This is a genomic window from Arthrobacter sp. TS-15 (assembly GCF_006964045.1).
In the GTDB taxonomy this organism is placed as follows: domain Bacteria; phylum Actinomycetota; class Actinomycetes; order Actinomycetales; family Micrococcaceae; genus Arthrobacter.
The window spans coordinates 56,402-97,556 of sequence record NZ_SDXQ01000012.1 but is presented as its reverse complement, the minus strand read 5'-3'; the positions used below and the strand labels follow the sequence as shown (position 1 = coordinate 97,556).

43 protein-coding genes and 1 riboswitch (1 of these 44 only partly in view) are annotated in these 41,155 nt (G+C 63.3%); of the genes, 15 read left to right on the top strand and 28 right to left on the bottom strand.

Annotation, left to right across the window (positions count from 1 at the left end; genetic code table 11):
- From EU811_RS05395 to EU811_RS05370, 7 genes are all read right to left on the bottom strand, one after another.
- On the bottom strand, positions 1-345 hold a 345-nt coding region (locus tag EU811_RS05395; protein ID WP_274595829.1), incomplete at its 3' end, for a serine dehydratase beta chain.
- 337 nt (positions 346-682) lie between these two features.
- The gene (gene glyA / locus EU811_RS05390) at positions 683-2,005 is read right to left on the bottom strand and encodes a serine hydroxymethyltransferase (RefSeq protein ID WP_142937463.1); all 1,323 of its coding nucleotides are present in this window, start codon (positions 2,003-2,005) and stop codon (positions 683-685) included.
- Positions 2,002-2,385, bottom strand: coding sequence for a glycine cleavage system protein GcvH (gcvH, locus tag EU811_RS05385; RefSeq protein WP_017197389.1), 384 nt, complete (start codon positions 2,383-2,385; stop codon positions 2,002-2,004). Before gcvH ends, glyA begins: the two co-directional genes overlap by 4 nt.
- Before the next feature lie 84 nt (positions 2,386-2,469).
- Positions 2,470-3,603 carry a glycine cleavage system aminomethyltransferase GcvT gene (gene gcvT / locus EU811_RS05380; RefSeq protein ID WP_142937462.1) on the bottom strand — a complete coding sequence of 378 codons (1,134 nt, stop codon included), beginning with the start codon at positions 3,601-3,603 and terminating at the stop codon, positions 2,470-2,472.
- 11 nt (positions 3,604-3,614) lie between these two features.
- Positions 3,615-6,467, bottom strand: coding sequence for an aminomethyl-transferring glycine dehydrogenase (gene gcvP, locus EU811_RS05375; RefSeq protein ID WP_142937461.1), 2,853 nt, complete (start codon positions 6,465-6,467; stop codon positions 3,615-3,617).
- A gap of 149 nt (positions 6,468-6,616) precedes the next feature.
- Positions 6,617-6,715, bottom strand: a riboswitch (glycine riboswitch).
- A gap of 75 nt (positions 6,716-6,790) precedes the next feature.
- Positions 6,791-6,976 carry a helix-turn-helix domain-containing protein gene (locus EU811_RS24085; protein ID WP_238703303.1) on the bottom strand — a complete coding sequence of 62 codons (186 nt, stop codon included), beginning with the start codon at positions 6,974-6,976 and terminating at the stop codon, positions 6,791-6,793.
- Positions 6,961-8,319 (bottom strand): PucR family transcriptional regulator ligand-binding domain-containing protein, encoded by a 1,359-nt coding sequence (locus EU811_RS05370; protein ID WP_238703302.1) that lies wholly within the window; start codon positions 8,317-8,319, stop codon positions 6,961-6,963. The genes EU811_RS24085 and EU811_RS05370 overlap by 16 nt, the downstream gene beginning before the upstream one ends.
- 163 nt (positions 8,320-8,482) lie before the next feature.
- Between EU811_RS05370 and EU811_RS05365 the strand changes: the two genes are divergently transcribed.
- The 9 genes from EU811_RS05365 (at position 8,483) to EU811_RS05325 (ending at position 17,910) form a co-directional block, all read left to right on the top strand.
- The gene (locus EU811_RS05365; protein ID WP_142937460.1) at positions 8,483-9,865 is read left to right on the top strand and encodes an MFS transporter; all 1,383 of its coding nucleotides are present in this window, start codon (positions 8,483-8,485) and stop codon (positions 9,863-9,865) included.
- On the top strand, positions 9,862-10,857 hold the full coding sequence (speB, locus tag EU811_RS05360) for an agmatinase (protein WP_142937459.1): 996 nt from the start codon (positions 9,862-9,864) through the stop codon (positions 10,855-10,857). The genes EU811_RS05365 and speB overlap by 4 nt, the downstream gene beginning before the upstream one ends.
- A gap of 132 nt (positions 10,858-10,989) precedes the next feature.
- Positions 10,990-11,454 carry a large conductance mechanosensitive channel protein MscL gene (gene mscL / locus EU811_RS05355; RefSeq protein ID WP_142937458.1) on the top strand — a complete coding sequence of 155 codons (465 nt, stop codon included), beginning with the start codon at positions 10,990-10,992 and terminating at the stop codon, positions 11,452-11,454.
- A gap of 169 nt (positions 11,455-11,623) precedes the next feature.
- Complete coding sequence (locus EU811_RS05350; protein ID WP_142937457.1) at positions 11,624-12,502, top strand: amino acid-binding protein; 879 nt, start codon at positions 11,624-11,626, stop codon at positions 12,500-12,502.
- 265 nt (positions 12,503-12,767) lie between these two features.
- A complete protein-coding gene (locus EU811_RS05345; RefSeq protein ID WP_223941225.1) occupies positions 12,768-14,117 on the top strand; it encodes an MFS transporter in 1,350 nt (449 codons plus the stop codon).
- Positions 14,118-14,221: 104 nt separating this feature from the next.
- Positions 14,222-14,905 (top strand): GntR family transcriptional regulator, encoded by a 684-nt coding sequence (locus EU811_RS05340; protein ID WP_142937456.1) that lies wholly within the window; start codon positions 14,222-14,224, stop codon positions 14,903-14,905.
- Positions 14,902-15,711 carry an aspartate/glutamate racemase family protein gene (locus tag EU811_RS05335; protein WP_142937455.1) on the top strand — a complete coding sequence of 270 codons (810 nt, stop codon included), beginning with the start codon at positions 14,902-14,904 and terminating at the stop codon, positions 15,709-15,711. The genes EU811_RS05340 and EU811_RS05335 overlap by 4 nt, the downstream gene beginning before the upstream one ends.
- 28 nt (positions 15,712-15,739) lie before the next feature.
- On the top strand, positions 15,740-17,167 hold the full coding sequence (locus EU811_RS05330; RefSeq protein WP_142937454.1) for an amidohydrolase family protein: 1,428 nt from the start codon (positions 15,740-15,742) through the stop codon (positions 17,165-17,167).
- Between the two features lie 8 nt (positions 17,168-17,175).
- On the top strand, positions 17,176-17,910 hold the full coding sequence (locus tag EU811_RS05325) for a maleate cis-trans isomerase family protein (RefSeq protein WP_142937453.1): 735 nt from the start codon (positions 17,176-17,178) through the stop codon (positions 17,908-17,910).
- A 25-nt stretch (positions 17,911-17,935) separates the two neighbouring features.
- Here EU811_RS05325 and EU811_RS05320 read toward each other — a convergent pair whose 3' ends face one another.
- The 4 genes from EU811_RS05320 to EU811_RS05305 form a co-directional block, all read right to left on the bottom strand.
- Positions 17,936-18,127 (bottom strand): hypothetical protein, encoded by a 192-nt coding sequence (locus tag EU811_RS05320; protein WP_223941228.1) that lies wholly within the window; start codon positions 18,125-18,127, stop codon positions 17,936-17,938.
- 167 nt (positions 18,128-18,294) lie between these two features.
- On the bottom strand, positions 18,295-19,668 hold the full coding sequence (locus tag EU811_RS05315; protein ID WP_142937451.1) for an NAD(P)(+) transhydrogenase (Re/Si-specific) subunit beta: 1,374 nt from the start codon (positions 19,666-19,668) through the stop codon (positions 18,295-18,297).
- Positions 19,665-20,033, bottom strand: a complete 369-nt coding sequence (locus EU811_RS05310; protein WP_142937450.1) for an NAD(P) transhydrogenase subunit alpha — start codon at positions 20,031-20,033, stop codon at positions 19,665-19,667. The genes EU811_RS05315 and EU811_RS05310 overlap by 4 nt, the downstream gene beginning before the upstream one ends.
- On the bottom strand, positions 20,033-21,241 hold the full coding sequence (locus EU811_RS05305) for a Re/Si-specific NAD(P)(+) transhydrogenase subunit alpha (RefSeq protein WP_142937449.1): 1,209 nt from the start codon (positions 21,239-21,241) through the stop codon (positions 20,033-20,035). The genes EU811_RS05310 and EU811_RS05305 overlap by 1 nt, the downstream gene beginning before the upstream one ends.
- Positions 21,242-21,425: 184 nt before the next feature.
- Here EU811_RS05305 and EU811_RS05300 point away from each other — a divergent pair, with 184 nt between their 5' ends.
- A complete protein-coding gene (locus EU811_RS05300) occupies positions 21,426-22,037 on the top strand; it encodes an NADPH-dependent FMN reductase (protein ID WP_142937448.1) in 612 nt (203 codons plus the stop codon).
- Positions 22,038-22,086: 49 nt separating this feature from the next.
- Here the strand turns inward: EU811_RS05300 and EU811_RS05295 are convergent, their stop codons facing one another.
- Both EU811_RS05295 and EU811_RS05290 read right to left on the bottom strand, forming a co-directional pair.
- Positions 22,087-22,791, bottom strand: coding sequence for an HAD family hydrolase (locus EU811_RS05295; protein ID WP_142937447.1), 705 nt, complete (start codon positions 22,789-22,791; stop codon positions 22,087-22,089).
- Complete coding sequence (locus EU811_RS05290; RefSeq protein WP_223941232.1) at positions 22,781-23,101, bottom strand: hypothetical protein; 321 nt, start codon at positions 23,099-23,101, stop codon at positions 22,781-22,783. Before EU811_RS05290 ends, EU811_RS05295 begins: the two co-directional genes overlap by 11 nt.
- An 82-nt stretch (positions 23,102-23,183) precedes the next feature.
- Between EU811_RS05290 and EU811_RS05285 the strand changes: the two genes are divergently transcribed.
- Together EU811_RS05285 and EU811_RS05280 are read left to right on the top strand one after the other, a co-directional pair.
- Positions 23,184-23,825 (top strand): NADPH-dependent F420 reductase, encoded by a 642-nt coding sequence (locus tag EU811_RS05285; RefSeq protein ID WP_142937446.1) that lies wholly within the window; start codon positions 23,184-23,186, stop codon positions 23,823-23,825.
- A 211-nt stretch (positions 23,826-24,036) separates the two neighbouring features.
- A complete protein-coding gene (locus EU811_RS05280) occupies positions 24,037-24,819 on the top strand; it encodes a VOC family protein (protein WP_165450155.1) in 783 nt (260 codons plus the stop codon).
- A gap of 15 nt (positions 24,820-24,834) precedes the next feature.
- Here EU811_RS05280 and EU811_RS05275 read toward each other — a convergent pair whose 3' ends face one another.
- Positions 24,835-25,719 carry a PaaX family transcriptional regulator gene (locus tag EU811_RS05275; protein ID WP_142937445.1) on the bottom strand — a complete coding sequence of 295 codons (885 nt, stop codon included), beginning with the start codon at positions 25,717-25,719 and terminating at the stop codon, positions 24,835-24,837.
- 262 nt (positions 25,720-25,981) lie between these two features.
- On the opposite strand from EU811_RS05275, the gene EU811_RS05270 reads away from it, so the two are divergent.
- Positions 25,982-26,515, top strand: a complete 534-nt coding sequence (locus EU811_RS05270; protein ID WP_142937444.1) for a hypothetical protein — start codon at positions 25,982-25,984, stop codon at positions 26,513-26,515.
- A 99-nt stretch (positions 26,516-26,614) separates the two neighbouring features.
- Here the strand turns inward: EU811_RS05270 and EU811_RS05265 are convergent, their stop codons facing one another.
- From EU811_RS05265 to EU811_RS05235, 7 genes are read right to left on the bottom strand one after another with little or no spacing between them, the layout of a single operon-like run.
- Positions 26,615-27,010: an acyl-CoA thioesterase gene (locus tag EU811_RS05265; RefSeq protein WP_142937443.1), complete on the bottom strand. Its 396-nt coding sequence runs from the start codon at positions 27,008-27,010 to the stop codon at positions 26,615-26,617.
- Between the two features lie 7 nt (positions 27,011-27,017).
- Positions 27,018-28,388 carry an MFS transporter gene (locus EU811_RS05260; protein WP_142937442.1) on the bottom strand — a complete coding sequence of 457 codons (1,371 nt, stop codon included), beginning with the start codon at positions 28,386-28,388 and terminating at the stop codon, positions 27,018-27,020.
- A 2-nt stretch (positions 28,389-28,390) separates the two neighbouring features.
- Positions 28,391-30,781 carry a bifunctional salicylyl-CoA 5-hydroxylase/oxidoreductase gene (locus tag EU811_RS05255; protein ID WP_142937441.1) on the bottom strand — a complete coding sequence of 797 codons (2,391 nt, stop codon included), beginning with the start codon at positions 30,779-30,781 and terminating at the stop codon, positions 28,391-28,393.
- Between the two features lie 14 nt (positions 30,782-30,795).
- Positions 30,796-32,484 (bottom strand): AMP-binding protein, encoded by a 1,689-nt coding sequence (locus EU811_RS05250; protein WP_142937440.1) that lies wholly within the window; start codon positions 32,482-32,484, stop codon positions 30,796-30,798.
- A gap of 59 nt (positions 32,485-32,543) precedes the next feature.
- Entirely contained in the window at positions 32,544-33,416 is an 873-nt protein-coding gene (locus tag EU811_RS05245) for an acyl-CoA thioesterase (protein WP_142937439.1), read from the bottom strand.
- 3 nt (positions 33,417-33,419) lie between these two features.
- Positions 33,420-33,902 carry a cupin domain-containing protein gene (locus EU811_RS05240; protein ID WP_142937438.1) on the bottom strand — a complete coding sequence of 161 codons (483 nt, stop codon included), beginning with the start codon at positions 33,900-33,902 and terminating at the stop codon, positions 33,420-33,422.
- Between the two features lie 40 nt (positions 33,903-33,942).
- Positions 33,943-34,797 carry a fumarylacetoacetate hydrolase family protein gene (locus tag EU811_RS05235; RefSeq protein WP_142937437.1) on the bottom strand — a complete coding sequence of 285 codons (855 nt, stop codon included), beginning with the start codon at positions 34,795-34,797 and terminating at the stop codon, positions 33,943-33,945.
- Positions 34,798-34,933: 136 nt separating this feature from the next.
- Between EU811_RS05235 and EU811_RS05230 the strand changes: the two genes are divergently transcribed.
- Positions 34,934-35,332: a RidA family protein gene (locus EU811_RS05230; RefSeq protein WP_142937436.1), complete on the top strand. Its 399-nt coding sequence runs from the start codon at positions 34,934-34,936 to the stop codon at positions 35,330-35,332.
- A gap of 94 nt (positions 35,333-35,426) precedes the next feature.
- Positions 35,427-35,771: an iron chaperone gene (locus EU811_RS05225; RefSeq protein ID WP_142937435.1), complete on the top strand. Its 345-nt coding sequence runs from the start codon at positions 35,427-35,429 to the stop codon at positions 35,769-35,771.
- Between the two features lie 16 nt (positions 35,772-35,787).
- Here EU811_RS05225 and EU811_RS05220 read toward each other — a convergent pair whose 3' ends face one another.
- The 7 genes from EU811_RS05220 to EU811_RS05190 form a co-directional block, all read right to left on the bottom strand.
- Positions 35,788-36,591 carry an IclR family transcriptional regulator domain-containing protein gene (locus tag EU811_RS05220; RefSeq protein WP_142937434.1) on the bottom strand — a complete coding sequence of 268 codons (804 nt, stop codon included), beginning with the start codon at positions 36,589-36,591 and terminating at the stop codon, positions 35,788-35,790.
- Between the two features lie 118 nt (positions 36,592-36,709).
- Positions 36,710-37,378, bottom strand: coding sequence for a 3-oxoacid CoA-transferase subunit B (locus EU811_RS05215; protein WP_142937433.1), 669 nt, complete (start codon positions 37,376-37,378; stop codon positions 36,710-36,712).
- A gap of 2 nt (positions 37,379-37,380) precedes the next feature.
- Positions 37,381-38,082 (bottom strand): 3-oxoacid CoA-transferase subunit A, encoded by a 702-nt coding sequence (locus EU811_RS05210; protein WP_142937432.1) that lies wholly within the window; start codon positions 38,080-38,082, stop codon positions 37,381-37,383.
- 4 nt (positions 38,083-38,086) lie between these two features.
- A complete protein-coding gene (locus EU811_RS05205) occupies positions 38,087-39,307 on the bottom strand; it encodes a thiolase family protein (RefSeq protein WP_142937431.1) in 1,221 nt (406 codons plus the stop codon).
- Between the two features lie 22 nt (positions 39,308-39,329).
- Entirely contained in the window at positions 39,330-39,776 is a 447-nt protein-coding gene (gene pcaC, locus EU811_RS05200) for a 4-carboxymuconolactone decarboxylase (RefSeq protein ID WP_142937430.1), read from the bottom strand.
- Positions 39,773-40,576, bottom strand: coding sequence for an alpha/beta fold hydrolase (locus tag EU811_RS05195; RefSeq protein ID WP_142937429.1), 804 nt, complete (start codon positions 40,574-40,576; stop codon positions 39,773-39,775). Before EU811_RS05195 ends, pcaC begins: the two co-directional genes overlap by 4 nt.
- On the bottom strand, positions 40,569-41,155 hold the 3' portion of the coding sequence (locus tag EU811_RS05190; RefSeq protein WP_142937428.1) for a lyase family protein. 832 nt of this gene lie beyond the right edge of the window; 587 of the gene's 1,419 nt are visible here — the last part of the coding sequence; its start codon lies off the right edge, out of view; its stop codon occupies positions 40,569-40,571. The genes EU811_RS05195 and EU811_RS05190 overlap by 8 nt, the downstream gene beginning before the upstream one ends.

Genomic DNA, 41,155 nt, shown 5'->3' with positions numbered 1-41,155 from the left:
ATGAAGAACCATATCCTCCAGGGTGTAGTCGAGGAGGATTCCGCCGGCCAGATTGAGCTTGCCCGTGTCAGCAATGGATGCCAGCCGCTCCTCTACCTCAGCGGGCAGGATCTTTTCGGGGTCGAAGCCCTCAAGTCCAAGCAAGACAGCTGTGAACGTCCCGTGTCCCTTGCCCGTGGCGGCCAAGGAGCCGTAGAGATCAACCCGCAAGCCTGCAACGGATTCGAGCACCCCGGACTCACGGAGCTCCCGGGCAAACACCGCCCCAGCCCGCATCGGCCCCACAGTATGAGAACTCGACGGGCCAATACCCACAGTAAACAGATCAAAGACCCCAACGGCCATGGTCATTTCCTAACGACGTACAACGAATAGAACCCGCCCCGCCCCCAACAAACGGAGCGGACCCTCAAACCCCAAACACCAACCACCAACCACGAGCCCGACTGCCCCCTCCGACGCCGCCCCTCGGCACCGCGCCTCGCCATTCCGGGGGTTCGCTGCCCAACATGCCGTTCGCACGGCATACTGCGCAGGGAACCCCCGAATCGGCCAGGAATAATCTCCCAAGCAAACGGACAAGTGCGCCCGGCCCCAACACTGGTGAGTGGAACGTCGGCTCCTGTGGACCTGGCAACCCGAGCGAACCCAACAGGCGAACCCGAGGGGCGAACACGCCGGGCTACTGCGAGAGGTTAGCTACACCCGGGTACAGCGGGTGCGCCTTCGCAAGAACCTCAACGCGGTGACGCAGCCCGGAAAGGTCGGCATCGGCGTCGGCGATCAGTACTTCGGCGATGATGTCCGCGACCTCCCGGAAGGCTGCTTCGCCGAATCCGCGAGTAGCCAACGCAGGGGTGCCGATGCGGAGGCCTGAGGTGACCATGGGCGGGCGCGGGTCGAACGGGACGGCGTTGCGGTTGACGGTGATGTCGATCGCGGCGAGCCTGTCTTCGGCTTGTTGGCCGTTGAGTTCGCAGTTGCGCAGGTCCACGAGAACCAGGTGCACATCTGTTCCGCCGGACACAACGGAGATGCCCTTGGCTGCCACATCTTCCTGGATTAGGCGCTCGGCCAGGATGCGGGAACCGGCCAGGACGCGTTCCTGGCGCTCACGGAACTCCTCCGAAGCGGCAATCTTGAACGCGACAGCCTTGCCCGCGATGACGTGCTCAAGTGGTCCGCCCTGCTGGCCCGGGAACACGGCCGAGTTGATCTTCTTGGCGATGTCGGCGTCGTTGGAGAGGATGATGCCGCCGCGCGGACCGGCGAGGGTCTTGTGCGTGGTGGACGTGGTGACGTGCGCGTGCGGGACCGGGGACGGGTGCAGCCCGGCGGCCACCAGCCCGGCGAAGTGGGCCATATCCACCATCAGGTAAGCGCCCACAGAATCAGCGATCCGGCGGAATTCAGCAAAGTCCAGCTGCCGCGCGTATGCGGACCAGCCGGCAACGATGAGCGCGGGCTTGTGCTCCTGGGCCAAAGCCTCAACCTCGGCCATGTCCACCGTGTGGGTGTCCTCGCGGACCCCGTACGGAACCACGTTGTAGAGCTTGCCGGAGAAGTTGATGCGCATACCGTGGGTCAGGTGGCCGCCGTGGGCGAGGTTCAGGCCCATGATGGTGTCGCCCGGCTTGATCAGCGCGTGCATCACCGAGGCGTTCGCCTGTGCACCGGAGTGCGGCTGCACGTTCGCGTACTCGGCTCCGAACAATGCCTTTAGACGGTCAATAGCCAGCTGCTCGATGACGTCGACGTGCTCGCAGCCACCGTAGTAGCGCTTGCCCGGGTAGCCTTCGGCGTACTTGTTGGTCAGCACCGAACCCTGCGCCTGCATGACAGCCACGGCCGTGTGGTTCTCGGATGCGATCATTTCCAGGCCGTCGCGCTGGCGACCCAGTTCGTCGTCGATCTTCGCAGCGATCTCGGGGTCCAGCTCGGCGAGCTGTGCGTCCAACGACGCCGACACCACCTGCTGGTAGTCAGTTACAGATACCGGGTTCACAGTTCTCCACCGTTCGTTGCAGCGTATTCTTCGGCCGACATGAGCGGCCCTTCTTCCGTTGCGGCCACCTTGAACAGCCAGCCTGCACCGTAGGGATCGTTGTTGATGAGCGCCGGATCGCTGACAACGGCGTCGTTGATCTCGGTCACCTCCCCCGTCACGGGCGAGTACAGATCGGACACGGACTTGGTGGATTCCACCTCGCCGCAGGTCTCCCCCGCGGTCACAGTGGAACCAACCTCGGGCAGGTCCACATACACAATGTCGCCCAAGGCATCAGCGGCAACCGCGGAAATCCCGATCCCCACCGGCCCGTCCCCATCGACGGCAACCCACTCGTGCTCAGCCGAGTACTTCAATTCAGCAACTACCTTGCTCATTCCAATTCCTTCTCTCTCTTCGAGTTTTTGTACAGTTGATGCCCTCAAAGGGGCCTCATAAGGGCGTTATGTGTACAAAAACTCCTATTTTTGGCGCTTGTAGAACGGCAGCTGCACAACCTCGAAGGCTTCTGCCTTGCCGCGGAGGTCGACGTCCACCATCGTGCCGGGTTTTGAATGTTCGACGTCGACATACGCCAACGCGATCGGGTAGCCGAGCGTGGGGCTTGGCTGGCCGGAGGTGACTTCGCCGATCAGGGAACCGTCCTTGAGGACGGAGTAGTGGGCGCGGGCAGCTCGACGACCGGTGCCCTTGAGGCCCACGAGCTTCTGGCCGAGGGTGGATCCGACGCCCGCGGCCTTGATAGCCGTGAGCGCGTCGCGGCCCACAAAGTCGCTTTCCTTGGCCAGGGAAACGACGGGGCCCAGGCCTGCGGCGTAGGCGTTGACGTGGCGGGAGAGCTCGTTGCCGTAGAGGGGCATTCCTGCTTCCAGGCGCAGGGAGTCACGGGCTGCGAGTCCGGCGGGGATAAGTCCGTGGCCTTCGCCTGCCTCGAGGAATGCTTCCCAGAGGCCAGGCGCATCGACGTTAGGGATGTAGATCTCGAAGCCGTCCTCGCCGGTGTAGCCGGTGCGGGCGAGCAAAAGGTCCTGCCCGTTGATGGAGACCTCCACGGCCGCGTAGTACTTCAGCTCGGTGACCAGAGCGTGCTGCTCTGTCGGGACCAGAGCAAGCAGGATCGCTTCGGCGTTCGGACCCTGCACGGCGATCAGCGATGTCTCGGCCGACGCGTCTTCCACCACGACGTCGAAGCCGGCTGCGCGCGCCAGCAGCTCCGAAGCAACCACCTCCGCGTTGCCCGCGTTAGGGACCACCAGGTACCTGTCCACGCCTTCTTCGGAGGGCCGGCGGTACGTAATGAGGTCGTCGATGATGCCACCGTCTGCGTTGCAGATCAGTGAGTACTTGGCTTTGCCCACCGCGACGGCGGACAGTTTGCCCACCAGCGCGTAGTCCAGGAACGCGGCTGCGTCCGGGCCGGACACCCAGACTTCTCCCATGTGGGAGAGGTCGAACAGGCCTGCCGACTTGCGGACTGCGTGGTGCTCGGCGAGCTCGGATTCGTATTTGAGGGGCATCTGCCAGCCACCGAAGTCGGTGAAGGACGCGCCGGCCTTTTTGTGTTGCTCGTAGAGAGCGGTGTACTTCTCAGACATGTGGGGAGTCCTTAGTTTTCAAAATCTTCGAGGGGCGGGCAGGAGCACACGAGGTTGCGGTCACCGGCGGCGCCGTCGATGCGGCCAACAGGAGGGAAGTACTTGTCCTGCTTGAGGTGGTGGACCGGGAAGGCGGCCTGCTCACGCGGGTAGTCACGGTCCCAGTCGGAACTCACGACGGCGGCAGCCGTGTGCGGCGCGTTGCGCAGCGGCGACTTCTCAACAGTGAAATCACCACCGGCCACCTGTTCGATCTCGGCACGGATAGTGATCATGGCTTCGATGAAGCGGTCGATCTCGGCAAGGTCTTCCGACTCCGTGGGCTCCACCATGAGCGTCCCCGCAACCGGGAACGCGAGCGTGGGAGCGTGGAAGCCAAAGTCGATGAGGCGCTTGGCAACGTCCTCGGCCGTGACACCCGTGCGTGCGGTCAGCTCGCGGAGGTCCAGGATGCACTCGTGGGCTACCAGTCCGCCCTCGCCCGTGTACAAAACCGGGAAGTGCTCATCCAGGCGGGAGGCAACGTAATTGGCTGCGAGCAGCGCGGACTTGGTGGCTTCGGTGAGACCCTGGCCGCCCATGAGCTTCACGTACGCCCAGGAAATCGGCAGCACACCGGCAGAGCCATAACGTGACGCCGAGATGGCCACCCCGTGTCCTTCCTCGTGCGCCGCTTTGTTCGCGTCGCCCGGCATGAAGGGAGCCAGGTGGGCCTTGGCAGCTACAGGTCCAACGCCCGGTCCGCCGCCACCGTGCGGGATGCAGAAGGTCTTGTGCAGGTTCAGGTGGGACACGTCGCCGCCGAACTTTCCCGGCTGGGCCAAGCCAACCAGGGCGTTGAGGTTGGCGCCGTCAACGTAGACCTGGCCGCCGGCTGCGTGGATCGCGTCGCAAACCTCGCGGACGTCGGCGTCGTACACACCGTGCGTGGACGGGTACGTGATCATGATGCAGGACAGCACGTCCTTGTTGGCCTCGATCTTGGCCGTCAGATCGGCATGATCAATAGTGCCGTCGGCAGCCGTAGCCACCACAACAACCTTCATGCCGGCCAGCACAGCCGAGGCAGCATTGGTCCCATGAGCCGAAGCAGGGATCAAGCAGACAGTGCGCTGCTCGTCGCCACGGGACAGGTGGTAGCCGCGGATCGCCAGCAAGCCGGCCAGCTCGCCCTGCGAACCGGCATTGGGCTGGATGGAGACCTGGTCGTAGCCGGTGATCTCCGTGAGGTCCGCCTCGAGGTCGATGATCAGTTCACGCCAACCGGCCGTCTGGTGGTCGGGAGCGAACGGGTGGATGGAAGCGAACTCCGGCCACGAGATCGCTTCCATCTCGGCGGTCGCGTTGAGCTTCATGGTGCACGAGCCCAGCGGGATCATGGTTCGGTCCAGCGCGAGGTCCCGATCGGACAGCTTGCGGATATAGCGCAACAGCTGCGTCTCGGAACGGTGCGTATTGAACACCGGATGCTGCAGGAAATCGGAGGTGCGGACCACTTCAGAGGGCAGTTCGAACCCTGCGGCGTCCCTTACTGGACCGGCACCAAAGGCGACGGCCACCGCGGAGAGGACCTCCGGCGTCGTGGTTTCATCAACGGAAACGCCAACGGTGTCCGCGTCGATGAGCCGCAGGTTGATGCCGCGGGCTTCGGCGGCGGCGATGACCTTGTCAGCTTTGCCGGGAACGCGGACGGTGAGGGTGTCGAAGAAGGCCTCGGAGACGAGTTCGCGGCCGGCCTTCTGCAGTGCTGTAGCCAAAACACGGGCGTGCCCGTGGACTGTTTCGGCGATCGCCTTCAGGCCTTCGGGACCGTGGTACACGGCGTACATCGAGGCGACGATCGCGAGCAGAGCCTGAGCGGTGCAGATGTTGGACGTGGCCTTCTCGCGGCGGATGTGCTGCTCGCGGGTCTGGAGTGCCAGGCGGTAGGCAGGAACGCCGGCGTTGTCCTTGGAGACGCCCACGATGCGGCCGGGAAGCGTGCGCTCCATGCCTTCGCGGACGGCCATGTAGGCAGCGTGCGGGCCACCGAAGAACAGCGGCACACCGAAACGCTGTGCGGTTCCGACGGCGACGTCCGCACCTTGCTCGCCCGGGGGCGTGATGAGGGTGAGCGCCAGCAAATCGGCGGCAACCGTTACCAGGGCACCGCGTTCCTTCGCATCAGAAATGACGCCGGAATGGTCGAAAACGCGGCCCGAAACGCCCGGCTGCTGCAGGACGATACCGTTGATGTCGCCGTCCGGAAGGCCGGCCGACAGGTCCGCAATCTCAACCTCGAAGCCCAGCGCCTCGGCGCGGCCCTTCACTATCGCGATGGTCTGCGGGAGGAGGTCAGCGTCCAGAACAGTCTTCCCGTCCTTGGCAGCCTTGTTCTTGTTGGCCCGGCGCATCAGCAACACGGCCTCGGCAACGGCGGTGGCTTCATCCAGCAACGAAGCGTTGGCAACAGGCAGTCCGGTGAGGTCCTGGACCATGGTCTGGAAGTTGAGGAGCGCTTCGAGGCGACCCTGGGAAATTTCCGGCTGGTACGGGGTGTAGGCCGTGTACCAAGCGGGAGCTTCGAGGATGTTGCGGCGGATAACCGGGGGCGTGACGGTGTCGTAGTAGCCCTGGCCGATCATCTGCACGGCGGTCTTGTTCTTCGAAGCCAGCTTGCGCAACTCTGTGAGGACCTGCACCTCGGTGAGGGCATCGTTCAGCTTCAGCGCTGTGTCCTGGCGGATGGAATCGGGGACCGCGACGTCCACCAAGCCGTCGACAGAGTCGTAGCCGATGGCCTTGAGCATGGTGTCAACGTCGGCCTGGCGACGGGCGCCGATATGCCGGTCCGCGAAGGCGGTGGGGGTTGATTTAACAGTCAAGAGGAACTCCATGATTCAGGCGCCCACTGAGCGCCACGATGATGTGGGGTTCCTCCCCGCTCTGTATTGGACCTGAGAGATTCCGCAGGGATGGTCTCCTGCTTGCACCGTCGGTGAGCCCGGTTGCCCGGACTGCTTTCCAGAGTTGCCTAACCGCGGCGGTACATGGGCCTGAGAGATTCCTGGGGAGGATTTGCTCCTACGGCGCCTGACTGGATGTACCGGCAGGACTCTCCCGCCGCAGATCAAAAGCGTTGCGTCACCATGAGTGACACGCTTCACACCATAGCGGGTAGTTTCGAAAAAGCGCAAGCAAGGTGCGGCTACTGGTGCATGGTCTCGTGAATCTGCAACGCGAACCAGAGTTGCGCCACCGTGGAGGTCTCACCCATGTCCAGCCCCGTCAGCTCACCGATTTTTCGTATGCGGTAGATGATTGTTTGCCGGTGCGCGAACAGGGCGGCAGCCGTCTTTTGCCAGGAACGCTGCGAGTTCAGATAGGTCCGCAAGGTGACGATGAGATCGCCGTCCTGGCTCTGCTCGTAGTCAAAATTGGGCCCAGCAGTCGCCGGACCAGCGCCGTTCCTTCCTCAAAACCCGTCATGCCCAACCACGATGGTCCCTGCGCATAGTGGGCGACGTCCAGCTTGTTGGCCTTGGCCGAGCCGAGAGCCCAAAGGGACTCCTGAAGAGCCCGTTGCAGCCCCGCAACGGCGGCCGGGGCACTGATGCCGATGACGGTTTCCGCGCCGGCGCAGTGCGCCAGGACGTCGTCGTCCGCATCAGCTGGGACCACCACATGCAGCCTGTTGTTCCGCTTCAAGGACGCTGACGCAACCCCGTGCCGCCACAGTTCGATGTGCACGCCAGCCAGCCCACCGCCGTCGTCCGCTTGCTTGACAGCGTCCAATTCCCTGGCAGCGTCCGCCGACATGGAGGCGAGCACGAAATCCCGGGCCGGCACCTCAAAAGCCGTCAGCCGGCTCTCCATCTCGGCCACTCCGAGGCGTCCCTCCATGGCCTGCATCAGGAACTCGCCGGCCAGCCGGTGGCGGCCTTCCAACGACAGGACGATGCGCGAAAGCTGCAGTCCCAGCACGGTCGCGGCATGGAGAAGTACGACGGCGTCCGGGTGCGGTTCGCTGTTGGGCAGCACCACCAGAAGCGCGTTTGCATGGGTGGGAATGTCCATGGTCAGCACGTGCCTGCCGCGGATCCGGTGCCACTGGAAGTTCTTGCCGGCCACAGAGACCCGGCCGGGAAGCGGGGCCCATTCGTCGGCCAGGAAGTCCGGGAGCCGCTGACCTTCGGGATGCCACGGATGCAGGCAGCGGCGGTCCACCACGAACAGCTCTGCGTCGAGCTCCGTGGCAAGCCGCTGGACAAGGCTCTGCCAATGATCCTCGGATGCCCCGACAGTCCGGAGTAGATCGTAGACCCGCGCTGTCTGCCGGAGTCGTCGGGATTCTTCCACCAACGACGCCTCAGCAACCGAGCGGGCGATCGCGATGAACGGCAAGGGATACGGGATGTTGAGCAGGGGCAACGGCAGCCTGTCGCAAGCGGCCAGGAATTCCGCGGTCAGGGGCGGCGCGTGCATCTTCTCGCCGATGGCCAAGGCGCTGGCGCCGGAGTCCATCAAGGCTTCGGCGAGCGCCACTTGCCCGTCAGCGTCAGCTGGAATCGAGAGGCCATTGGTCATCATGAGCTCGCCGCCTGTGACCCATTCCCAGAGCCGTGGCAGGTCCGAGGTGTGGGCCCACGTGATGCGGTTGTCGGCGCCGCCAGATCCGGCCAGGAGCGTGAGGCCAAGCTGCGGCTCGGCGACGAGTTCGGCGACGGTGATTGCCATTGGTGGACTCCTGTTCTGTACGTTGATGGGGCGCTTTAGACAAAGGTATAAGAGACTTCATCATTTGTATTCAAAGTGCAGATAGCCGGAGTGACGCGGGTCACCAAGAATTGAAGTACTTACTCCCCCCGCTCCCCAAGAGCACTCACGAGAGAGGGTTGCAATGAGCGCAACAAGCAACCTCATTGACGATGCCCCACTGACCACGTTTCACAAGAAGCTGACGTTCTTCGCCTCCGGCGGACCGTTCATTGATGGGTATGCCCTATCCATCATCGGCATCGCCCTGATCACCATGACGCCGGGGCTGCAGCTCAGCACGGCTGAAATCGGTTTGATCGGCGCGGCCAGCTTAGTGGGCATTTTCTTCGGCGGTGCCGTCTTTGGGTGGCTCACCGACAAGATCGGCCGGCACAAGATGTACATAGCCGATCTCATCGCGCTGGCCGTCTTCTCCCTCTTGAACGGCTTCGCGACCGAAGTGTGGCAGGTTGTCCTGTGCCGCTTCTTCCTTGGAATGGCCATTGGCGCCGACTACCCCATCGCCACCTCCCTTCTGGCAGAGTTCCTGCCGAAGAAGCACCGCGGCCGTCTGCTGGGCGCCACCTTCGTGGTCTGGGCCGTTGGCGCGGCCGTCGCGTACGCCGTCGGTTATCTGCTTCGGGACATGGGTCCGGACGCCTGGCGCTGGATGGTCGCCAGCCCTGCGATCTTCGCCATCATTACCCTGCTGTGCCGTCTCGGCACCCCAGAGTCGCCTCGCTGGCTGCTCTCCCGAGGCCGACGTGATGAGGCTGACGCAGTCATCAAGAAGGTCTACGGGCAGCAATACGGGCTGAGCGATATCGCTTCTGACAGCGAGGGTCCCGCCAAGCAGGGCCGATTCCTGGATATCTTCAGGGGCCAGTATTGGAAGCGCACGTTGTTTGTCTCCATCTTCTGGACGGCCCAGGTGATCCCGCTCTTCGCCGTCTACACGTTCGCCCCGGACCTTCTGGCATCTTTCGGGATGCACGGCGACGCCAACCTCTACGGGGGATCGTTCCTGATCTCCATGTTGTTCGTGGTGGGTGGCATTCCCGGCCTCTGGCTCGTGGAAAGAATAGGTCGACGCAAGTTGCTCCTTTGGAGCTTCGGCGTCATCGTGGTGGCACTCGCCATCCCGGCCTTCATTCCCGACGTCCAGGCCGCACCGCTGTTCATCGCGTTGGCGATCTTCGCGCTGGCTTCCGGCGCCTCCAGCTTCCTCGAAGTTGTCTACCCCAACGAGCTCTTCCCTACGGAGGTCCGCGCAACGGCAGTGGGCTTCGGCACGGCAATCAGCCGCATCGGCTCGGCGGCCAGCACGTACTTGATGCCCATCGCCATTGTGAGCTTTGGTGCCGCCGGTTCCCTGCTCATCGGCGCCGTCATCTCTCTGGCTGGCCTGATAGCGACGTTCTTGCTCGCGCCGGAAACGGCCAACAAGTCCCTCTCAGAACTCACCAGTAAAAAGAAGCCGGGCACCCCGGAGTCCCACAAAGTAACCGAAGGATCCCTGTCATGACCACTCACCAGCCCATTGGCCCCGTCGATGCCACCAAGGTTCCCCGCTTCGCAGGATTGGGTACCTTCGCGAGGCTGCCGCAGATCGATCGCGTTCCCGACTACGACATCGCGATCGTCGGCGTCCCGTTCGACGGCGGTACCTCCTACCGTCCCGGCGCCCGGTTTGGCCCGGCCGCAGTCCGCGAGGCCTCCCGCCTGTTGCGCCCCGGATACCACCCCGAGCTGGACGTCGAGCCGGTCAACGAAGTCCAGGTCGTGGATGCCGGCGATATCGCGTGTACGCCCTACGACATCAGCCGGGCAGTGCGCGAGATCGAGGAGCAGGCCCGCCCGCTGATCAGCCAGGACAAGAAATTGATCTCCATCGGCGGCGACCACACCATTGCCCTCCCCATGTTGCGGGCCCTCAACACAGTGCACGGCCCCGTTGCACTGCTTCACTTCGATGCCCACCTGGACACGTGGGACACCTACTTTGACCAGCCGGTCACTCACGGGACCATCTTCCGCAGGGCCTTCGAAGAGGGGCTCCTGATTGAAGACAAATCCATGCATGTAGGCATCCGTGGCCCGGTTTACGATCGCAACGACTTCCTTAAGGACCACGAGTTCGGCTTCCAGATCATTCGCTGTTCTGACCTGGATGTCATCGGCGTCCCGGCGGCCATTGACCAGGTCAAGCAGCGGTTGGGCGATACTCCCGTGTACGTTTCCATCGACATCGACGTCCTGGATCCGTCCTACGCACCGGGCACTGGCACGCCTGAAATGGGCGGACTGCATTCCCGCGAACTTCTGGCACTGCTCCGCGGCCTGAACGGCATCAACATCGTAGGCGCCGACGTCGTTGAAGTAGCGCCCGCCTATGACCACGCCGACATCACCAGCGTGGCCGCGGCAACCGTGGTGTTCGACCTGCTGGCTCTCATGGTGAACAGAGGGAAGGGCGCAAGGGTTTCCCAGCGCGATCTGGAAGCAACGTCCGCCTGATCCGGAACGCCCAAGCTGGAATCCAGTGGGGGTCCGGCGGCCAAAGACACCGCTTGACCCCCACGTGAAACCCCGGAGTGGTAGTTTGATCTCTGCTGAGGCAGACACCCGCACCCAATCGGAGGACCATCCATGTTTAAGGGTTTCAAGGACTTCATACTTCGCGGCAACGTGATTGAGCTGGCCATTGCCGTCGTCATCGGCAGTGCCTTCACCGCTCTTGTCGGAGCCTTCACCAACCACATCATCAACCCCGTGATCGCTGCCGCCGGCGGCATGAACGCCGAAGGACTGGGCTTCAAGATCTGGGAGAACAACCCCGCTACGTTCGTTGATTTCGGCGCCGTGCTGACCGCCCTGGTGACGTTCGTGATCACCGCGGCCGTGGTGTACTTCATCTTCGTGGCACCCATGAACAAGATCAACTCCCTGGTCAAGGACCGGCTCTCCACCGAGGAGCCCGAGGAGGAGCCGCTGCCTGCAGATACTGCGCTGCTGGCCGAAATCCGCGATCTCCTGAAGGACGCGGCCGCCGCCCGCAACGCAGGCCAGGGTTCGGACCTCGACCCGGACCTCGATTCGGACCGCATCCACTAGGCCCCGCTCTCCGCGATCGCCCCTTTCCGGTTGCTTCACTGAACCCGGTTGCTTGAAGAACCCGGCGTTCTCCTCGCGAGAACGCCGGGTTCTTTGCGTTCACTGGGCTGTCCCCGGAACGTGACGCACAGGCAATCGGTTCGAAACAGGGGCAGGGCAGCATGAAAGCATGAAGCCCAACCCGAGCACTCCCGTCACCGCGGACCTCCTCTGTGATGTCTGCGGCCAGTTGCCCGAACCGCCCAAGGCCCGCCTCACCCTCGCCAACATCGCGGTCATGCTTCCCATCGAGCTCCTGGTCCATGCCGCAGTGGTGGAAACCCATCTGCCCTACGTGGCCAAGGTCCTGTTGCTGGCGGTCACGGCCACCGTGCTGGTCATCTGGGTGGCTGAGCCGTCTGCCGCGAAGGTTCTGCGGCGTTGGCTGCACGGCGCAGCCCTTCACCGGCGCAGGCAGCTTCATCTGGCGCCCTCGCTGTGGCGCGCGCGTACCCTGCTCCACGACCAGCCGGGATCACTGCAGAAAATCACCCAATCACTCGCGAAGTTGGACAGCAACATCCTCAGCCTGCATGTCCATGTGACGGCCGGAGCCGGTATGGAGGGTGCGGTGATGGACGAGTTCGTGCTCTCGGCACCGGGGAGCGTCACCGAACAGGAACTGCTGAAGGCACTGCACGACGGCGGCGGGCGTGAGTCCCAGGTTTGGCCCACCACCGCACTGGCCATGGCCGATGGCCAAACCAAGGCGCTGAGCCTCGCCACAAGGGTCGCCGGGAATCCGCAGGAACTCCCCCTGGCTGTCGCCGAGCTTCTTTCCGCGAAAGTAGTTCCCATCGATCCGGAACGCCCGGGCAGCGAGGCGACAACCGGCGTCGGGCCTTCAACAGACATCCTCAAGATCCCGACGGCCTGGCATGGACCACTGGTCTTCTCTCGTGCTGGCGAGCCGTTCACTCCGGCAGAATCGGCGCGTGCGCACCGGCTCGCCGAGCTGGCAGAGATTCTGGCATACAGTTCGGCCTCAACGGAGGGACAGCGGGGTTAGGCAGGGCGCCGCAACGGGCTCGGTCACATTCGGCGGGGAGCCCAGGTATACCAAAACCCTTGACAGTGCCGCACATCACATCTAGTTTTGTTTTTGGGATCCCAAAGCGGGATCCCAAATGATCCCGCTTCCGGCTGTGGTTCCGCCCCATCGATGGGCAGGCCCACAACAGCTGCCGCCGGCGCGGGTCAGGCTGCAGCGGTATCCCGCCCGGCTCATCCCCCCAAGACATTCCATCCCGTTGACTCCTAATGAAGGAGAAGCTGTGTCTCCCCAAAACACCCAACTGGCAACCGAGGAAACCCAGGAGAACGAGCCCACATCCGGCAAGAACGGCGTGCAGCGACGCACGAACGTCCGCTGGAAGCTCTTCATCCTGCTTCTGGTCCTCGTCGCGGTCAATTACATAGACCGTGGTTCCATCTCCGTAGCCCTCCCCATCATCCAGAAGGAATTCAACCTGCCTCCCGAGCTCGTCGGGCTCTTGTTGTCGGCCTTCTTCTGGACCTATGCCCTGATGCAGATCCCCGTCGGTTGGCTGATCGATAAGTTCGGCCCCCGCAAAATGGTCACCGCTTCCTGCATCGGCTGGGGCGCGGCCACGGCCGCTTCCGGTTTCGCTGGCGGATTCGTCAGCATGTTCATCGCCCGCCTGGGTATCGGCGTCACTGAAGCCGGCGTCATGCCGGCAGGTGGCAAGCTCAATGCCATCTGGATGCACAAGAAGGAACGTGGCCGCGGCGCCACCATCCTCGACGCCGGAGCTCCCCTTGGCGCGGGCCTGGGCGGCATCCTCATCACCTGGCTGATCGCGTCCACCGGCAGCTGGCGGATGTCCTTCATCATCGCCGGAGCAGCCACCATCCTCATGGGCCTTGCAGTCTGGTGGTACATCCGCGACAACCCCCGCCAGCACAAGGGCGTCAATGAGGCAGAAGCCGCCTACATCGAGGCTTCCCACGCCGAGGACGATGCCGAGGCCGCAAAGGAAGGCGCCCAAGGCAAGCGCGCGCTCCTCCCCTACTTGAAGTTCCGGTCCTTCTGGGCCATGTGCTTCGGCTGGCTTGGCTTCAACGGCGTCTTCTACGGTCTGCTGACCTGGGGTCCGCTTTACCTGGCACAAGCCAAGGGCTTCGACCTCAAGACCATCGGCTGGTCCACGTTCGTCATCTTCGGTGCCGGCTTCGTCGGTGAAATCCTCGGCGGCATCATCGCCGACAAGTGGCGCGCCTCCGGCGCATCCGCGAACCTCGTCATGCGTACGCTGCTGGGCATCTCCAGCGTCGTCGTGGTGAGCGGCCTCGTAGGTGTCACCATTGTCGCGGACCCGATCACCGCCGTCGTGCTTCTCTCGGTGGTCCTGTTCTTCCTGCGCTGGGTTGGCCTGTTCTGGTCCATCCCGTCCATCCTTGGTGGCCGGACCAACGCCGGTGTCCTGGGCGGTGCCATGAACTTCAGCGGCAACATTGCCGGATTCGTCACCCCGATTGTGGTAGGCCTGATTGTCGGGGCCACCGGCTCCTACACCTGGGCACTGCTGTACTTTGTTGGATCCGCCGTCATCATGGGCATCTCGGTGCTGGCACTGGATTACAACAAGCGACTCCCGGTCTGACTCGCATCGACCGGTCCGGCCGGACGGTCCTGAACCGCCGGATGGCCGGATGCCCGTCGGGTCGCCGGGCGCACTGCCTCACACATCACGAATTGGAGCTGGACATGCTTGCCGCAGAAGACACGAAGAACACTGACCGCCCCCTCCGGGAGTCTGTGCGTGACACGCTCCGTTCCAGGATTTTTGAGGGGCACTATGCGCCCGGCACCCGGCTGGTGGAACGCGATCTCGCCGCCGAATTCAATGTCTCCCGCCTTCCCATCCGCGAAGCCCTGAGGATGCTCCGGCAGGAGGGCCTGATCCGCGACCGCGCCGGCCGCGGCTCCGAGGTCAGCGGGCTGAGCCCCAAGGACGTGGAAGATCTCTTCGATGTCCGCCAATCCCTTGAGGTGCTTGCCTGCCGCCTGGCCGCCAAACGAGCCACCGTGACAGATCTCGAACACCTCCAAGGCCTCCTGAACGAGGCCGACCGCTGCCTGGCCAAGGGCTCCATTCTGGAAGCCCACCGCGCCAACAGCGAATTCCACGATGCCATCACGCGCATCGCCAACAACGATTTCCTCCGCTCCGCACTGGAACCCCTGCAGGGACGCATGCATTGGCTCTTCCGCCATGTCAGCGACCTCCCGGAACTCATCCAGGAACACCGCGACCTCTACGCCGCCATCGCCAGTGGCGATCCAGACCGCGCCGCCGCGCAATCGGCGTCGCACATCGGCAAGTACCGCGAGCAGTTCCCGCAGGAGTCCAGCGCGACGGAGCCCAAGCTGCAACGGAAGAAACCATGAAACTCCTGGTCATCAATCCCAATATCAGTGACGACGTCACAGCCCTGATCGAAGCCGAAGCACAGCGGTCGGCGGGTCCGGATACCGAGTTGATCGTGCGGACCGCCGGGCACGGCGTCGAATATATCGAGACGCGCTTCGAGGCACTGATCGCTGCGGGTGCGGTTGCCGAACTCATCGCCGAATACGGGCACGACGGCGGCACTCACGCCGGGGACGAACCCGGCGGAACCGCGGTGGACGGCGTTGTGGTGGCTGCCTTCGGAGACCCCGGCATGCCGGCCTTGAAAGAGCTGGTGGACGTACCGGTCATCGGCATCACCGAGGCCGCCCTGTGCGCAGCAGCACTGCAAGGCCACAGGTTCTCCATCATCGCCATTTCGGACCGCATACAAGCCTGGTACCTCGACTGTGTTGAACGATTCGGCTTCGGTGGCCGCCTGGCCTCCATTCGCTCCATCAACCAGAGCCTGAACTCGATCGGCTCCGTACAAGCCGATTTCAAGGAAACCCTCTTGGCACTTAGCCGGCAGGCCGTCGACGAGGACGGCGCCGACGTCGTGATCCTCGCGGGTGCACCGCTCGCCGGACTGGCCCGGGAACTTGAAGGCCACATCCCCGTGCCGGTGGTTGACGGTATCTCGGCCGGCATTCGTATGACGGAGGCCGTGGTGGCCCTGCGTTCCGGCGCCCATCGCAGCGGTTCGTTCGCAGCACCGCCGGTGAAGGCCAGGCGGGGCCTGTCGCAAGACCTCGACGCCGCCTTGGCCACAGCGCAGTCGGCCCACCGCCCTGCCACTGTCTAGAACTTTTCAAGAACAAAGGAGGACGACGATGTCCCAACTCCCCCATCTCGTCATTGCCCACGGCACCGTGGTCAACAGCTTTGGCCGACAGGACGCCCATGTAGTGGTGGACGGAGGCCGCATCATCGAGCTCATTGACGCCACCCAGCCCGTTCCTGCCGCCGTCCGCACCGTAGAAGCGGTGGGTCAACTGGTCATTCCCGGCGGCGTGGACGGCCACTGCCACGTGGCCCAAGTGACCGGCCGCTTCCGCACCCTGGATGACTACCGGACCACCTCCACCGCTGCGCTGTGGGGTGGGACCACCACCATCATTGACTTCGGTATTCCACGCGACGCCCAGGAAACTCCCCTGGATGCCGTCCTGAACAAGAAACGGCTCGCCGCCGATTCACGCTGCGACGTCGCACTGCACGGGGCAGTGGTCACGTGGGACGAGACCGTCCCGTGGCAACTGGAGCAACTGGCCGCCGAGGGTGTTCGGTCCGTGAAGATGTACACCACCAACCGTGGTTCCACCATGGCCGATGGAGATACGGTCCTGAAGGTCATGCGCGAAATGGTTCGCCTGGACGGCCTGACCTACATCCACGCCGAGCACGACGCCATCATCACCGACTGCACGGAACAACACGCCTCCGATGGCCTGATCGGGATCGAGCACCTGCACCGGACCCGGCCGGAACTCGCCGAGGAAGTATCCGTCAAAGAGACGCTTGCCATGGCCGAGTACACCGGGGCTCCCGTGTACTTCGTGCACCAGTCAACACCCGGCGCCGTGGACCTGGTGACCGAGGCCCGCGAGCGCGGGCAGGAGGCGTACTCCGAGACGTGCCCGCACTATCTGACCCTCGATGACACTGTCTACGGTTCGGCGTTTCCCGAGTGGTACGCGTGCTGCCCGCCCATGCGCAGCGCCGAAACAGTGGCCGCTCTCAAAGACCGCCTTGCCGCCGGAGCCATCCACACGGTTTCCTCGGACCACTCCTGCTACGACCTCTCCCAAAAACGCGAGCGCACCGACGATGTCCGCTACATGCCGCACGGCCTGCCCGGCGTTGAGACCCGCATGCCGGTGAGCTTCACCGCTTTGGTTTCCGAAGCCGGCGGATCCGTGGAGGACTTCGTGGAGGTCTTCTCTGCCGGCCCCGCACGGATCAACGCCGTGCCGCGCAAGGGCGCAATCGTGGAAGGTTTCGACGCCGATCTGGTGGTCTTCGATCCCGTCAGACAGCAAACCGTCGACGGCGGCGCGCTGCACATGGGAACTGATTTCTCGCCTTTCGAGGGGAAGACGCTGAACGGCTGGCCCGCCGTCGTCGTCTCCGCTGGTCGCGTGGTACTCGACGGCGACGGTTTCCATGATCCAGGGCCCGTGGGACGTTTCGTTGCCCGAAACGGCTTCACCGAACACCGCGACTCGCTGGCCGTGCCCGTTTCTACGCTTACTCTCTAGGAGCCACCATGCCTTCCAACAATCGCGCCACCCGGATCGGAATGATCGTGCCGTCCTCCAACACCTGCCTGGAGCCGCAGACGTACCGGATCCTCGGCGATCGCCAGGACGTCACCATCCACTCAACGCGCATCCCGGTAACCCGCATTGCCTTGGACGATTCCTCGGACAAGCAGTTCGATTCCTCGGTGATGCGTGCTGCGGCCGAGCTGCTGGCCACGGCTAATGTGGACGTGATCGCCTGGAACGGTACCTCGGGATCGTGGCTTGGCGCTGCGCATGACCATGCTTTGGTCCGCGAGATCACAGAGGCCACGGGCATCCCTGCCACCACGTCCACGCTCGCTTATCTTGACGCGTTCGCGTCGTTTGGAACCGAGCGGATCGGGCTGTTCACGCCCTACACCGCCGACGTGAACGAGTCCGTGATCTCGTCCTATGCCCGTGAAGGGATCAAGACGGTCGACCACCGGCACCTGGACCTCAGCGACAACGAGTCCTTCGCGCGGGTCACCGACCAAGAGATGCTTCCTGGGTCACTCGAGTTGGCAGCTTCGCACCCGGATGCCTTGGTCTACCTATGCACCAACCTGTACGGCGCCAACATCACGGCGGAGGTGGAAAGCCGCACCGGAGTACCCGTTCTCGATTCCGTGGCGGTCACCCTCTGGCATGCCCTGAAGTTGGCGGGAGCCCCACTGCTCGACGCGAAGTGGGGCCGTTTGCTGGCTGACGCTGTGTAGCGTCAGCCAGCTCTCCGGATCCAGCTCAGTTGATGAGCTGGATCCGGATGCCTGCGCCGCGTTCCTTCACCACCATCCGACGTTCCACTGCTCCCGTTTGGGTGAGCCATACAACGCTGCCGTCAGATGTCACGGCCTCCACTACGCCCTGGTCCACGATCTCGTCGCCGCGCCAGATCTGAACTTTCAGACCAACCAGCGACCTCCAGTTGGTCACACTCTTTCCCCTTGCTTGTACGAAGGGTGCTCCAAATAACGAATCCTTCTTACGGTGCTGCAATGGGTGGCTCCTAGCGTCCTGGACAAACTTTCTGTACAGGAAGTGTGCCGTCGCCGATGCTCACATGACGCGAATACCAGGCCCAGTTGTGTGACCTGCGTCAATTACAGCGCTTTGACCGCGCCCAGCACCTTGGTCAAGGAGTCCTTCGCGTCGCCAAACAGCAGGGTGGTCTGGGGCTCATACAGGAGCTCGTTCTCAATACCGGCAAATCCGGGGCGCATGGAACGTTTGAGGAAAACCACCTGCCGGGCGTCGGCGACCTCCAGAATGGGCATGCCGTAGATCGGAGACCCCGAGGTGGTTTTTGCGGCAGGGTTCACAACATCGTTGGCCCCAACCACCAACGCGACATCGGTGGTCTTGAACTCCGAGTTGATGTCGCTCATTTCCTTCAGGGACTCGTAGGGCACGTTAGCCTCGGCAAGGAGTACGTTCATGTGGCCCGGCATGCGCCCGGCCACCGGGTGGATGGCGAAGTCCACCTCAATTCCGCGTGACTCCAAGGCCGAGGCCAGCTCCGCGGCAGTGTGCTGGCCTTGGGCCACTGCAAGGCCGTATCCCGGGACGATGATCACCCGCTGTGCATAGCCGAGCAATACTGCCACGTCCTCCGCGCTGGAGGATCTTACGGGCCGCTCACTGACGGTGGTTGAACCTGCGGTAGATCCGCCCTTGAAAGCCCCAAACATGATGCCTGCAACACTGCGACCCATCGCGGCAGCCATGGCGCGGGTGAGGATGGTGCCGGAAGCCCCCACCAGCGTCCCGGCCACCACCAGGAGGACATTGCCTAGCACCAGTCCGGACGCCGCGACAGCCAGGCCAGTGAAGGCGTTCAGGAGTGAAATGACAATCGGCACATCCGCGCCTCCCACCGGCAGCACCAGCAGGATTCCGGCACCAAGACCCAAGAGCAGCAGGAGCAGCGCCACCACCAACCAGCCGTTCAGGATCACCACAATTCCAGCACCCACTGCGGCAAGCAGCACCACGGCCATCAAGGCTGGTAACCCGGGAAATGTCACCGGCCGGGTGGTCATGAGCCCTTGAAGTTTGGCGAAAGTGACACCGGAGCCAGCAAAGGACACCGCACCCACCAGCAACGTGAAGACAATGGCCAGGCGAACCCACGGATCGCCCGTATGGGAGAGTTCCAGCAACGCCACCAGCGCCGCAGCACCACCACCCACACCGTTGAAGAGTGCCACGAGCTGCGGCATCTGGGTCATGTGCACCCGGCGGGCCACCGGCGCTGCCACACCCGAGCCCACAACAATAGCCCCCAGAATCCACGGGATATTGTCCAGTTTCACAGAGACAAACACCGTCACCACAGCCAGCAGAGCGCCAAATGCTCCGATCAGGTTCCCGCGCCGGGCAGTCCGTGGTGAACTTAGGCCCTTAAGGGCGAGGATGAAGCAGGCCGCCGCGGCGAGGTACAGCAGCGAGGTCCACGTGGGGTTCAGAAGCGTCATGGCCGGCGCTCCTTCTTCTCCGGCTCCACGGTGGCGGCCGGCTCCGCGCCTCCGCGGCCTTCAGGAACGGCAGCGTTCGACGGCGGCCGCTGCCGTCCGCGGAACATCTCCAGCATCCGGTCGGTCACCACAAAACCACCCACGAGGTTAGCCGTGGCAAGGACTACGGCCAGCAGCGCAACTGCTAACACCCACGGGTCTGCGGCCTGTCCGGCAACAATGATGGCACCCACCAGGATGATGCCGTGGATGGCATTGGCGCCTGACATGAGGGGCGTATGCAGGGTACTGGAGACCTTGGAAACAACCTCAAAACCCACGAATACCGCCAGCACAGTAATCGTTAGCAGGCTCATGCCATCCATTAGCGCACTCCTTCAGGTCCGGGCTGGGAGCGCCCGGATGGAGCACCCCCCTGTCCCGTTTCTCCTGCGAGCGCCGCAAGTGCCTCCGCAGTTGGTGCGTGGAGGACTTGGCCGTTGTGGGTGAGGCACGTGCCTGCAATGACTTCATCCTCAAAGTCCGGAACCACCACGCCGTCCCGAGTCATAAGTGCCAGGAGGTTGGCGACGTTCTTGGCGAACAGTCGTGAGGCATCCGCAGGCATTGCCGATGCCGCGTCCTTGATTCCCACGAGTGTCACTGTGCCCTCCCCATCGCCGGTGGGGATGGGGATGTCCTGCCCAGGGATGCTCCCCTCCACGTTTCCGCCGGATTCCGCAGCCAAGTCCACCACCACGGACCCCGGGCGCATCCCCTGGACCATTTCGCGGGTCACAAGGAGTGGGGCGCGCCTTCCAGGCACGGCAGCGGTGGTGATGAGGACGTCGGCCTGAGCCACGTGCGGCGCCAAGAGGGCTCTTTGGAGGGCACCCCGGTCCGCGCTGAGCTCCCTGGCGTAGCCGCCCGAGGCCTCTGCGGTTTCAAGGTCCAGCTTGATGAAGGTTCCTCCCATGGATGCCACTTCGTCCGCCGAGGCGGGTCGGATGTCATTGGCGGACACGCGAGCACCTAGTCTTTTGGCGGTTCCGATGGCCTGAAGGCCGGCAACCCCGGCCCCGAGCACCAGCACGCGGGCGGGCGGAATGGTCCCAGCTGCCGTCATGTACAGCGGAAAGAACCGCGGGAGCCTCATGGCGGCCTCGAGAACACAGCGATAACCGGCCACCAGGGCCTGCGAGGTGAGCGCGTCCATGGACTGGGCTCGCGATATACGTGGGACCAGTTCAAGCGCAAAGGAGGTGATGCCCCCGGCGGCGAGCGCCCGCACAGTGGGCAGCTCCGAGGACGGCGACCCCAGACCAACGGTGACCGAGCCGCGTGGGAGAGCTCCCGCCGTCGACGGTTCCAGGGGACGCACGTGGCAGTAGACATCCAGCGATCCGGGAACCAGTGATTGCACCACTGACGCGCCCGCAGCCAGGTAGTCGTGGTCGCTGTGGCCCGATGCCAGCCCCGCGCCGGACTCCACATCCACCTCAAGGCCCAACCCCATCAGTTGCTTCACCGTTTCCGGCGTTGCAGCAACACGTCGCTCACCGTCAAGTGTCTCGCGCGCTATGCCTGCCTTCACCCGCCACCCCTTTTCCGGAACCCTCCAGACTCAGTTGGCATGAGTCTATGACTGCAAGGGGCCCGGCGGGAGTAGGGGCTGCGCTATGTGCATAAGTCCACTAAGGTCGGTGGAAGCTGGGAGCAACCAGCACCACACCGTCGACGAGCCGGTTCCGGCCGTGCCGTCGGAAAGGAACGCCACTATGGACACCTTCAAAATCGGTTACTTCGTCGGAAGCCTGGCAAGCAATTCCATCAACCGGGTCCTCTCCAAGGCCCTCATCAGCGTGGCGCCGCCGGAACTCGAGTTCCATGAGATCGCCATCAAAGACCTTCCGTTGTACAGCTCGGATTACGATGCTGATTTCCCGGCGGCGGGCCGGGACTTGAAGGATGCCATCGCCGCATCGGACGGCATCTTGTTTATCTCGCCCGAGTACAACCGCTCTATTCCCGGCGCCTTGAAGAATGCCATCGATTGGGGTTCACGCCCGTGGGGCACCAATTCATTCGCTCGCAAGCCCACCGGAATCATCGGCGCATCGCCGGGCGGTATTGGAACCGCCGTGATGCAGTCGTCCATGCGCAGTGTTTTGAGTTTCCTGGATGCGCCACAGTTGAACGCACCTGAGGCTTACATCCGCTTCGTCGCAGATGCGTACGACGACGACGGTTCAGTTAAGGACGAAGCGACAGCCGGGCTTCTGCGCCACTATATGGAGGAATACAGCGCGTTCGTTCAGCGCGTCCTCGCCGCCAACGCGCCCGGCCACATCGGTGATCAGGAACCGGATTCGGCAAAGCTCACGCGGTAACACCGCTCCGGGTGCCGGGCGGCATGCCCGCAGGCGGCTGGACAGGCGCTTAGGTGTCCCGCGAACCCGCCATCAGCTGGCCGATGATGCTGGTCTCCAAGTGCTCCAACAGGTGCCGCGGATTGTCATAGACTTCCGCGGCACCGGCGTCGCGCAGTTCGGCTTCGCTGATTCCGCCGCAGGTCAGGGCGATGACGGGAACGCCGATCGCAGCTCCGGCCTTTACATCCCACACGGCGTCGCCTACGAACACCACATCCTCCGGACCGAGCCCCAGCTTTTCCAGGCAGGCCTCGAGGATGTCCGGTGCGGGCTTGCTCTGCTTTGCGTCGTTTGAGCTGGTCCACGCATCAATGGAGGATCCGGCATCGAGAAGGTGCCTGCTTACTTCAAGGTCGCGTTCCTGCGCTGACGAGGCCAAGCCCACAGCCAGTCCCGCGTCCGAGCATGCAGCCAGAAGGTCACGGACCGAAGCGAAGGTGCGCAGAGCCGGCCAAAACGTTGAAAAGACCGCACCGTGCGCGGACTTGAGATCTTCCTGCATGTCCTCGGGACAGTCCGGGATCAGACTCTGGATGAGCCGGTCACCTCCCATGCCAACCCTTCGGTGAATGGCGGACATTTCGACATCCAGGCCTTCGCGTCGGAACGCTTGCCACCACGCCATGGCATGGAAGTAGCTGGAATCGATCAGGGTTCCATCCACATCGAAAAGAACGCCGCGTTTCTTTTTTGTCGCTTCATCAGTTGCCACAGCTGACCACCCCTGCGTGTGTCTGCGCTTGCGCACCTTGGGCGGCCAGCGCGGAGTCGATCACTGGTTCCTCAAGCATGAGTACCGCATACCGCTCTGCCGAAGCTGGTCTTAGCAGCCCCGTTCCTGCAACTTCACGGATGGCTGCGACTCCCTCAACAGCCTCGTCCATGGTGGAAAACTGCTTGGACAGACCCATCAACACGTCGTCGCCGTCCACCATCAGAATCCGAAATTCCCCATCAGGCGTTTCAGCCAGTTCCAAATGCCCGGCCATCCGAACCTCCTCGTCTTCGATGCCAAACAGCATAGTAAGACTACTTATTATAAACCTCTCAGTAATATTGCGTCACGCGGGAATTAGGCGTGTGCAACTTGTTGTTGTCGCAGGCATGACAACAATCGGAATCATCGGTGCAGGACACATTGGCAGCCAAGTCGCCCGCAAAGCGGTAGAACTCGGCTATGACGTAGTCATCAGCAACTCCCGAGGGCCGGAAACCCTCCGTGAGCTGGTGACCGAACTCGGGCCGCGCGCCCGGGCCGCAACAGCAGGTGAGGCAGCAGCAGCAGGAGATTTCGCCGTCGTGACCGTCCCTTTGAAGAACTACAAGGACATCCCCACCGAGCCGCTTGAGGGCAAGATCGTAATCGACACCAACAACTACTACTGGGAGCGCGACGGCCGGATCGCTGAGCTGGACAACGGAGAAGCCACCACTTCCGGCCTGCTTCAGAAGCACCTGCCCACCTCCAAGGTAGCCAAGGGCTTCAACCACATTTTCGCCAAGGACATCACCACGGACGGCACCGCTGCCGGCACGCCCAACCGTCGCGCCCTGGCCACCTCCAGCGACTTCCCCGAAGCCGCCGAGCTTGTCACCAAGCTCTACGACGAATTCGGCTTCGACACCGTCAACATCGGCCCACTGGAGGACAGCTGGCGCGTAGAACGTGACCGCCCCGCCTACGTCATCCGCCAGAACGCGGAGGAACTCCGCGGGAACCTCGCCAAGGCAACGCGCACGGTCTAAACCGGAACGCACGACGGCGGCAAGGGGCTTACGCTTGCCGCCCCACCTTTGCGGGCGCCGTGAATTTTGCGGGTGCCGTGAATTTTGGGTCGAAATCGTGTCACGAATCGGGACCACGGCGCACTTTATGGGTGGCTGCCTCTCTAAATGCCTGGCGCATCAGGCGTTCGGGAGGCAGCTGCCCCCGAAGCGTCCTACCCCGAGGAGTTCCATGTCCACCAAAATCTCGAACTGGCCCGCAGCGACGCCCATGTGGGTTGACCTGGGCGTTGACGATCTCCAAGCGGCGAAGGCCTTTTATGCAGACCTCTTCGGATGGGATTTTGTTGCGGGCGGTCAGGACGCCGGGGAATACTCGCTTGCACATGTCGCCGGGCGGGCGGTGGCGGGCGTAGGGCCCAAGCAGGATCCGGATGCGCCCACCGTATGGACAACGTTCCTGGCATCGGATGACGTCAATGTCACCGCCAAGAAGATCAGCGCGGCCGGCGGAGAGCTGCTTGCCCCTCCCTTCGACGTCATGGAATCCGGGCGAATGACGCTGGCGACTGACAGCGTGGGCGCAACCTTCGGCGTGTGGCAGGCAGGCACCCATATCGGCGCGGAACGCGTCAATGAGCACGGCGCACTGTGCTGGAATGAGCTCCACACCCGGGACTTCGCCTCGGCGCGGTCCTTCTACTCCGAGGTCTTCGACGTCAGCTACCAGGACGTCACCGAAGACGGCTTGGTGTACTCCACCATTCGCAGGCCGCTGGATGGCCGGGAAGTGGGCGGGATTCAGCATGACGTTGACGTTCCCTCCGGCACCCCCAACCACTGGCTGACCTGGTTCGCCAGCGACTACGTTGAGGGCACTGCGAATCGGGCCGTAGAGCTCGGCTCCAGCCTGCTGATGCCTGTCACCGAAAGCCCGCTGGGACGCATGGCCATCATCCAAGCGCCACAAGGTGAGGTGTTTGGCATCATCGACGCACCCCGAATCGGCGAGTAAACACCCGGCCCGCGCTCAGGCAGCAGCCGGATTGAGTGCCTCGGCTATGACCTCATGCGCATGGGCCGCGGCAAGCGGAGCGGCCAAGCGGTGGACCGCCTGGAACGTCCTGCGCACGGCAGGACCGTGCCAATCGGGCGGTAAGTAGTCAGTGGGGAGGTTTGGATCCCGGTACGGAAACTTGCGCCACATGGTGAGCATCGGAATGTAGTAGCGGAAGGCATCGCGACGCATCTCCTCGGTGGATTCAGCCAGTGCGATGTCCGGATCGCTGCCCACGAGCCCGGTCCAGTGCTGCTCCGCACCGTCGTAGAGTTCAAGGAATTCCGTGAACTGCTGGTCCAATTCCTTGAGGTCCCACCACTCCGAAATCTTGGGCCGCATGGGGCCATCAAAAACGTAGTCGCTCCGAAAGAGATCCACGAACTCGATCAGCCCGCCAGACGTGAGCCGCTCCCGGGCTTGCTCCAATTTATGCGCGGGAGCAATCCACACACCGTTAGCTACGGAACCAAAGCCCAAGGACAGCAGGGCTGACCGCAGCTGGTGCCGGCGGTTCCGCATGGATTCGGGCACGGAGAAGACCGCCAGCACCCAGAGATCCACTGGCGCGGGCTGCTCCGGTGCGAAGATCCTGCGGTCACCTTCCCGGAACACATCACTGACGGACTCCGAAATTTTGTACTTAGCGATCCCGCCCTCGCGGACGCTCTTAAGAACACCCTTGGCTTTGAGCCTGGAAACTGACGACCTCACGCCGGGAGCGTCGTAGCCCAGTGATCCCAACATGGAGATCAGCGCAGATACCGGCAATGCGTCGCCTGCATTTCGTCCGTAGAGGCCAAAAATGGTGACGAGCAGCTGCTGGTGGCGCACCGGGGGTGCCGGGACGGCGAACATCGAAGGATCCTCATTTCCGCGCCGCAGTTCCGGCGCCAGTCCAGTTCATCATAGGCGCGGTAATACTTCCGCTCAGATTGCTTCAATGCCCATATTCGGCCCCGATCAACGGATCATGTGGAATGCCTGAGGCGCTCGTTCTTCTTCTGGAGACTGTCCGGCTAGCCGTGTCATAGTAAGCATGCTTACTATGGAGCCACGCTGATTCGAGGCTCACACCGCCCCGAAAGGTCCTTTCCGTATCAACGATAGGAAACACATCATGGCAGGAAATCTCGTAGCCCGCTCCATACACGACCTCACCGCCGCGGCATGGTTTGGCGGCTCACTGATGGGTGCCATCGGACTTAATGGTGCCGCTGCAGAAGCGAAAGACCCCACCGAGCGCACCCGCCTCTCCAGCAAGGGTTGGGGAAAGTGGGCCCCCATCCAGACAGCAGCCTTCGCCGGACACCTGGCCTCTGACCTTGCCATCGCATGGGAGAACAAGGGCCGGATTGCCAAGCAGGACAATGTCGCCGCAAACACTGTCTACAAGACTGTAGTGACTTTGGCTGGAGCCGCCGTCACGTTGTACGCAGGTGTTGTGGGCAAGAAGGTGGATGAGCTCTCCGACGAAGGCGCCAAGGGTGCAACAGAACCTCGGGCCGGCGCATCCGATGAGTTGAAGTCCGCTCAGACCCAGCTCAAAGCACTGCAGTGGGCCATTCCGGCGTTCGCGGCCTGGGTGATCATCCTCGGCGCAAAGCACGGCGAGATGCAGCGGCCGAAGAACATCATCAAGGGCTTGCGCTAGCCACCCACCCCGCGTCCCCAACCACCACTGGCCGAGACGGCAGTGAATGACAATCCCATTGCTCACCATTGTCATCAACCGCCGTCTCGGCGTAGGGGGTCAGGCTCCTTTCAAAGCTTTGACGAAGTGTTCCGGCCATGGCTGTGCAGCTGCGGTTCCATGGGGGACGTACACGGTGGTGACCGTCCCGTAGGCGGCGACCTCACCGGCGTCGGACGCTACCTCAAAAGCCAGGGTCAGCGAGGTCCGGCCCAGCGCGCTTACCGTCACCGTGGCGGTGATGCGCTGGCCGAACCACAGCTTGGCCTTGTAGTTGATGACTTGCTGAACACGCGGAGCGCTGGGGAAATAGTCCGGCAACTCCAGCGAACGGAAGAGCTCGGCCTCCGCAGCCTCAACCCAGCGCAGAATGGCCGAGTTGTGCTGGTGCCCGGAGGCGTCGGTGTCCACCCATTCCACTGTTCGCTGGACAGACGCCTCCGGAAACCTATCCACGATTCTCCTAGCGGGCGCTAACGGCGGCGTCGTTAGGATCAACGTCGACGGCGGCGACTGCCACCTCAGGCTGCGGCTTCGGAATCATCGCCACAGCACCCGCGGCCAGAACCGCGATGCCGGCGAAGATTGCGAAGTTGGCCTCGAAGGGCAGCTTGGAGCCTGCGATCCAGCCACCGATCAACGGTCCGGAAATGGCACCCAGGCGGGCGAAGCTCAGGGCCCATCCCGTCGCCGTGCCACGGACCTTGGCCGGGTAGTAGTCGGCAATATAGCCGGTCAGCACCAGCGATGTGGAAATGGAACCAACGCCTGCGAAGGCCACGAACAGCAGGTTGACCACCATGGTGTTGGGGAAGACCAGCAGCATGATGCCCAAGCCGCCCAGGATGTAGAACACCACCAGGATGAGCTTCTTGCCGTACTTGTCTGCGGCGCGGCCAAGGAGCAGGCCCCCGATTGCGGAGGCGAGGCTGAAGACCAGCAGGAAGGTCAGTGACGAGCCGAGGTCGTAGCCGGCCTTCTTCATGATGCTCGGCAACCAGGTGTTCAAGCCGTACACCAGGACCAAGCCACAGAACAGCGAGATCCAGAAGAAAACGGTGGAGCGCAGGTACTTCCGGGAGAACATGGTGGTGATGGTCTTCCACCACGGATCCACCTGGCCGCCTTGGGCAGCAGGAACTGCCGGAGCCACAGCAACAACGGGCTTGTAGTTGGAGATGTTCAGCTTGGCGGCCAAGGCCTTGGCCTCGGACTTCCGGCCCTTCGACTCCAGGAATTCCAAGGATTCAGGCAGGAACTTCCAAATGATCGGAATCAGCACCACAGGTGCGGCACCGATCGCGATCACAGCACGCCAACCACCCATGGGCAGGACGAACAGCGCAGCCAAAGCGGCGGCAACGATGCCCAGTGAGTAGCCGGAGTACATGAGGCCGTAGTTGTAGGAGCGCTTGTTCGGCGCCGAGTATTCAATGGTCAGGGCCGCTGCCACCGGAATGACACCACCCATGCCCAGTCCGCCAATGAGGCGGAACAAGCCGAACAGCTCCGGCGTCGGCGCCCAGGCAGCGCCTGCCTGGGTGAGCGTGAAGATTGCCATTGAAGCCAGGAGCATTTTCTTGCGGCCGACGAGGTCGCTGAGCGTGCCGATGAAGAGGGCGCCAATAAGCATGCCAATCAGGGCATATGATCCCAGTCCGCCCAAGGCCAGCGGGCTGAGGTTCCACTCTTTGTACTCGGCAAGTGCCGGCAGGATGGCGCCCAGGACGCCGACGTCGTAACCTTCGGCGAGGATCGCGAGCCAGCAGCAGAACAACACCAAGCCGGTGGTCTTCTTGGGCACGTTCCAGTCGTTGACTGGTGCGGTGGCCATGGCTACTTCACCAAAACCGATGCTGCTGCGGACTCGGGAGTCCAGCGGAGGTGTGTGTTGACTTCTTCCATGTCGGCTTCCTTAAGCAGGGACAGGCGGGGACGAACGGCGTCAGTGCGTGAGCTCGGAGGCTTGCGGCGACCAGCACGGAATTGTGGGATCCAGTCGGCGCCGGGCCCCTGATATTCCTGCTCGGCCGCTGCGTGCAGCGTCCATTGGGGGTCGTAAAGGTGCGTGCGTCCCAAGGCGATCAAATCCGCACGGCCGGCCAGGAGGATGGAGTTCACGTCATCGTAGGTGGAGATGGCGCCGACGGCGATCACCGCCACGCCTGCAGGTGCGGCAACTTCCTGACGGATGCGGTCCGCGAACGGCGTCTGGTAGCTACGGCCGAAGGCGGGCTTCTCTTCCTTGGCCACCTGTCCGGTGGAAACGTCCAAGCCGGCGGCGCCGTGCTCAACGAACGCCTTGGCGATGGCCACGGAATCATCCGAAGTGTTGCCACCTTCGATCCAGTCGGTGGCGGAGATGCGCACCGTCACCGGCTTGCTGGCAGGCCAAGCTGCACGAACGGCGTCGAACACTTCCAACGGGAACCGCAGCCGGTTCTCCAAGCTGCCACCGTATTCGTCGGTCCGTTTGTTGGACACCGGCGAAAGGAAGGAGGACAGCAGGTAACCGTGGGCAGCATGGATTTCCAGGAGATCGAAACCGGCCTCGTCCGCACGGACCGTGGAGGCGACGAACTCGGCCTTGATGGCATCCATTCCAGCGCGATCCAGCTCCACGGGTGTTTGGTTCTCCGGGCTGTACGGCAAGGCAGAGGGACCCACGGCGGTCCAGTTACCGGACTCGAGCGGCTGGTCAATGCCTTCCCACATGAGCTTGGTGGAGCCCTTGCGCCCAGAGTGGCCCAGCTGGGCGCCGATCTTGGCGGTGGAACGGGCGTGAACAAAGTCCACGATTTCCTTCCAGCTCTCACGCTGTTCATCCGTGTAGAGGCCGCTGCAACCGGGGGTGATGCGGCCGGCTTCGGAGACGCAGACCATCTCTGTCATCACCAGGCCGGCGCCACCGAGGGCCTTGGAGCCGAGGTGGACCTTGTGGAAGTCACCCGGAACACCGTCCGTGGCCGAGTACATATCCATGGGCGAAACAACAATGCGGTTCTTCAACTCCAGTTGGCCGATCCGGAACGGCTGGAACATGGCCGGAGCGACCTCTGTCAGCCCCTGCGAGGCAGCGAAGTCGCGGTCAACAGCGTTCGCGAACTCGGGATCGCGGAGCCGCAGATTTTCCTGCGTGATGCGGCGGCTGCGGGTCAGCAGGTTGAATGCGAACTGTGTAGGGTCCTGGTCCTTGTACTGGCCAATGCGCTCAAACCATTCAAGGGATGCCTGGGCTGCACGCTGGGTGGAGGCAACCACGGGCCGACGCTCGGCCTCATAAGCAACCAAGGCGGACTCCACATCCGGGTGCTCGTGGAGGCAAGCAGCCAAGGCCAGCGAGTCTTCCATGGCCAGCTTGGTGCCCGAGCCGATGGAGAAGTGGGCGGTGTGGGCGGCGTCGCCCAGCAACACTACGTTGTTGTGGCGCCAGCTCTCGTTGCGGACCGTGGTGAAGTTGATCCACTTGGAGTTGTTGGTGAGGACCTCGTAGCCGTTCAGTTCCTCGGCGAAGATCTCGCGGATCTTGGCGATGGCCTTCTCATCGGAGACACCGGGAGGGAAGACCTCGTTGGCGGTTTCGTCGAAGCCCGCGGCGTGCCACACGTCCTGGTGCATTTCCACGATGAAGGTGGAGCCCTCGTCCGAGTAGGGGTAACCGTGGATCTGCATGACGCCCCACTCGGTTTCCTTCACGAAGAACTTGAAGGCCTCGAAAACCTGGTCCGTACCAAGCCACATGAACTTGTTGGTACGCGGGTCCAGGTTGGGCTTGAAGGAGTCGGCGTACTTGGCCCGGATCTGGGAGTTGATGCCGTCCGCTGCGAGAACAAGATCGTAGTTGGCTTCAAGCTCCTCCACGGCAGGAGCCAGGGTACTGAAACGCACGTCCACGTTCAGTTCGATGCAGCGGCGCTGGAGCAGCTCCAGCAGTTCCTTGCGGCTCATGGCAGCGAAGCCCTGGCCGCCCACCGTGATCATTTGCTCGCGGAAGTGGATGTCGATATCGGACCAGCGTGCGAAGCGACGGCTCATGTACTCGGCCACTACGGGATCAGCGTTGCCGATGCCGCCCAGGGTCTCATCGGAAAACACGACGCCGAAGCCAAAGGTGTCGCTGGCAGCGTTACGTTCCCAGAGGGTGATGTCATGCGACGGGTCCAGCTGCTTCATCAGTGCTGCGAAGTACAGACCGCCAGGCCCGCCTCCAACGATTGCGATTTTCATGGTGTTGCTCCTTCTCAAGCCTGGCTCTGGCCGGCGGGGGTAAGTTGTTCGGTCTGGCTCGCTGTTTTGTCCTGCGCGAGGACCCTGTCGCGGAGCTTGAAGTGCTGGAGTTTGCCGCTGGGATTGCGGGGCAGTTCGTTGACGAAGCGGACATCCCGCGGGTACTTGTACGGGGCGATGGTTTGCTTCACGAAGTCCTGGATTTCCTTGCGCTTCCCGGCGTCGCCAGTGACGCCTTCGCGCAGGACGACGAATGCGCAGACGATGCTGCCGCGCTCTTCATCCGGAACCCCGATGACCGCGTTTTCCGCAACATCCGGGTGCTGGTCGATGGCCGTCTCAACCTCGGGCGCACCGATGTTGTAGCCGGAGGAGACGATCATGTTGTCTGAGCGTGCCTGGTAGGTGAAGTACCCGTCGGCATCCATGGCGAACGTGTCACCGGTGACGTTCCAGCCACGGACCACGTAGTTGGCCTGCCGTGCGTCGTCGAGGTAGCGGCATCCGGTGGGGCCGATCACTGCCAGGCGGCCGATGTTGCCCGGGCCGAGTTCGTTGCCGTCGTCGTCCAGGATGGTGGCCCTGAAGCCCGGCACCGCGCGGCCAGTGGTCCCAGGGCGGATATCGTCCCCTGCCGCGGAAATGAAGACGTGCAGCATTTCCGTGGCGCCAATCCCGTTGATCAGCCGCAAACCCGTGGCCTCATGCACCGCTTCCCAGGTTTCCTTGGAGAGATGCTCTCCGGCGGAGACGGCCATACGCAGGCCCCTGAGGAGGTCTCCGCGCTTCTCTTTCAGGATGGCCCGGTAAGCCGTGGGTGCGGTGAAGAGGATGCTGGCTCCTGCCGCGGCTGCGGCTTCAGCAAGCTCCACCGGCCCGGCCTTCTCCGTGAGGAGCGACGACGCGCCGAACCTGAGCGGGAAGACCACCAAACCGCCAAGTCCGAACGTGAACGCCAAGGGCGGGGAACCCGCGAACACGTCATCTGCTGTTGGTTCCAGGATGTAACGGGCGAAAGTATCCGCGTTGGCCAGGATGTCCCGGTGGAAATGCATAGTCACCTTGGGCACGCCGGTGGTGCCCGACGTCGGTCCTAACAGGGCGACGTCGTCCGCGGCAGTGTCCACTGCCGTGAATTTGCCGCTCTTGTGCTCGCAGCGCGAGGCGAGATCACCGTCGTCGTCGAATCCGTTGCCGGCCCCATACGTCAGTACCTTGACCTCATCTCCCGCCGCAATTGCGAGTTCGTCCACGAACCGGTGATCAGAGATGGCGACCACGGGTTTGGTGAGTTGGATGAGGGTGGAGACCTCGGTGGAGCGCAGCATGGGCATGGTGGTGACTACTACGGCGCCGGCTTTCAGGACACCCAGCCAGGCAGCCACGATCCAAGGGTTGTTGGGTCCGCGCAACAACACGCGGTTGCCCGGAACAACTCCGAGGTCTTCGGTGAGGACCTGTGCCACCTGGTTGGAACGCTGCTGGAGCTGACCGTAGGTCCAGACCGAGCCGTCAGGTGTCCACAGGGCGGGACGGTCTGGGCCGTACTGCTCAACAGCGTCGTCGATCAGTACCGCCGCAGCGTTGAGCCGCTCCGGGTAGTGGAGTTCGGGAAGGGTGAATTCAAGCGCAGGCCAAGTATCGGCGGGCGGCAGGTGGTCACGGGTAAACGTGTCCACGTGGGCCGATGGCATCATGCTCATGGCCGGTCCTTTCAGTGGTGCGTCGTTGAAGCGGATGGTTGGCGGAGATCTAATGCTGTTTAGGTGCCAGCCCGAATCATGCCCTCTTGGGCGACCGTGGCAAGCAGCCTTCCGTGACGATCGAAGAAGCGGCCCATGGCGAGGCCCCTGTTGCTTTGACCGGAGATGGCGTCCTGGGCGTAGAGCACCCAGTCGTCGGCGCGACCATCGCGGTGGAACCACATGGAGTGGTCCAAGCTGGCGGTCGCGAGTCCCGGGCTGGACCAGTTGAGTCCATTCACCCGGAGCAGCGGCTCCAAAATTGTGTAATCGCAGACGTAAGCCAGCGCTGTGCGGTGAAGGTCGGCGTCGTCGGGCAGGGCGTCAAAAGCCTTGACCCAAATGGCCTGCTGCGGCACGGAACCGCCCTCGAGATCGATATATACCGGCCCTGGAATATGGCGCATATCGAAGCTACGGCCCGTCGACCAGTACTCCGCGGCTTGGCCGTCCACGCCGTCCAGCGCTTCGGCCGCAGTCCGCAGCGATTCAGGCTCGACGGCGGCAGGAGCCTCGGGCTGGAAGTCCGGGCCGCTCTCAGGGACCTGGAACGAACCCATGGCCGCGTACACGGCCTTGCCGTTCTGGAAACCCCGGACCGTGCGGGTGGAATACCCTCGGCCATCCCGCAGGCGCTCCACTTCGTACCGGACACTGGAACCGATATCCACGGGACGCATGAAGTAGCTGTGCATCGAGTGCAGAGTCCTGTCAGCATCAACGGACCGCATCATCGCGGCCGCGGCCTGTGCCACCATGTCTCCACCATAGGCTTTTGGCCACGGCACGTACTGGGTGGTTGCTTCATAGGCTTCGTCGAACACCTCGGCCGTTGTGGGCGTTAGTTCAACTGCCTTGAGGAAGGTCTCGGACGTCAGGGTTCCAGTGATCATGGCTTAGGCCCGGCGGTAGTCGGCGAGGGTTTCGTCAGCCACGTCTTCGAGGTTCACCACGAGGTTCTCCGGCGTGCGCGCTGTGAGCCAGACGAGTTCTTCCGTGATGGACATGTTGGCTTCAACGTGGGGCATGAACGGCGGCACGAAAACCCAGTCGCCGGCCTTCATGTCGATGAACTCCGAGTAGTTCTCGCCGAAGTAGATGCGGCCGTGGCCACGCAACACATAGCCGCCGGTCTCAGCCTCGCCGTGGTGGTGCGGAAGTGAGCGGTACCCGGGGGTGTTGGATACTTGGCCGAACCAGATCTTGGTTGCCGGGGTGTGCTGGATGCTGACGCCGGACACGCGGATGCAGTCGCCGGACTGCGCAGTGTTGGTGTCCTCAGCTCCGGCGCGGGTGACAACCGGGACAACCTTGCCGTCAGCCTGCGCGTAGATGGAGTTATCGCCTTCGAGTTGGTACTCGGTGGTGGTCTGGCTCATGGGTTTTCTCCTTTTATCTGGTGGTTCTGGACGATTGCTGTCAGGCGGGGACTGCGACGGGTGCGTGGATTCGGAACTGGTTCTCCAACCGGCCGATCCCGTCGATTTCCGTAGTGAGGACGTCGCCGTCCCTAAGGAAGCGAGGCGGGGTCATTCCCATGCCCACTCCCCCGGGTGTTCCGGTAAGGACGAGGTCGCCGGGACGCAGAGCGGTGAATTGCGAGATGTAGGACAGCAGCTGTGCCGGGCCGAATACCAGGGTGCTGGTGTTTCCCTGCTGCACAAGCTCGCCATTGACGTAGCCGCGGACGTCGAAGTGTTCCCCGGCTTCATCTGCCGTGACCATGACCGGGCCCACGGGGGTTGTGCCGTCCCAGGCCTTGCCCTGGAACCACTGCAGGGTCCGGTTCTGCCAGTCGCGCATGGAGACGTCGTTGGCCACCGTGTACCCGGCAATGGCCGCACGGGCCTGGTCTTCGTCTGCATGGAACAGTTCAGAACCGACGACGACGGCGAGCTCGGCTTCCCAGTCGACACGGCCGCTGCCGTGGACTTCCACGGCGTCTTCAGCCCCCACCAAGGTGTCCGCATACTTGGCGAACAGTGTGGGGTATTCGGGCAGTTCGCGGCCCATTTCCTGGATGTGGTCCCCATAGTTCAAGCCGCAGCAGATGACTTTGCCGGCCCGGGGAAGGAGCGGGGCGAGGTCAGCGTCGGCGGCCGCAACTATGGTCTGCTCCTTCGACGCTGCAGCCTCTTCAACAACGTTCCGCCAGTCCGGCCGAGCCAGGAGCGCGCCGACGTCATCGGCGGGCAGGGTGAGGTAAGAGTCGGCGCCCGTGGCGAGTGCCGCCGTCGTTCCTCCGTTGGCCGTGCGCAGGGTGGCGAGTTTCATTGCGGGTTCCCTTCGAGATTTTGTGATGTGTCGACTTTTTTACGATCGTCACATATGCTCAACGTAGCACGGCAGAAATGATCTGCACAGAGGCTTTCCAAAAGTTTTTGCAGTTGCCACAACGAGGAGGAACAGCATGAGCCACACAACGATCAACCCGGAATCGCTGCCCAAACCATCGGGTTTTGCGCACGGCATCCTGGCTGGCAACACCGTCTTCCTGGGCGGGCAGACGGCTTTGGACAAGAACATGAAGATCGTTCCCGGCGGCATCGTGGAACAGTTCACGCAGGCGTTCACCAATGTTTTGACCACGTTGCGCGAAGCTGGCGGGCAGCCCGAGGACCTGGTCAACGTGACCATCTACCTCACGGACGTTGACGACTACATGGCCAACGGCCGCGAAATCGGACGCATCTGGCGCGAAATGGCGGGATCGCAGTACCCCGCCATGGCAGGCATCGGTGTCACGCGCCTGTGGCAGAAGGAAGCACTGATCGAAATTCAGGGCATCGCGGTGATCCCGGAGCGCTAAAGCTCTGGAGTTTTTGTACAGATACCGCCCCTAAAACCACGTCTAGAGGTCATTAGCTGTACAAAAACTCCCGTCGATGGCGCAGGATTGGGCCATGGGAACCGTTATCCAATATCTTGCGGGCGTCAGCGAGGGTAACCGCCCGATTCTGGAGCGAATTGTGGCGATCGCCCGCGAGTTGGCCCCCGACGCCGAAGAAGGCGTCAGCTACGGGATGCCCGCTTTGCTGGTTGAGGGCAAGGGCTTTGTGAGCGTGCTCGAAACCAAGAAGCACCTTGCCCTGTACCCGTTTAGTGGGCAGATCCTGCCGGAAATGTCCGAAGAGCTGGGGGGCTACTCATGGTCGCCGGGGACGCTGCGGTTCTCGGCGGACAACCCCGTGCCGGACTCGATGGTCCGCCGGATCCTTGAGACCCGATTGGCTGCGATCCGGAAGTAGTCAGTGCTCGAACCGGCTAGTGCTTCGCGGAGACGTCTTGGGAGATTGCCTGCGCGGTGGCCACCACTTCCTGGCGCACGCCCTCCAGATACTTCTCCGGGTCCGGCTGGGCAGCAACGGCCTGGGCCTGCAGGGACACGTTGATCGCAGCCACGTTGTCGCCGTTGTTGTGGTTCCACACCGGTGCTGCGATGGACATCAGCCCAAGTTCCAGCTCCTGGTCCAGGAGGCACCACCCCTGCCTGCGGACATGTTCGACGGCGGCCCTCAAGTCGGAGGCGCTGGCGACGGTCCGCGGGGTGAGCGGGGTGAGTTCCGCCGTCGCGAGGTAAGCCTCCAGCTTGGTCTGCGGCAATCCGGCGAGCAGCACTCGACCCATGGACGTGGCGTACGCGGGGAAGCGGGTGCCCACAGTGATCCCGACGTTCATGATCCTGCGGGTGGCGACACGGGCCACATAGAAAATATCCGGTCCGTCCAGCACCGCGGCGGAGGTGGACTCCCCCAGCTTTAGGCTCAGTTGTTCCAAGTGCGGCTGGGCGAGCTGCGGAATAGACAGCGCCGACAGATACGAGTATCCGAGCTGCAGCACCTTGGCCGTGAGCGCGAACGTCTTGCCATCGGTGCGGACATAGCCCAGCTCAACCAAGGTGTGCAGGAACCTCCGGGCCGTGGCACGGGTCAGATCGGTGCGGGCCGCGACTTCGCTGAGCGTCATCACGGGGTTGTTCGCGTCGAACGCCCGGATCACGGCAAGTCCCCGGGCCAGCGACTGCACATACTGATCGCTTGCCTGGGGGGTAATTGCGGAGTCGGTCATGGTTACCAATCCTAAATCGCGTTGCGAGGCCTACTCTGCAGGACTCACGCCCCGAAAACCCTGCAGAGCGGGCCTCACAACGCGGGGGCCGGAACTTGCGAGGCCTACTCTGCCTCCCTTAGGCCGGCTTCTTCAGGGGCAGCGGCACGAGTTCCTGGATTTCTTCGAAGGTGCAGCCGAAGGTCTCGCGGACGGTGACGCCATCGGGCCCGGTGAGGAACACAGCCTTGTCCGTGTAGACGCGGGTCACGCAGCCGACGCCGGTGAGCGGGTACGTGCACTGCTCCACCAGCTTGGATACGCCCTCGCGCGTCAAGAGTGTCATCATCACGAAGACATCCTTGGCGCCGGTGGCCAGGTCCATCGCACCGCCCACGGCCGGGATCGCGTCGGGGGCTCCCGTGTGCCAGTTGGCGAGGTCGCCGGTGGCGGAGACCTGGAAGGCGCCGAGCACGCAGATGTCCAAATGCCCGCCGCGCATGATGGCGAACGAGTCGGCGTGGTGGAAGTACGAGGCCCCGGGCAGTTCGGTGACGGGGATCTTGCCGGCATTAATCAGGTCGCCGTCGATCTCGTCGCCCTCAGCGGCCGGGCCCATGCCGAGCATCCCGTTCTCCGTGTGGAGCGTGATGTTCTGTTCCTCGGTGAGGTAGTTGGACACGAGCGTGGGCTGGCCGATGCCCAGGTTCACGAACGAACCCGGGGCGATGTCGCGGGCCACCAACTGGGCGAGCTCGTCGCGGCCCAACGGCTTCTCCGAGGTCTGGATGCTGGTTTGGGTGCTCATGCTCAGGCCACCTTCTCTGCGCTGGTGCCGACTCCACTGCCGGCAGAATCGACGCGGACCACACTATTGACGTAAATCCCCGGGGTCACCACGTTCTCCGGATCCAGGGAACCGGTAGGCACGATCTCCGAGACCTGCACGATGGTGTGCTTCGCAGCGGCGGCCATAATGGGTCCGAAATTCCGGGCGGTCTTGCGGTACACGAGGTTGCCCTTGCCGTCAGCCTTGAGTGCCTTGATGAGTGCGACGTCGGCGTGGATGGGCGTTTCGAAGACCTGCCACTTCCCGTCCAGCAACCGGGTTTCCTTGCCCTCAGCCAACGTGGTGCCGTACCCGGTGGGCGTGAAGAACCCACCGATACCGGCACCAGCAGCCCGGATACGCTCGGCCAGATTGCCCTGCGGGACCAGTTCCAGCTCGATCTCACCGGCGTGAAACTTGGCGTCGAAATGCCAGGAATCGGACTGCCGCGGGAACGAGCAGATCATCTTGCGGACTCGGCCCTCCTTGATCAGCAACGCGAGGCCCTGATCGCCCTGGCCGGCGTTGTTGTTCACCACGGTCAGGTCCTTCGCGCCGCAGTCCATCAGCGCGTCGATCAGTTCGAACGGCTGCCCGGCGTTACCGAACCCGCCGATCATCACGGTGGAACCGTCCTTGATGCCGGCGACAGCCTCGCCAACAGTGTCAATGAAATTCAGCATCGCCCTAGACTCCTTCTGAAACTCCGGCAGAAACGTTTTCCAGCACCAGTGCCAGGCCCTGGCCCACGCCGATGCAGATCGCCGCAACTCCCCAGCGCTGCCCGGAAGCCTGCAAAGAGCGGGCGAGCGTACCCAGGATGCGGGTACCGGAGGCACCGAGCGGGTGGCCCATCGCGATGGCGCCACCGTGACGGTTCACAATCGCGGGATCAATCCCCCACGCATCCACGCACGCCAGCGATTGCGCGGCAAACGCCTCATTAAGTTCGACGGCGCCCACCTGGTCCCAGCCGATGCCCGCCTTCGCGAGGGCCTTGTTCGCGGCTTCCACCGGGGCGAAACCGAAGAACTGGGGATCGTTGCCGTGCGCACCACGGCCGGCGATGCGGGCCAACGGCTCCAAGCCAAGAATCCCAGCAGCCGCCTCCGAACCGATCCACGCCGCCGAAGCACCATCGGACAAAGGCGACGCATTACCGGCGGTGACCGTGCCGCCGTCGGGCCCGTCAGACTCAGGGCGGAACACCGTCTTCAAACCGGCAAGCTTCTCCGCCGAGGAACCGGCACGGATGCCCTCGTCACGGACGAGGTCCGTGCCCGGAACCTGCGACACCAAAGAATCGTAGAAGCCTTCGTTCCACGCGGCGTCGGCCAGGTTGTGCGAATCAGCCGCAAAAGCATCCTGCCGTTCCCGGGTGATTCCGTACTTCTCGCGCAGCCGTTCGGTGGCTTCGCCCAGGGAGATGGTCCAGTCCTTGTTCATGGCCGGGTTCACCAGGCGCCAACCGAGCGTGGTTGAAGCGAGCGTCATGTCGCCGGCCGGGTACGGCTTGGACGTCTTCGGCAGCACCCACGGCGCGCGGGACATGGATTCCGCGCCGCCCACCAGCATGAGTTCGGCATCGCCGGCGTTGATCTGGCGCGAAGCGATGATCGCCGCATCCAAGGAGGATCCGCAGAGCCGGTTGACCGAGGTTCCCGGAATGGAAACCGGCAGGCCAGCCAGCAAGGTAGCCATGCGGGCAACGTTGCGGTTCTCCTCGCCGGCACCGTTGGCATTGCCGAACACCACTTCGTCGATCCGCTCAACATCAAGCCCCGGAGCACGCTTGACGGACTCACGGACCACGTGGGCGGCAAGGTCGTCGGGACGGACAGCGGCAAGGCCGGAGCCGAACTTGCCAAAGGGCGTGCGCACGGCGTCGTACACGAAAGCCTGGTTCATGGGATTTCCTTCGGGGTGGGGACTAGTTGGGGGTGGAGGCCGCGTCGATCTCGGCGAAGACCTTCTGGGCCGTCTTGAACGCGGAATTGGCCGACGGCACACTGCAATAAATGGCGGTCTGCAGCAGGATTTCCTTGATCTCGTCCCTGCTCAGGCCATTGTTGAGGGCTGCCCGGATATGCATGGCCAGCTCATCCCAGTGACCGTGCGCTACCAGTGCCGTGAGGGTAACGGCGGACCGCATCTGCCGGCTCAGGCCCGGCCGGGTCCAGATGCCACCCCAGGCGATCCTGGTGATCATGTCCTGGTAGTCCTCCGTGAAGGAGTCCTTGCCTGCGTTGGCCCGGTCCACGTGCGCATCGCCCAGCACTTCGCGGCGAACCACCATGCCGGCGTCGTAAATGTCCTGTGCGGTGGCATCTGGCTGGACGGCGCCGTTGCGTTCAGCATCGCCGGAAACAGTACTCATCGTCCGTTCTCCTTCATGAAAGTGCGCATCAAGCCGGCCACAGCGGCCGGCGCTTCTGCGGGCGCCAGGTGACCCACGCCGTCGAGCGTTTCCACCACGGCGAAACCGCCGCCAGCCCTGATCCCGTCCGCAACAGATTCGGCCATCGACGGCGGAGCCACGGAATCCTCGACGCCGGCAATCACCTGCGTGGGAACGGTGATGCTGCCCAGTTGCTCGCGGACATCGAATGCGGCGAGGGCTTCGCAGCAGAACGAGTAGCCAAAGCGATCGGCGTCGCGGAGGGCGTGCAGGAGACGGCTGCTGATGTCCGGCTGACGGTCCATGAAACCGGGGCCGAACCAGCGTTCAGCGGAGCCTTGGATCATCACAGGCGTGCCGAGATTGCGGACGGTCTCCGCGCGTTCCAGCCAGCCTTCGGGGGTGCCGAGCTTGGCGCCGCTGCACTGGACGGACAGGCTGCGGAGCCGGTCGCCGTGCTTGATGCCAAGCTGCAGGCCCGTGGCCCCGCCCAGCGAAACACCGGCGTAGTGGAACTTTGATTCCGGCGACACCGAGTCGACAAGATCGACGACGGCGTCAGCCAGTTCCGCAACATCGAAACCTTCCGTGGTGGTCGGCGAGATGCCGTGGCCCGGGAGGTCCCAGCCGATGACGTCGTAGTCGTCGCCGAGGAGCGACGCGGTTTCGGTCCAGAGAATGGTGGAGGTGCCCAATGACGGGCCCACCACCAAGAGCGGTTTGGCTCCCAGTTCACGCTGCGGGGACAGCAGTACGGCCTTGACAGTTGGCTTAGCCACGGGGGGCTCCTTTCGAGGTTCCTGCATAATCCGGGTAGGCGGCCAGGATGCGGCGGCTGATCTCCGATGCTTCGCCGAGATAGCTCGCGGGGTTCAGGAGAGCTTCGAGTTCGGCGTCCGAGAGCTTGTCCGCGGGCACGGCTTCACGCAAAAGCTTGGTGTAAATCCGGGACTGCTCGGCGGCGGGCGCCTTCAGGGTCTCGTCGACGACGGCCTGCAGCTTTTGTTTTCCGTCCTCGCCGAGGAGAGGCGCGACGGCGGCCGACACACCTTCGCTGAGCAGCAGTGGTCCCGAGAGCTCGAGGTTCCGGCGCATGGCGTCGGGGAAGACCCGCAGGCCTTCGGTGAGCTCGCGGAGGTGACCGGCAGCCCCCAGAGCCAACGCGAGCAGTTGGCGCAGGGCCGGCCATTCACTGTGCCAGGCGCCATCGGGCCGCTCGTCGTTGAAGGTAGCCGCCGCGAGGTGCAGTTGAGCTGCAAGACCAGGAGCCTGCAACGCTGCGCTGCGGATCAGGACTGACAGCACGGGGTTCTGCTTCTGCGGCATGGCCGAAGAAACACCGCGTCCGGCAGCCAGGG

What these genes read in the sequence shown, in the direction of transcription:
- EU811_RS05250 (WP_142937440.1), bottom strand. Translation starts at nt 32,484, where the DNA reads ATGAGCATGATGCCATCGGCCCACGTGGACACGTTTACCCGTGACCAC.
- EU811_RS05340 (WP_142937456.1), top strand. Translation starts at nt 14,222, where the DNA reads ATGCTTGCCGCAGAAGACACGAAGAACACTGACCGCCCCCTCCGGGAG.
- EU811_RS05365 (WP_142937460.1), top strand. Translation starts at nt 8,483, where the DNA reads ATGAGCGCAACAAGCAACCTCATTGACGATGCCCCACTGACCACGTTT.
- EU811_RS05220 (WP_142937434.1), bottom strand. Translation starts at nt 36,591, where the DNA reads ATGACCGACTCCGCAATTACCCCCCAGGCAAGCGATCAGTATGTGCAG.
- EU811_RS05210 (WP_142937432.1), bottom strand. Translation starts at nt 38,082, where the DNA reads ATGCTGAATTTCATTGACACTGTTGGCGAGGCTGTCGCCGGCATCAAG.
- EU811_RS05290 (WP_223941232.1), bottom strand. Translation starts at nt 23,101, where the DNA reads ATGCTGTTTGGCATCGAAGACGAGGAGGTTCGGATGGCCGGGCATTTG.
- gcvH (WP_017197389.1), bottom strand. Translation starts at nt 2,385, where the DNA reads ATGAGCAAGGTAGTTGCTGAATTGAAGTACTCGGCTGAGCACGAGTGG.
- EU811_RS05245 (WP_142937439.1), bottom strand. Translation starts at nt 33,416, where the DNA reads ATGATCACTGGAACCCTGACGTCCGAGACCTTCCTCAAGGCAGTTGAA.
- EU811_RS05205 (WP_142937431.1), bottom strand. Translation starts at nt 39,307, where the DNA reads ATGAACCAGGCTTTCGTGTACGACGCCGTGCGCACGCCCTTTGGCAAG.
- EU811_RS05225 (WP_142937435.1), top strand. Translation starts at nt 35,427, where the DNA reads ATGGGAACCGTTATCCAATATCTTGCGGGCGTCAGCGAGGGTAACCGC.
- EU811_RS05230 (WP_142937436.1), top strand. Translation starts at nt 34,934, where the DNA reads ATGAGCCACACAACGATCAACCCGGAATCGCTGCCCAAACCATCGGGT.
- EU811_RS05330 (WP_142937454.1), top strand. Translation starts at nt 15,740, where the DNA reads ATGTCCCAACTCCCCCATCTCGTCATTGCCCACGGCACCGTGGTCAAC.
- EU811_RS05235 (WP_142937437.1), bottom strand. Translation starts at nt 34,797, where the DNA reads ATGAAACTCGCCACCCTGCGCACGGCCAACGGAGGAACGACGGCGGCA.
- EU811_RS05270 (WP_142937444.1), top strand. Translation starts at nt 25,982, where the DNA reads ATGGCAGGAAATCTCGTAGCCCGCTCCATACACGACCTCACCGCCGCG.
- EU811_RS05310 (WP_142937450.1), bottom strand. Translation starts at nt 20,033, where the DNA reads ATGGATGGCATGAGCCTGCTAACGATTACTGTGCTGGCGGTATTCGTG.
- EU811_RS05285 (WP_142937446.1), top strand. Translation starts at nt 23,184, where the DNA reads ATGACAACAATCGGAATCATCGGTGCAGGACACATTGGCAGCCAAGTC.
- EU811_RS05325 (WP_142937453.1), top strand. Translation starts at nt 17,176, where the DNA reads ATGCCTTCCAACAATCGCGCCACCCGGATCGGAATGATCGTGCCGTCC.
- EU811_RS05240 (WP_142937438.1), bottom strand. Translation starts at nt 33,902, where the DNA reads ATGAGCCAGACCACCACCGAGTACCAACTCGAAGGCGATAACTCCATC.
- speB (WP_142937459.1), top strand. Translation starts at nt 9,862, where the DNA reads ATGACCACTCACCAGCCCATTGGCCCCGTCGATGCCACCAAGGTTCCC.
- mscL (WP_142937458.1), top strand. Translation starts at nt 10,990, where the DNA reads ATGTTTAAGGGTTTCAAGGACTTCATACTTCGCGGCAACGTGATTGAG.
- EU811_RS05280 (WP_165450155.1), top strand. Translation starts at nt 24,037, where the DNA reads ATGTCCACCAAAATCTCGAACTGGCCCGCAGCGACGCCCATGTGGGTT.
- EU811_RS05315 (WP_142937451.1), bottom strand. Translation starts at nt 19,668, where the DNA reads ATGACGCTTCTGAACCCCACGTGGACCTCGCTGCTGTACCTCGCCGCG.
- pcaC (WP_142937430.1), bottom strand. Translation starts at nt 39,776, where the DNA reads ATGAGTACTGTTTCCGGCGATGCTGAACGCAACGGCGCCGTCCAGCCA.
- gcvT (WP_142937462.1), bottom strand. Translation starts at nt 3,603, where the DNA reads ATGTCTGAGAAGTACACCGCTCTCTACGAGCAACACAAAAAGGCCGGC.
- EU811_RS05335 (WP_142937455.1), top strand. Translation starts at nt 14,902, where the DNA reads ATGAAACTCCTGGTCATCAATCCCAATATCAGTGACGACGTCACAGCC.
- EU811_RS05260 (WP_142937442.1), bottom strand. Translation starts at nt 28,388, where the DNA reads ATGGCCACCGCACCAGTCAACGACTGGAACGTGCCCAAGAAGACCACC.
- EU811_RS05370 (WP_238703302.1), bottom strand. Translation starts at nt 8,319, where the DNA reads ATGGCAATCACCGTCGCCGAACTCGTCGCCGAGCCGCAGCTTGGCCTC.
- EU811_RS05300 (WP_142937448.1), top strand. Translation starts at nt 21,426, where the DNA reads ATGGACACCTTCAAAATCGGTTACTTCGTCGGAAGCCTGGCAAGCAAT.
- EU811_RS05350 (WP_142937457.1), top strand. Translation starts at nt 11,624, where the DNA reads ATGAAGCCCAACCCGAGCACTCCCGTCACCGCGGACCTCCTCTGTGAT.
- EU811_RS05215 (WP_142937433.1), bottom strand. Translation starts at nt 37,378, where the DNA reads ATGAGCACCCAAACCAGCATCCAGACCTCGGAGAAGCCGTTGGGCCGC.
- EU811_RS05255 (WP_142937441.1), bottom strand. Translation starts at nt 30,781, where the DNA reads ATGAAAATCGCAATCGTTGGAGGCGGGCCTGGCGGTCTGTACTTCGCA.
- EU811_RS05275 (WP_142937445.1), bottom strand. Translation starts at nt 25,719, where the DNA reads ATGTTCGCCGTCCCGGCACCCCCGGTGCGCCACCAGCAGCTGCTCGTC.